The 55,111-nt window shown below is 72.2% G+C and carries 53 protein-coding genes and 2 pseudogenes (1 of these 55 cut by a window edge); 21 read left to right on the top strand and 34 right to left on the bottom strand.

The window, feature by feature from the left end; genetic code table 11:
* The 6 genes and pseudogenes from AB0D48_RS10415 to AB0D48_RS10390 all read right to left on the bottom strand — a co-directional run.
* A protein-coding gene (locus tag AB0D48_RS10415) for an NAD(P)/FAD-dependent oxidoreductase (RefSeq protein WP_362393240.1) crosses the window boundary here: on the bottom strand, positions 1–338 show its start. Its footprint begins 1,270 nt before the window's first position; the window shows 338 of its 1,608 coding nt (coding positions 1–338); its start codon is at positions 336–338; its stop codon lies beyond the left edge, outside the window.
* Positions 335–2,410, bottom strand: a complete 2,076-nt coding sequence (locus AB0D48_RS10410; protein ID WP_362393237.1) for a serine/threonine-protein kinase — start codon at positions 2,408–2,410, stop codon at positions 335–337. The genes AB0D48_RS10415 and AB0D48_RS10410 overlap by 4 nt, the downstream gene beginning before the upstream one ends.
* Positions 2,392–2,742, bottom strand: a pseudogene (locus AB0D48_RS10405) (DUF2236 domain-containing protein); the annotation flags it as partial. The gene AB0D48_RS10410 and the pseudogene AB0D48_RS10405, both read right to left, overlap by 19 nt.
* A 3-nt stretch (positions 2,743–2,745) precedes the next feature.
* Entirely contained in the window at positions 2,746–4,827 is a 2,082-nt protein-coding gene (locus tag AB0D48_RS10400; RefSeq protein WP_362393234.1) for a tetratricopeptide repeat protein, read from the bottom strand.
* Positions 4,824–7,244 (bottom strand): FxsB family cyclophane-forming radical SAM/SPASM peptide maturase, encoded by a 2,421-nt coding sequence (locus AB0D48_RS10395; protein ID WP_362393231.1) that lies wholly within the window; start codon positions 7,242–7,244, stop codon positions 4,824–4,826. The genes AB0D48_RS10400 and AB0D48_RS10395 overlap by 4 nt, the downstream gene beginning before the upstream one ends.
* A complete protein-coding gene (locus tag AB0D48_RS10390; RefSeq protein ID WP_362393228.1) occupies positions 7,214–7,537 on the bottom strand; it encodes a hypothetical protein in 324 nt (107 codons plus the stop codon). The genes AB0D48_RS10395 and AB0D48_RS10390 overlap by 31 nt, the downstream gene beginning before the upstream one ends.
* 136 nt (positions 7,538–7,673) lie before the next feature.
* On the opposite strand from AB0D48_RS10390, the gene AB0D48_RS10385 reads away from it, so the two are divergent.
* Positions 7,674–8,222: a GNAT family protein gene (locus tag AB0D48_RS10385; protein ID WP_362393226.1), complete on the top strand. Its 549-nt coding sequence runs from the start codon at positions 7,674–7,676 to the stop codon at positions 8,220–8,222.
* A 47-nt stretch (positions 8,223–8,269) separates the two neighbouring features.
* Here the strand turns inward: AB0D48_RS10385 and AB0D48_RS10380 are convergent, their stop codons facing one another.
* From AB0D48_RS10380 to AB0D48_RS10325, 12 genes and pseudogenes are all read right to left on the bottom strand, one after another.
* Positions 8,270–8,602, bottom strand: a complete 333-nt coding sequence (locus AB0D48_RS10380; RefSeq protein WP_362393223.1) for a hypothetical protein — start codon at positions 8,600–8,602, stop codon at positions 8,270–8,272.
* Positions 8,603–8,836: 234 nt separating this feature from the next.
* A complete protein-coding gene (locus AB0D48_RS10375; RefSeq protein WP_362393220.1) occupies positions 8,837–9,241 on the bottom strand; it encodes a hypothetical protein in 405 nt (134 codons plus the stop codon).
* A gap of 96 nt (positions 9,242–9,337) precedes the next feature.
* Positions 9,338–9,769, bottom strand: a pseudogene (locus AB0D48_RS10370) (SHOCT domain-containing protein).
* A 118-nt stretch (positions 9,770–9,887) separates the two neighbouring features.
* A complete protein-coding gene (locus AB0D48_RS10365; protein WP_362393217.1) occupies positions 9,888–11,240 on the bottom strand; it encodes a hypothetical protein in 1,353 nt (450 codons plus the stop codon).
* Between the two features lie 105 nt (positions 11,241–11,345).
* The gene (locus AB0D48_RS10360) at positions 11,346–11,543 is read right to left on the bottom strand and encodes a hypothetical protein (protein ID WP_362393214.1); all 198 of its coding nucleotides are present in this window, start codon (positions 11,541–11,543) and stop codon (positions 11,346–11,348) included.
* A 126-nt stretch (positions 11,544–11,669) separates the two neighbouring features.
* Positions 11,670–14,270, bottom strand: coding sequence for a LuxR C-terminal-related transcriptional regulator (locus tag AB0D48_RS10355; RefSeq protein WP_362393211.1), 2,601 nt, complete (start codon positions 14,268–14,270; stop codon positions 11,670–11,672).
* Between the two features lie 483 nt (positions 14,271–14,753).
* Positions 14,754–15,356 carry a hypothetical protein gene (locus AB0D48_RS10350; protein WP_362393208.1) on the bottom strand — a complete coding sequence of 201 codons (603 nt, stop codon included), beginning with the start codon at positions 15,354–15,356 and terminating at the stop codon, positions 14,754–14,756.
* Between the two features lie 32 nt (positions 15,357–15,388).
* The gene (locus tag AB0D48_RS10345; protein ID WP_362393205.1) at positions 15,389–15,961 is read right to left on the bottom strand and encodes a hypothetical protein; all 573 of its coding nucleotides are present in this window, start codon (positions 15,959–15,961) and stop codon (positions 15,389–15,391) included.
* Between the two features lie 320 nt (positions 15,962–16,281).
* Entirely contained in the window at positions 16,282–17,472 is a 1,191-nt protein-coding gene (locus tag AB0D48_RS10340) for an acyl-CoA dehydrogenase family protein (RefSeq protein ID WP_362393202.1), read from the bottom strand.
* A 146-nt stretch (positions 17,473–17,618) separates the two neighbouring features.
* The gene (locus AB0D48_RS10335) at positions 17,619–18,158 is read right to left on the bottom strand and encodes a hypothetical protein (protein ID WP_362393199.1); all 540 of its coding nucleotides are present in this window, start codon (positions 18,156–18,158) and stop codon (positions 17,619–17,621) included.
* A gap of 23 nt (positions 18,159–18,181) precedes the next feature.
* On the bottom strand, positions 18,182–19,018 hold the full coding sequence (locus tag AB0D48_RS10330; RefSeq protein ID WP_362393196.1) for a class II fructose-bisphosphate aldolase: 837 nt from the start codon (positions 19,016–19,018) through the stop codon (positions 18,182–18,184).
* Positions 19,015–19,917 carry an SIS domain-containing protein gene (locus tag AB0D48_RS10325; protein WP_362393193.1) on the bottom strand — a complete coding sequence of 301 codons (903 nt, stop codon included), beginning with the start codon at positions 19,915–19,917 and terminating at the stop codon, positions 19,015–19,017. The genes AB0D48_RS10330 and AB0D48_RS10325 overlap by 4 nt, the downstream gene beginning before the upstream one ends.
* A 178-nt stretch (positions 19,918–20,095) precedes the next feature.
* On the opposite strand from AB0D48_RS10325, the gene AB0D48_RS10320 reads away from it, so the two are divergent.
* Both AB0D48_RS10320 and AB0D48_RS10315 read left to right on the top strand, forming a co-directional pair.
* Complete coding sequence (locus AB0D48_RS10320; RefSeq protein WP_362393190.1) at positions 20,096–20,875, top strand: DeoR/GlpR family DNA-binding transcription regulator; 780 nt, start codon at positions 20,096–20,098, stop codon at positions 20,873–20,875.
* The gene (locus AB0D48_RS10315) at positions 20,872–21,660 is read left to right on the top strand and encodes an MBL fold metallo-hydrolase (protein WP_362393187.1); all 789 of its coding nucleotides are present in this window, start codon (positions 20,872–20,874) and stop codon (positions 21,658–21,660) included. Before AB0D48_RS10320 ends, AB0D48_RS10315 begins: the two co-directional genes overlap by 4 nt.
* Positions 21,661–21,732: 72 nt before the next feature.
* Here the strand turns inward: AB0D48_RS10315 and AB0D48_RS10310 are convergent, their stop codons facing one another.
* The 3 genes from AB0D48_RS10310 to tdh all read right to left on the bottom strand — a co-directional run bounded on the left by AB0D48_RS10310 (position 21,733) and on the right by tdh (position 25,064).
* Positions 21,733–22,647 (bottom strand): LysR substrate-binding domain-containing protein, encoded by a 915-nt coding sequence (locus AB0D48_RS10310; RefSeq protein WP_362393184.1) that lies wholly within the window; start codon positions 22,645–22,647, stop codon positions 21,733–21,735.
* Positions 22,648–22,695: 48 nt separating this feature from the next.
* A complete protein-coding gene (locus AB0D48_RS10305; RefSeq protein WP_362393181.1) occupies positions 22,696–23,904 on the bottom strand; it encodes a glycine C-acetyltransferase in 1,209 nt (402 codons plus the stop codon).
* A 131-nt stretch (positions 23,905–24,035) separates the two neighbouring features.
* Positions 24,036–25,064 (bottom strand): L-threonine 3-dehydrogenase, encoded by a 1,029-nt coding sequence (tdh, locus tag AB0D48_RS10300; protein ID WP_362393178.1) that lies wholly within the window; start codon positions 25,062–25,064, stop codon positions 24,036–24,038.
* A gap of 218 nt (positions 25,065–25,282) precedes the next feature.
* Here tdh and AB0D48_RS10295 point away from each other — a divergent pair, with 218 nt between their 5' ends.
* Positions 25,283–26,191 carry an alpha/beta hydrolase gene (locus AB0D48_RS10295; RefSeq protein ID WP_362393175.1) on the top strand — a complete coding sequence of 303 codons (909 nt, stop codon included), beginning with the start codon at positions 25,283–25,285 and terminating at the stop codon, positions 26,189–26,191.
* Between the two features lie 12 nt (positions 26,192–26,203).
* Here AB0D48_RS10295 and AB0D48_RS10290 read toward each other — a convergent pair whose 3' ends face one another.
* Both AB0D48_RS10290 and AB0D48_RS10285 read right to left on the bottom strand, forming a co-directional pair.
* The gene (locus AB0D48_RS10290; protein WP_362393172.1) at positions 26,204–26,950 is read right to left on the bottom strand and encodes a class I SAM-dependent methyltransferase; all 747 of its coding nucleotides are present in this window, start codon (positions 26,948–26,950) and stop codon (positions 26,204–26,206) included.
* 129 nt (positions 26,951–27,079) lie between these two features.
* Positions 27,080–28,165: a LysR substrate-binding domain-containing protein gene (locus AB0D48_RS10285; protein WP_362393169.1), complete on the bottom strand. Its 1,086-nt coding sequence runs from the start codon at positions 28,163–28,165 to the stop codon at positions 27,080–27,082.
* A gap of 120 nt (positions 28,166–28,285) precedes the next feature.
* Between AB0D48_RS10285 and AB0D48_RS10280 the strand changes: the two genes are divergently transcribed.
* The gene (locus tag AB0D48_RS10280) at positions 28,286–29,767 is read left to right on the top strand and encodes an MFS transporter (protein WP_362393166.1); all 1,482 of its coding nucleotides are present in this window, start codon (positions 28,286–28,288) and stop codon (positions 29,765–29,767) included.
* Between the two features lie 4 nt (positions 29,768–29,771).
* Entirely contained in the window at positions 29,772–31,925 is a 2,154-nt protein-coding gene (locus AB0D48_RS10275; protein WP_362393163.1) for a SpoIIE family protein phosphatase, read from the top strand.
* A gap of 34 nt (positions 31,926–31,959) precedes the next feature.
* Here the strand turns inward: AB0D48_RS10275 and AB0D48_RS10270 are convergent, their stop codons facing one another.
* Positions 31,960–32,349 carry a VOC family protein gene (locus tag AB0D48_RS10270; protein WP_362393160.1) on the bottom strand — a complete coding sequence of 130 codons (390 nt, stop codon included), beginning with the start codon at positions 32,347–32,349 and terminating at the stop codon, positions 31,960–31,962.
* A 158-nt stretch (positions 32,350–32,507) separates the two neighbouring features.
* Between AB0D48_RS10270 and AB0D48_RS10265 the strand changes: the two genes are divergently transcribed.
* From AB0D48_RS10265 to AB0D48_RS10240, 6 genes are all read left to right on the top strand, one after another.
* Positions 32,508–33,461: an STM4015 family protein gene (locus tag AB0D48_RS10265; RefSeq protein WP_362393157.1), complete on the top strand. Its 954-nt coding sequence runs from the start codon at positions 32,508–32,510 to the stop codon at positions 33,459–33,461.
* The gene (locus tag AB0D48_RS10260; protein ID WP_362393154.1) at positions 33,458–34,597 is read left to right on the top strand and encodes an STM4014 family protein; all 1,140 of its coding nucleotides are present in this window, start codon (positions 33,458–33,460) and stop codon (positions 34,595–34,597) included. The genes AB0D48_RS10265 and AB0D48_RS10260 overlap by 4 nt, the downstream gene beginning before the upstream one ends.
* A 1-nt stretch (position 34,598) precedes the next feature.
* A complete protein-coding gene (locus tag AB0D48_RS10255) occupies positions 34,599–35,414 on the top strand; it encodes an STM4013/SEN3800 family hydrolase (protein ID WP_362393763.1) in 816 nt (271 codons plus the stop codon).
* Positions 35,411–36,739, top strand: coding sequence for an STM4012 family radical SAM protein (locus AB0D48_RS10250; RefSeq protein ID WP_362393151.1), 1,329 nt, complete (start codon positions 35,411–35,413; stop codon positions 36,737–36,739). The genes AB0D48_RS10255 and AB0D48_RS10250 overlap by 4 nt, the downstream gene beginning before the upstream one ends.
* A gap of 26 nt (positions 36,740–36,765) precedes the next feature.
* A complete protein-coding gene (locus tag AB0D48_RS10245) occupies positions 36,766–37,674 on the top strand; it encodes an STM4011 family radical SAM protein (protein ID WP_362393148.1) in 909 nt (302 codons plus the stop codon).
* A gap of 198 nt (positions 37,675–37,872) precedes the next feature.
* On the top strand, positions 37,873–39,279 hold the full coding sequence (locus AB0D48_RS10240; RefSeq protein WP_362393145.1) for an APC family permease: 1,407 nt from the start codon (positions 37,873–37,875) through the stop codon (positions 39,277–39,279).
* A gap of 14 nt (positions 39,280–39,293) precedes the next feature.
* Here AB0D48_RS10240 and AB0D48_RS10235 read toward each other — a convergent pair whose 3' ends face one another.
* Positions 39,294–41,096, bottom strand: coding sequence for a glycoside hydrolase family 15 protein (locus AB0D48_RS10235; protein ID WP_362393142.1), 1,803 nt, complete (start codon positions 41,094–41,096; stop codon positions 39,294–39,296).
* 75 nt (positions 41,097–41,171) lie between these two features.
* Positions 41,172–41,732: a DoxX family membrane protein gene (locus AB0D48_RS10230; protein WP_362393139.1), complete on the bottom strand. Its 561-nt coding sequence runs from the start codon at positions 41,730–41,732 to the stop codon at positions 41,172–41,174.
* Between the two features lie 139 nt (positions 41,733–41,871).
* Between AB0D48_RS10230 and AB0D48_RS10225 the strand changes: the two genes are divergently transcribed.
* Together AB0D48_RS10225 and AB0D48_RS10220 are read left to right on the top strand one after the other, a co-directional pair.
* Positions 41,872–42,336, top strand: coding sequence for a MarR family transcriptional regulator (locus AB0D48_RS10225; protein WP_362393136.1), 465 nt, complete (start codon positions 41,872–41,874; stop codon positions 42,334–42,336).
* Between the two features lie 39 nt (positions 42,337–42,375).
* Positions 42,376–42,660, top strand: a complete 285-nt coding sequence (locus AB0D48_RS10220) for a YkvA family protein (protein ID WP_362393133.1) — start codon at positions 42,376–42,378, stop codon at positions 42,658–42,660.
* Between the two features lie 132 nt (positions 42,661–42,792).
* Here AB0D48_RS10220 and AB0D48_RS10215 read toward each other — a convergent pair whose 3' ends face one another.
* The 5 genes from AB0D48_RS10215 to AB0D48_RS10195 all read right to left on the bottom strand — a co-directional run bounded on the left by AB0D48_RS10215 (position 42,793) and on the right by AB0D48_RS10195 (position 46,409).
* On the bottom strand, positions 42,793–43,428 hold the full coding sequence (locus AB0D48_RS10215; RefSeq protein ID WP_362393130.1) for an alpha-ketoglutarate-dependent dioxygenase AlkB: 636 nt from the start codon (positions 43,426–43,428) through the stop codon (positions 42,793–42,795).
* Positions 43,429–43,485: 57 nt separating this feature from the next.
* A complete protein-coding gene (locus AB0D48_RS10210; RefSeq protein WP_362393127.1) occupies positions 43,486–43,983 on the bottom strand; it encodes a hemerythrin domain-containing protein in 498 nt (165 codons plus the stop codon).
* A gap of 86 nt (positions 43,984–44,069) precedes the next feature.
* On the bottom strand, positions 44,070–44,606 hold the full coding sequence (locus AB0D48_RS10205) for an isochorismatase family cysteine hydrolase (RefSeq protein WP_362393124.1): 537 nt from the start codon (positions 44,604–44,606) through the stop codon (positions 44,070–44,072).
* A 54-nt stretch (positions 44,607–44,660) separates the two neighbouring features.
* Positions 44,661–45,719 (bottom strand): NAD-dependent epimerase/dehydratase family protein, encoded by a 1,059-nt coding sequence (locus tag AB0D48_RS10200; protein ID WP_362393121.1) that lies wholly within the window; start codon positions 45,717–45,719, stop codon positions 44,661–44,663.
* A gap of 33 nt (positions 45,720–45,752) precedes the next feature.
* Complete coding sequence (locus AB0D48_RS10195; RefSeq protein ID WP_362393118.1) at positions 45,753–46,409, bottom strand: HAD family hydrolase; 657 nt, start codon at positions 46,407–46,409, stop codon at positions 45,753–45,755.
* A gap of 150 nt (positions 46,410–46,559) precedes the next feature.
* Between AB0D48_RS10195 and AB0D48_RS10190 the strand changes: the two genes are divergently transcribed.
* Genes AB0D48_RS10190 through AB0D48_RS10175 form a run of 4 tightly spaced genes read left to right on the top strand, consistent with a single transcriptional unit; the run spans position 46,560 to position 48,815 of the window.
* Complete coding sequence (locus AB0D48_RS10190; protein ID WP_362393115.1) at positions 46,560–47,231, top strand: nucleotidyltransferase family protein; 672 nt, start codon at positions 46,560–46,562, stop codon at positions 47,229–47,231.
* A complete protein-coding gene (locus AB0D48_RS10185) occupies positions 47,228–47,482 on the top strand; it encodes a hypothetical protein (protein ID WP_362393112.1) in 255 nt (84 codons plus the stop codon). The genes AB0D48_RS10190 and AB0D48_RS10185 overlap by 4 nt, the downstream gene beginning before the upstream one ends.
* Positions 47,479–48,276 carry a metallophosphoesterase gene (locus AB0D48_RS10180; protein ID WP_362393109.1) on the top strand — a complete coding sequence of 266 codons (798 nt, stop codon included), beginning with the start codon at positions 47,479–47,481 and terminating at the stop codon, positions 48,274–48,276. The genes AB0D48_RS10185 and AB0D48_RS10180 overlap by 4 nt, the downstream gene beginning before the upstream one ends.
* Entirely contained in the window at positions 48,273–48,815 is a 543-nt protein-coding gene (locus AB0D48_RS10175; protein WP_362393106.1) for a hypothetical protein, read from the top strand. The genes AB0D48_RS10180 and AB0D48_RS10175 overlap by 4 nt, the downstream gene beginning before the upstream one ends.
* Positions 48,816–48,850: 35 nt before the next feature.
* Here the strand turns inward: AB0D48_RS10175 and AB0D48_RS10170 are convergent, their stop codons facing one another.
* Positions 48,851–49,816 (bottom strand): LLM class F420-dependent oxidoreductase, encoded by a 966-nt coding sequence (locus tag AB0D48_RS10170; RefSeq protein ID WP_362393103.1) that lies wholly within the window; start codon positions 49,814–49,816, stop codon positions 48,851–48,853.
* Between the two features lie 72 nt (positions 49,817–49,888).
* Positions 49,889–50,395, bottom strand: coding sequence for a flavin reductase family protein (locus AB0D48_RS10165; RefSeq protein WP_362393100.1), 507 nt, complete (start codon positions 50,393–50,395; stop codon positions 49,889–49,891).
* A 183-nt stretch (positions 50,396–50,578) separates the two neighbouring features.
* Between AB0D48_RS10165 and ctaD the strand changes: the two genes are divergently transcribed.
* Together ctaD and AB0D48_RS10155 are read left to right on the top strand one after the other, a co-directional pair.
* The gene (gene ctaD, locus AB0D48_RS10160; protein WP_362393097.1) at positions 50,579–52,276 is read left to right on the top strand and encodes a cytochrome c oxidase subunit I; all 1,698 of its coding nucleotides are present in this window, start codon (positions 50,579–50,581) and stop codon (positions 52,274–52,276) included.
* A complete protein-coding gene (locus tag AB0D48_RS10155; protein ID WP_362393094.1) occupies positions 52,273–52,662 on the top strand; it encodes a cytochrome c oxidase subunit 4 in 390 nt (129 codons plus the stop codon). The genes ctaD and AB0D48_RS10155 overlap by 4 nt, the downstream gene beginning before the upstream one ends.
* Positions 52,663–52,678: 16 nt before the next feature.
* On the opposite strand, the gene AB0D48_RS10150 is transcribed toward AB0D48_RS10155, so the two are convergent.
* On the bottom strand, positions 52,679–54,220 hold the full coding sequence (locus tag AB0D48_RS10150; RefSeq protein ID WP_362393760.1) for a ubiquinol-cytochrome c reductase cytochrome b subunit: 1,542 nt from the start codon (positions 54,218–54,220) through the stop codon (positions 52,679–52,681).
* A 572-nt stretch (positions 54,221–54,792) separates the two neighbouring features.
* Here AB0D48_RS10150 and AB0D48_RS10145 point away from each other — a divergent pair.
* On the top strand, positions 54,793–54,978 hold the full coding sequence (locus AB0D48_RS10145; RefSeq protein WP_351073668.1) for a hydrophobic protein: 186 nt from the start codon (positions 54,793–54,795) through the stop codon (positions 54,976–54,978).
* The last annotated feature ends 133 nt before the right edge of the window (positions 54,979–55,111 follow it).

Here is a 55,111-nt window from a genome sequence, read left to right as displayed (position 1 = left end):
AGCCCGCCGGGACGCCCGTCGCGCAGAGCGGGCGTGTACGAGGAGACGGTGCGCTTGCGGACCTCGAAGCGCAGCCCCAGATCGCGCACGATCTTCGCGGGGAGCAGGGAGACGAGGTACGAATAGCGCGAGAGGCGGGCGTCGACGCCCGCGAAGGGACGGCTGGAGATGGCCGCCCCGCCGGTGCGCCCGAGCCGTTCCAGGACCAGCACGGACCGGCCCGCCCGGGCCAGGTACGCGGCGGCCACCAGGCCGTTGTGCCCGCCGCCCACGATCACATCGTCGTAGACGTCGCGTCCGAAACCGCTGGAGCCCCGCATGGCTGGCATGGCTGTCATGGCTCTTGGTAGCACACCTGGCCGAGTCGCTCCAGACAGTACGCCTCGTCGGCGTGGGCCAGGGCGGTGGCGGGATGCTCGTCGCCCAGGGACCGCTCGCGGATGCCGGACAGCTCTCGGTAGATGGGCAGCGCCTCCTCCCAGCGGCCCAGCCGGCCGAGTCCGACGGCGAGTTCGCGGCGGCTGACCAGGGTGTCCGGGTGTTCGGCGCCGAGTAGCTCGGCCCGTGCGGCGCCCACCTGCCGGGCCTCGGCGACCGCCTCCTCCCAGCGGTCCAGACGTCCCAGGTTGACGCCGAGGACGTGCCGGGCGCGGAGCGTCTCCGGGTCGGCGGCCCCGTACGCGCGGGTGCGGTCGCGGACCAGGGCGCGGAACAGGTCGAGGGCCTGGGCGGCGTTTCCGGTACGGCCGAGCGCGATGCCGACCTCGTAGCGCGCGGCCAGGGTGTCGGGGTGGTCGCGGCCGAGCACCCGCTCCCGTACTGCGGCGACCTCGCGGAAGCCGGCCAGGGCCTCCTGCCAGCGGTCCAAGCGGCCGAGCGCGTACGCCGCCTCGTAGCGGGTCAGCAGGGTGTCGGCGTGCTCGGCGCCCAGGACGGCCGCCCGGTCGGCGGCGACCTGGGCGGCGGAGGCGTGGGCCTCCTCGAACCGGCCGAGCGCCCCAAGGGCGCAGGCAAGGTTGTGGCGGCAGCGCAGGGTGTCGGGGTGGCGCGGGCCCATGGTGCGCTCGCGGGCGACGAGCACGGCGCGGTAGATGCCGTACGCCTCCGCGTGGCGTCCGAGACGGCCCAGTTCGTACGCGGCCTCCTGGCGCGCCGCGAGGGTGTCGGCGTGGTCCGGGCCGAGGACCCGCGCGCGTCCGTCGGCCACGGCCTCGTAGACGGCGAGGGCCTCCTCGGGCCGGCCGGCCCGGCTGAGGGCGAAGGCGCGTGTGTGCCCGGCGGCGAGGGCGTCGGGGCCGGTCTCGCGGGGGCCGGGGACGCGCGCGACCCCGTACGGGGCGGTGAGCCGGGGGTCCTCGGCGGGCGCGGGGCGGACGATCCGCTGCGGGGCTCCGAGGGGTTGTTCGCCGCTGGGGCGGGCCGTCCAGGCGCCGGTGAGCACGGCCCATGCGCCGCTCGCGGGACGGGCCTCGGTGCCGGCCTTGCGCCCGGCGGTCATCCCGCGGGCCCAGGCCGGGAGCGGAGCCCGGTCGCCGGGCAGCCCGCCCTGGCCGAGGCGTGCCTCGACGAGCCGCCGGTGCAGGTGGCGGGCGTCGCCGGGCCGGTCCTCGGGGCGCTTGGCGAGGAGGTCCAGGACGACCTGCTCGAAGTAGTCCGGCAGTTCGGGCCGGTGCTCGCGGAGCGGGACGGGCGCGTTGTCGCGGTGGCCGACGAGCACGGACCAGGAGTCGCCGAGGTCGAAGGGCGGGGCGCCGGTGGCGATCTCGTACAGGACGCAGCCGAGGGAGTAGAGGTCGCTTCGGTGGTCGACCTCGCCGCCGGCGATCTGCTCGGGCGACATGTAGTGCGGGGTGCCCATGGCCATGCCGCCGCCGGTGAGCTTGGCGGTGAAGCCGATGTCGTGGGCGAGGCGGGCGATGCCGAAGTCGCAGATCTTCACGGTGCCGTCGGTGAGCCGCATGATGTTGGCGGGCTTCAGGTCGCGGTGGACGACGCCCTGGTCGTGGGTGTAGCCGAGGGCGGCGGCCATCTGTTCGGCGATGTCGACGACCACGTCCACGGGGAGCGGGCGGGTCTCGTTGTCCTCCAGGAGCTGGCTGAGGTTGCGGCCCTCGAGGAGTTCCATGACGAGGTAGAGGGGCCCGCCGGCGGCGCTGTCGTCGCCGAAGTCGTGGACGACGGTGACGCCCCGGTGCTGGAGGGACGCCGCGACGCGCGCCTCGCGGCGGAACCGCTCGCGCAGCACCTGGGTGAAGTGGGCGTCCTGCTCCGGTCCGAGTGGTTTGAGGCATTTCACGGCGACCTGTCGGCCCAGCGACTCGTCCCGGGCGCGCCAAACCTCGCCCATGCCGCCGCGACCGATCAGATCGAGCGATCGGTACCGCCCCTGGATCAGTCTGGACTCCGCCATGTCTTGAAGTCGCCCCCGTTGTCGTGCCATGCCCTCCCCGGCCGGTCCAGTATGGCCGCTGATGTACGCAGTGTGTACGTCGAGGGGCGGCTCCCGGGGCCCATGCGACGCATCGCTTTCAAGATGTGACCTGGAGGCAGCTGCCAGCGCAGACCTGCGGGAATGCTGCGCAGTACGCGTCCGGTGAGACGCAGGCGCCGGGTGACCGTGCGTGGGGCCGGTGCGGGCCGCCCGTACAGCTGGTGTGCCCATGCGGGGAGGGATCCGTAGGCGAGGGCGGCGAGCGGGCGCCACAGCAGATTTCGGCCAGGTACGAGGTACGGGTGGACGGGTGCTCAGTCCGCTTCACCGCCGATGCCCGCAAGAGAGCGTCGCGCGTCCTCCACGAGCGGGTCCTTCAGGTCGTCGAAGATCACCACGGCTTGGGCCAGCGCCTGGCCGGCCTCGGCGGGGCGGCCGGCCGCGGCGAGTTGCCTGCCCAGATCGAGGAGCGAGCAGGCCAGCCCGAAGCGGTCGCCGACGCGGTGACGTACGCCGACGGCCTGCTGGTACCACTCGACCGCCTCGCTCGTCCGGCCGACCGTGCGGCACACGTCCCCGAGCCCGTGCAACGCCTTGCCCTCCGTGGGCAGATCGGCCGCCGCACGTGCTCCGGAGAGCGCCCGCTCGAACTCGGTGTACGCCTGGTCGGGCCTGCCCAGGTCGAGTTCCAGTGCACCGATCTCGGTCAGGGTGATCGACACGCTGCGCCGGTCGCCGCATTCCTGGTGGATCTCCAGCGCCTGGCGCTGCCGTTCCAGCCCCTCGGCGTACCGTCCCAGCAGACGCAACGTCCAGGCCACGTTGTAGATGCAGGTGGCCTCCCAGTGGCGGTCCTGGATCTCCCGGCTGATCCCCAGCGCTTCCGTGAAATGCCCGAGCGCGTCCTCGTGGCGCTCCAGGTCGGACTCCGCGCCGCCGACACAGATCAGACTCCAGGTCTCGGCCCACCGGTCACCCTCCCGGCGGGCCGCGTCGACCGCGATGGTGGACAGTTCGAACCGGTACGTATCGCGCCTCTGCAGACGCAAGAAGTAGACCAGCGCCACCGGTAGTTTCCAGGCCACGTCGTCGAAGCCGTGCTCGACGGCCTGATAGACCGCGCGGACGAGACTCGGGAGCTCGGAATCGCACCAGGCGAGGGCGTCATCGGGGCCCGTGAACGGCGCCGGTTCCTGTTCCGTGTGGGGGTCCAGCGGCACGTGCCGCCGCTCGGGGGCCAGTACACGGTCGCAGGCATCCACCCTTCGGAGGTAGTACGCCAGCTCCCGGCGCAGGGCTCCCCGTCGCTCCGACGGCGTCTCCTCCTCCACACGCTCCCGCGCGTAGTCGCGGAGCACGTCGTGGTACCGGTACCGCCCTCCTCCCATTTCCTCGAGCATGTTGAGGGCGTCCAGCTTCTCGAGGATGCGCCGGGTCTCGTTCTCGGGGCGGTCGATCAGCGCTGCGGCTGCCGGAACGGAGAAGTCGGGACCGGCGTGGAGGGCGAGCAACCGGAAGGCTCGGGCAAGCGTTGAGGGCAGTCCCTGGTAGGACCACGAGAGCACCATACGGGCATCCATCCCATCATCTAGTGTGGAAAGGGCGTCGAGCCGGTCGCTGTCGCGCGCGAGGTCCGCAACCGGCCCGCTCAAAGACGGGGAAGCGCTGGCTCTTTCAGCCACGATCCTGATGAAGAGCGGCTTGCCACCGCAGCGGATCACGAGTTCGGTGGCCGCCCGCGTGTCGCGGTGACCTGAGAGCCGCTCCACCAGGTGAACCGCCTCGGGAAGGTCGAGCGGTCTCACGAGCAGGGGCGTGGCTCCGTCCACCGCGGTCAGACTTCCCAGGCGGTTCCTGCTGGTGACGAGCGTGAAGCAGCCCGGCGACGACGGGAAGAGCGGCCGTACCTGGTCCGCACTCCGCGCGTTGTCGGCCACGACCAGCAGGCGCTTCCCGTGGGCCATCGAGCGGAACAGCGCCGCCATGGCGTCCAGATCGTCCACCATCCCGTCGGCCGAAGCGCTCAGGGCGTGCAGAAAACCGTGGAGCACGTCCTCGGGCCGCAGTGGCGCCCGCTGGTCATAGCCGCAGAGATTGACGTACAACTGGCCGTCGGGAAAGTCCGCTTGGCGCTCGTGGGCCCAGTGCGCGGCGAGGCCGCTCTTCCCCACCCCGGCCGGGCCGGAGATCATGGCGATGCCGTTCCCGGCCGCGGCCAGCTCGTCCAGCCTGCGGAGCGCGTCGGTGCGTCCGGTGAAGTGGGTGGGGGGCCGCGGCAATTGCCTCGGTACCGGCAGCCCGTGCGGACCGGTGTTCACGCCGCCGTAGATGTTCTCGGCGAGCACGACGTTCCTCGCCTGTCCGGAGTACGTGTTGGCGCTGCCCTCTGCGGTCATGGGCCCTCTCTCCGGGTCCGGCTCCTCGTACGTGTCACGCCCGTGCCTGGCCGGCCGGCCGGAACGCGCCGTACCCCCGGTCGGCCCTCGGCGGCCAGCCGGTCGACGGTGGCCCGCAGGCCGGCCGTGAAGCGGGCGCCCGCCGGTTCCATCGCCACCTGGGCCGCCAAGGCGTCCACGGTCATGTCTGCCCGGTCCAGGTACCGCCGGAACGCCGCCGCGGCTTCCCCGTGCGGCTCCGGAGCGGCCGGGCGTGGCATCTCGGCGCAACGCGCGCCCCACAGCTCCGCGAGGGCCACATGGGCGTAGAGACCGTGGAGGACCTGCCGGGCCGACAACGGCTTGCGCCACCACGGTACGGACACCAGGGCAGTGTCCTCCGCCGGGAAGAAGGCGTACGCGTCCAGCAGTGCGGCCAGCTTGGTGTGCTGGAACCCGCACAGCAGGGCAGCGGCCGGGTCCACGACGGCCTGGCCCTCGGACACCCGCCGCAAGCACAGGCCGACGCCACCGAACGCGCGCCTCGCAGCACGGAAGCCGACGCCCTGCTCTGTCACCGCGTCCCGGAGGGGGACGACCGCACGCAGTCCCGCCCTCAGCGTCGCGGCGTAGGCGGGGACCAGGCGCGAGAGTTCGTTTCCCGCGTCGGCCAGGGCGGTCCGCCAGGTGTCCCACTCGGGTGCGGACAGTCGACCGAGTGGGGGCCGGTCCTCGTCGGCGCGGTACGGGTCGAGGTCCTCGACGGCGACGGGGAGCGGGGCCGCGGTCAGCCGTCTGATCACGACCGGCCCGCCACCTGCCGGACGGCCACCCGCGAGCGACACCACTGTGGTGGGCCCGGCGCCCTGGACCCGTAACGCGCCCACGCCCGGCAGATGGGCCAGCCCGGCTCTCACCGGTACCGGCAGGCTCACGTCCACGCCCGCGTGCCAGGCGACGGCAGCGGCGACGCCGGCGATGTGTGCCCTGTCCCGTTCGGCCTCTCCCGCGCCGACGGGACGCCGGCACTGGTCCGCCCACGCCTGCACGAAGGGGTGGCGCAGGACTTCCCGGGTCTCGGCCGGGTAGCGGTTCTCCATCTCGATCAGCAGCTCCCAGCCTTCGGAGGCCGCGGCTCCCAAGGGGGATCGTCCGGGCGGCCGGGCGGCTGCGCCGGCTATCAGCGTCTTCGTCAAGGTGAGTTGCATGTCCTGGAGCGCCTGGACGCCTGCCGCGGTCCCCGCGCCCGCCGCGAACGCGTCGAACGCGCCGTCCGGCAGGTGAGCGGTGACGCGCTGCCGGGCATCGGGGCGGGGGCCGGCGGCCGCGTGGCCCGCCTGCGCAGCCGGCACCTCGGTCGCCAGGACCAGGAGGTCGGCGCAGTACACCGACGGGTTGTCGAAGCCGCTCGCGGAGCTGTAGCGGTGGGCGTAGAGACCACCACCGCAGGTCCGCACCACGGGGCAGGCCATGCAGGTCGCGGACAACTCCGCGTGGTGCTCGTTCCGCGCGGCGATGCCGGGGTGGGTCATGAGGCCGTCCAGGCTGTGGGTGAAGACGGACATGCCGGTGGCCGGTGCGCCCGCATAGGCGGTCTTCAGGGAATCGGCCTGTTCCCACGAGCCGTCGGTGTCCACGACGGCGAGGGCCACCGGTCGGAGCCCCACCACTTCGCTTCCGCTGGCTTCGCCTCGGGACGCTGCCCTCAGGGCGTCGAACAGCCGGATCGGAACCGGCGCCCCGTCGGCGAGCCAGCGGGAGTGGATGCGGCCCAGCCAGGCAGCGTAGGGAGGGGGTGATTGTCCGTGCCGCGGCGGCGGGTTCTCCCAGGTCGCATGGGGGAACAGGAAGTCCATGCGGGGTGGGGACTGCGCCAGTAACGCCTCATAAACCGCGATCGGGTCGTTCGCCACATCCACGGTGCACAGGATCCCGCCGTAGAGATGACGGAACTCGGGACGCCGCAGCAGCTCAAGTCCCCGCAGGACGCCTGCGTGACTGCTGCGGCCGCTCCCGTATCGGCGGTGCCGATCATTGGCCGTCCGGTCACCGTCGAGTGACACTCCGACCTGGATGCCGAGTTCGGCGAAGAGCTCGCAGAACCTCTCGTTGAGCAGCACGCCATTGGTCTGCACCTGCAGACCGAGGCCGAATTCACCACCGACGACGTCGCGCAGTGTGGTGGCGATCTCCCGCAGGCGTTTCGTTCCGAGAAGGAGCGGCTCTCCGCCATGGAGACTGACGCGCACCACGGACAGCCGGTGAATGCGACCATGCTCCGCGATACGCGCCGCCGCTTGCGCCACCACTTCCGGACTCATCGTCCGTGGTTTGTCGCGCCAGCTCTGATCAGCGTGCTCGTAGACGTAACAGTGGTCACAGGCCAGGTTGCAGCCGCCGTGTACTTTCAGGACGAATTGGTCGATGGCACGAGGCACTGATCGCCACCGATCTCAGACTGGAAGGCGGCCATCCGCTCGGACGGTTCGGGATTGACGATCGGCGAATCTCCACCGATCTCAGAACTGAAGGCCGCCATCCGCTCGGGCACATCTGGATGGAAGGGCAGTGAATCGCCGCCAATCTCAGAATTGAAGGCCGCCATCCGCTCGGGCACATCGGGACTGAAGATCAGCGAACGGAATTCGGCAGCCGTGCCGGACGAATCGAAGGCGAGGCTCGACAGGGTAAGTTTTCCGATGTCGGGGAGGGAACGCCCGACGGGATCCACATCTCTCATGATCACCTTTCTCTCACAACGGAAGGCGTGATCCAAGAAGGGTGCAAGCCCTCAGATTAGCACTGGACTAAGGGAATTCAGAGAGTTCGCGGATACTTTCGCTCCCGGTCGGCGTACACTCGGGGCGATGAATACCGTATTGATGCAGGGGTCGCAAGTAACTCTCCGGACGGTCGCGGCGGAGGACGAGGAACGATTTCTCGAACTGTCACGGATGAGTGCCGAGCTCCATCACCCGTGGGTCGGAATACCGTCCACAACGACCGGATTCTCGGCCTACTTGGCGAGAACCGATGGGGCGGCCGCCGTCGGCATGGTGGTCTGCCTCAACGACGGGGACGACCTGGTCGGAACGGTCAACATCAATGGCATCGTCCGCCACCCCTACCACCGGGGCGTGCTGGGTTACGCCGCTTTCCTGCCCTACGCGGGCCGGGGCTACATGTCCGAGGGCGTCGCGCTCGCGGTGCGCTACGCCTTCGGCCAGTTGCGCCTCCACCGCGTGGAGGCCGACGTCCAGCCGGGCAATACCGCCTCGCTGAACCTCGTCCGGCGGCTCGGGTTCCGGAAAGAGGGCGTCTCACCAGGCTTCATCAACATCGACGAAGTCTGGCGCGACCACGAACGCTGGGCCATCACGGCGGAGATGGCGCTTCCCCCGGTTCCGCCGCGGTGACCTCCCGGCGCGCGCCCGAGGAACGCAGGGAACGCAGGGAACGAACTTCATTGGATCGTGAACCCACCATGGATGTCGCGGGTCATGACGACGTTCTTGGCCTGGCCTTGGAACGAGTTGGCGGCGCCCTCGTGCGTTGCCTGGCTCCACAGCGCCTGGCACTCCTGCCGGAACGCGGGGTCGCGCGTGAACTCCTCGTCCAGGGCGGCCGAGAGCTCTTCCTGGGACGCGCCCTCGGTCGGAATCTCGATCGGACGGCCGGCGAAGCGCTCCCTGATCCTCCGGAGCAGGGCCGGAAGGGCGGCCCCGGCGGACTCGCCCGCTCCGGTGGCGACACCGGCGGCGAGGGCTCCGGCGATGGCGAGGGACAGAGGGTCCATTCGTGGCCTCCACGGTGAGGGTGGCCTCTCATCATGCTGCCGTGGCCCGCCGGAAGCCAGAGGGCCTCATCCGTGCGAACTCCGCCTGCAGCAGCCCGACTTCGCCGCGTCGCCGGGTCCCCCGGCGTGATACGGCGGCCACCGGCCGGGACGCCGGCCCGGGAACGGACGGCCGCCCGGGCCGGCGTACTGCCGGTGCGGGCGGCGCGGTCGGCCACGGGCACGTCGTGGGGTTCAGGCGTCCGGCGTCTTCACGACGCACAGCGCCCAGATGATGAAGGCGTACAGCGCTATGGCCACGAGGGACCACAGCGGGTAGTACGGAATGGACAGGAAGTTGATGATGATCAGGACAGCCGCCACGGCCACACCGGCGATCCGGGCCCACGTGCGGGGCTTCATGAGGCCGAAGCCCACAAGGGCGGCGATGGCTCCGAAGATCAGGTGGAGCCAGCCCCAGCTCGTCACGTCGAACTGGAAGACGTAGTTGGGTGTGCTGACGAAGACTTCGTCCTCGACTATCCCCATGATGCCGCGGAGCACGTCCAGAATGCCGACGACGATCAGCATCACGGACGCGAACACGACGAGGCCGCTGGCAAAGGGGTGGTCCCTGACCTGGGTGGGCGTGGTGGTCATGGCTCCGGATTCCTTACGTGGGGGGGGTCGGTCGGGTGCCGAGGGCACCCCGGTCGGTCCGGCTCCGGTGCGATTCCGGTTCCGGGGCGGGTCTGCTCACCGCAGGATGCGTTGCTTGGCCTGCTGGAACTCCTCGTCGGAAATGTCTCCCTTGGACCGAAGCTCCGACAGCTTGGCGAGCTGGTCCGCCTGGCTCGTTTCGGCCGTGCCGGCCGTGCCGGCCGTGCCGGCCGTCTGCCGGATGTAGTCGTCCATCGCCCGCTGCTGCTCCTCGACCTGCTGGACCTCCCGCCGGCCCATCTTCTTGCCCCGCGCCAGCACGTACACGAAGACGCCGAGGAAGGGCAGGAAGATCACGAACACCAGCTAGCCGGCTTTGCCCCAGCCGCCCAGTTCGTGGTCACGGAAGATGTCTCCGATGACCCGGAAGAGCAGCATGAACCACAGGATCCACAGGAAGATCCACAAGGTGCTCCAGAAGATCCCGAGAACCGGATAGTCGTACGCCAATGGCACGAGACCGTCCATTTCTTCCTCCTCACGGCGGGTAACAGTTCGACTGTGTCGCACCCGGGACCGTTCTGGATCACCCCCGACGGGTGAACCCAGCGATCCCGTCGCATCTCGGCCCCTGCCCTCCCTCCCCTCAGACCTGCGCCTCGGTACCCGTCCCCGGGCGCGGTTCGTCGCCGCCCGGGGCGGCTGCCAGGACTCCGAGGAGCGCCAGCAGCAGGACGACGATCCCGAACACGAGGGCCACGACTCCGGGCGTGGGGTGGTTCCAGAGCAGCAGGGCGAGCCCACCCGCTCCGATCACCGCGCCCGTCGTCCACGCCCGGTGGCCGTCCAGCCACCGCCCCGTGGAACCGGTGCGCAGCCCCAGGTGCGCCAGGGAACGCCCTGCGGCGCCGGTGGTCCGGCCGGCGGCCTTCCGTACGACACGGGCGCCGCGCCCGGGTCCGTACAGATATGCGGCAACGACCGTGATCACGGAGAGGACCAGGAGCGTACGGGCGCTCTCCCTCAGGAAGCGCACCATCGTGTCGTAGACGACGGCGGCGGCGTCCGGTGGCAGGGTCGCCGGGGGCACCGAGTCGAGGTAGATCCTCCGGGCCACGGCCAGACCGACGAGCAAGAGCAGCATCATCACGAAGAGTCCGACGCCGGTGGCCAGCAGCCACACCCGGTGCGCGGGAGCGGCCCAGATGGCCAGGGCCGCCAGCGCGAGCACCACGACGGGCAGCCATACGCCGACGACGTTCAGCAGCCGCATGGTGTTCTGGGCCTGGTTGAGTTTGTCGACCTGGAGCAGCGGTATCTGCTTGTCCACCTCGGGGATGCCGGAGGCCTTCTCGAAGCCCGCGTCGACGAGCCGCTGCTTGATCTGATCGGTGAGGGTGCCGATGTCCAGGACGATCGTTTGGCCGCTGGCCTGGACCGCGCTGCTTCCCTCGCCGGTCAGTACCTTCACCACTGCGGACTGGGCACGGCGGTTGGCCTCGGTCCACACGGTCTCGAACTGGTCGCTCGTCACCACCTTGGACACCACGGCGCGCACGGCCGATGTGAGGGCGCTCTTCAGGGGGCCTTCCAGCGCCTGCGACTTCTCCACGACCAGCGGCGGCGCGTCCGCCTGTTCGAGTGCGCGCTGGAGGGCCGCGGTGATGGCTTTGATGTCGACGTTGGAGACCACCCGGTTGGTCAGACGGTCGGTGACCGCGTTCTGCACCGCGGGCTCCTCGGCGAGGGGGGCGACCGTCTGCACCCAGCGGTCCGTGTCGGAGATGGTCTCGTCCAGCCAGGCGGAGACGACGGCGACGGGTGACAGCAGCAGTGCCACCAGGGTCAGGACCGACGCCCCTGTGTAGCGCAGGCGCCGGTGGCGCACGGAGGCGGCCTTCCGCAACCGCTCGTACTCCGTGCGCTCCTGGGCGGTCAACGGGTGGTCGCCGGCAGCGCGACCCCCGTGGTGCCGTGGGACCGGGGCAGTCGGGTCCATGCCTCCTCCTCGCCTCACCTCGCCGGGTCGTCGCCGCGGCGGCCTCGGAAACGGAAATCGGCCGGCGCCCGGTCGAAGATGGTCAGGACCGACGCCTGCCCGTGTTCAGTCGGGCAGGCGTCGCATCTCCTCGACACGCAGCCCCAGGTCACGGAATCGCCCGAGCAGACCGTAGAGGTGCGCCTCGTCGGTGACGGGGCCGAAGAACAGGGTCTGACTGGGCGCCGGCACCGTGTCGAGTTCCGGAAAGGCGTGGGACAGCGGCTCGGACACGAGGCCCGTGATCCGGAATTCGTAGCGCATGGGCAACGTCCTTCCCCCTGTCCGCCGGAGCCCGGTGGGGCCTGCCTCCTCCATGCTGGTCCCGTGCCCGTGCCGTGCACCTCACCCGTCGGAGGTGAACGCGCTGCCACGGGGGCGAGGACGGTGTCACAGAATGTGGAGTTCCCGGGCGCGCTCCACCGCGTCACGCCTGCGTGATACGCACAACTTGCGGTAGATGCCGCGCAGGTGGGTCTTGACGGTGTTCACGGAAAGGCACAGCTCAGCCGCGACCTCTTCGGTCGACATCATGCGCGCCACCTGTTCGAGCACCTCCTTCTCACGCGGGGTCAGTGCCTCGACCACCACGGTCTCCCCGCGGGGCGGCGCGCTGGCGGTGAGCCATTCGTACGCGGCGCGGCGCCCGTCGAGCCCGCTCGCCAGGTGCCGCACCCAGGGGCCGGCTTCCGCGAAGGGACGTCTGAGCTGCTCCGGGCGCGCGGTGTCCAGGGCCTGTACGAGCCGGTCCCGCGCCGTGTCGTCGTCGCAACGCATCACGGCGTGGTGGGCGTGCAGCAGCGCCACCCGCACCCGGTCCGGCACGCTCGCCTCGGTCGCGGCCTCTGCCTCCGCGATCAGCCGCAGGGCTTGCGCGGAGTCCCCGGCGGTCAGGTGCGCCTGCGCGAGGAGCACCGTGCGTGACGGCAGGCCGTCAGGGATGCCCTGCAGGGCGGTGAAGGCCTTGTCCGGGTCGCCGTAGGCGAGAGCGGCGGTGGCGCGTGCGACCGCGAGGCGCACGGCCGGACCGGGCCGGGCGGGCGACTGCGCCTCACCGAGCACCGCGAACGCGGCCTCCCACCGCCCGCAGGCGAGCTCGAACTGTGACCGGAGCACGGCTCGTTCCGTCTTCAGGTCGGGGTCGTGGAAGGTGTCCGGGAGCAGCTCCGCGTGGTCGAGGTGCACGGCCGCCGCGTGGAGGTCTCCCCGTTCCACGGCCACCGAGGCCAGCGCCAGAGAGACCGCGCCCGAGCGGTGTGCCTCGGGGATGCCGTGCCGGCCGGCGACGTCGAGAGCGGCCGTCGCGTGCTCTTCCGCCTCCGTCAGGGCTCCGTCGGCGGCCTCCGCCAGAGCCAGCCGGCCCAGGCACCGGTGCCGCAGCAGCACCGTCGCGGTGCCGGAGCACGCCCGGACCGCCTCCTCCAGCCCCTCCCGGGCCGCCCGCAGCTGCCCGGCGCACAGGCGCGCACGCGCCTGCCCGTAGGCACGCAGCGGTTCGATCTCGGGGTGCCGGGCGCGGTCCTCGGGCGGCAGACGGGTCATGAGTGCCGCGACCCGGTGCGCCGCACCGTCCGCCGCGGCAGCGCCGTCGTCGACGGACAGGAGCTGCAGCAGGGCGGCGCTGAGCTGCTCGGCCGGACCGGCCCGCAGGCCCTCGCGAAGGAGGCGGCGCTCGGCCCGGGAGAGCCGCGTGCGGCATCCGGACACGTCCTGGCGGGCCAGGCAGCACGCCGCGGCGAGCAGGGCCGGCGCGGCCCCGGGGGTGTCGTCGGGCATGCGGGAAAAGGTTTCGGCGTACGGAGAGGTGCCCGGACCGGCGAGCATCGTGCCGACCGCCAGGTCCTGGACGGCCTGTGTCGCCGCGTAGCGCCAGTCGCCACCGGCAGCGGCCTCGTCCACCGCCTCGGCGGTCCGGCCGCGGGCGGCGTACCAGCGTGCGGCGCGACGGTGCAGCAGGGGCTCCAGTTCCGGCTGCCGACTGCGCAGGTGGGCGCGCAGGACCTCGGCGAACAGGGGGTGGAAGCGGTACCACCGGCTTCCGCTCAGTGGTTCGACGAAGGCGTGGGAGTGCACCAGGTCCTGCAGGATCCGCTCGGCGTCGGTCCGCCCGGTCAGGACGGCGGCGAGGTCGGGATGGACCCGGCTGAGGATGCCCGTGCGCAGCAGCAGGTCGCGGGAGGGGGCGGGCAGGGTTGCGAGCACCTCGGTGAGGAGGTAGTCGGAAACGGCCTGTTCCGAGGCCGTGAACGAGCGGGCGAAGCCGGCGGGGTCCCCGGACCGTTCCATGGCCAGGGCACACAACCGCAGTCCCGCGCCCCAGCCTTCCGTGTGCCGGAGCAGGACGTCCACGACGTGGTCGTCGGGTGCCGGGCCGGGTCCCCGCAGCAGCAGCGCCGCCTCGCGCCGGGTGAACGCCAAGTCCTGCTCGCGTATCTCGTGGACCCGGCCTTCGGCACGGTAGCGGTGGAGCGGCAGCGGCAGGTCCTCCCTGCTGATGACGACCAGCCGCAGGGCGGGACCGGCATGTTCCGAGACGAACCGCAGGCCCGTGTGCACGCCCCTGCCGGGCACCTTGTCGAGACCGTCGAGGACGAGAACCACCGGTTCGGGCAGACGCTCGATTTCCGCGGCCAGCCGGACGAGCAGGGAACGGTCGACCTCATCGGGGCAGACGGGCGTCCCGACAGCGGCGACGGCCAGACCGCCGCTGCGTCGAAGTCCTTCGACGACGTAGGCCCAGAAGGTTCCCGCGGTGTCGTCGGCGTCCAGCGTCAGCCAGATCGCCGGGGCCGACTCCGGCCGGGACCGGACCCACGATGCGGCCAGGGCCGTCTTGCCGACGCCCGCGGCTCCGGTGATCAACGTCAGCGGCCCCTCCGTCCCCCGCGTGAGCCGGTTCAGCAGGCGTTGGCGGCGGACCAGGCCGGGTGCGTAAACGGGTACGGCGAACTTGGCGGCGAGCAGGGGGGCGCTCGCGAAATGCTCAGTCATAGGGGCAAACCCCCGGCGGAGGCGGCACGCCGCGGTCGCGGCCCTGTACGCGCGCCTCTTTCCGTTCGTATCCGCTCCGGCCGCCGGAGCGGACATTGCCCGGCGGACGTGACCGTGAGCCTTGCAGGTCCATGGTCACCTGCCGTGTCCTTGATCGCCATGCCGCGCGGGTCGCCACCCACCCGAGACCGAGGGCGGACAGGACCGCGCCGACTGCGTCGAGGCGCGGCGGCCGGGCCGGTGGCGGCGGCTCTGTGATCCAGCAGAGGAGACAAAGGATCGCCACCACGGTGACGACCTCCGCGACGAACACGACCCGCCAGGTGAGGTACGTCGTCACCCAGCCGCCCATCAGAATCGCGGCCCAGCCGATGCACGGAGTCTTGTTGGCACCTCGGTACAGGAATGTCACCCATCGGCGCGCCGCCACGTACGCGTTGAGTTCGTGATCGGGCTCTCTCTTCTCGGCGGCCGCACGGCGTCTTAGACCCGCATGCCCCATGCCTTCCGGAAGCTCACAAGGCAGCTGACCGAGGTCCACGGGCTGAGCGACAGTGCGTGGCGGGCATCCGCGAGCTTGGCGAGGGATCCGTTGCCCGCGTTGATCTCCTCGGCTTGCTTGAGGCGGGTCGCATTCAAGGTGCTTCCGAAGAATTCGATGACCGTCGCCGTGAAGAGCATGTAGGCAGCAAGTTCGCATCCCAGACGTGTCGCCGCGGACAGTTGGGGGGACCCGCCCGGCCGGGCCAAGCCCGTGAATTGCCGCAGGCACCACGAGCACAACTCCTCGTACCACTGGTAGAACTGCTCGGCCGTGGCACGCCCCGGGTCGATGAGTTCGATCCGGCTGAGGAGGACGAGCCCCACCGGGTCACAGGCATCGCGAAGCAGACTGTGCCGGACGGCGCCCAGTCGTGCGACGGCCTCGCGCCGCATCAGGTCCGGCACGGCCATCACCAAGTCGATGTCACTCTTCTCCTCGCGCTGACCGACCAGTTCACGTGCGCTGCGCTGCAGTTCCCTGGGGAGTCCACCGGAGAGCACGTAGCACAACGCCACGAAGGGCTCCGTCCATCCCAGGAGCATGCCCCAAAGGATCTTCCGCGCCGCGGGAAGCTTCAGGCGTTCCAGGGTGAGGATGTCATCGAAGCAACTGTCGAACACGTCACGGAAAGGCATGCCACGCCGTTCGAACTGAGTTCAGCAGCTGCAGAACGACGGCTCCACGCTGCGCTGAGGACCTCGCGTACACCGTCTGGGCTGACCCTTTGACCCGATTCCGATCCGCGAATGACCTCGGCGAGCGCGTCCGCCACATATCGAAGCCCGTCCGCCGCCTCCGACAGTTTGGTGAACGTGGCAAGACGGCCTGGATCCGAAGCCATTTCGGCCACGAGTAGCTCATCCAGCCGATTACCCAGCTGGCGAGCGCGCTCCTGCTGGTCCGCGACATTCAGTCTTATGACGTCACGATGCTCGTTCACCACCCCCTCAAGATCCGGGGGTACTTGAAGTACGGACATCTGCTCGGCGATCTCCGGCCGCGCGCACACGACGTCCAGCGCTTCCTTCAGCAACTGACTCTCGTCTGCGGCATAGGGTCCCACCACAAGGCGCGGCAGGCCGGGGGTACGCGCCCTGGACTGTCCGGTGACAACCTCCCCCGAACGGCTACCGCTGGGGAGCGACATGGGGATCACCCCGTCATCAACGCTGTCTCGTCTCCAGCTTCGCCCTCCGCCTAACCCCGGTCAAATCGACGTTCGGAGCGCGCTCCGGGGCCGGCGTCCACATGGGCGAAGCCCGGCGGCAGCCCCCTGTCGAGACGGACAGCGGCATGAACCTGGGCTGCTGCTCACCCCACTACCGCTCGAACTCAGCCGGGTCTGCCCTGTATCCAGGTGATGCGCCCTCGCCGCTGACGCAGGACCGAGTCACTCCGACCCACTCACACACATTCGGTGACAGCTATCCCTGGTATGTGCCAACTATCGTCCCTCGTCACAGCCGGTCAGCGGCGGACCCGGGGCATGCCGAGGCCGATCCAGGAGATGATCTCGCGCTGGATCTCGTTGTTGCCGCCTCCGAAGGTGAAGATGACCGCGCTGCGGTAGCCGCGTTCGAGCTCGCCGTGCAGGACCGCTCCGGCGGAGCCGTCCTTCAGGGAGCCGGCCGCGCCGACGACCTCCATGAGCCAGGCGTACGCGTCCCGGCGCGCCTCGGAGCCGTAGACCTTGACCGCGGAGGCGTCCTGGGGGGTGAGGGTGCCGGACTGGACGGCGTTCACCATCTGCCAGTTGAGCAGTTTCATCGCGTCGAGGCGGGAGTGGGTGCGGGCGAGGCGGCCGCGGACCCAGGAGAGGTCGATCACGCGGCGGCCGTCGGCGAGTTTCGTCCCGGCGGCCCAGCGCTGGACGTCGTGCAGGGCGCGGATGGCCATGGTGCCGTGGGCGGCGAGCGTGACGCGCTCGTGGTTGAGCTGGTTGGTGATCAGCCGCCAGCCCTTGTTCTCCTGGCCGACGCGGCGGGTGGCGGGGACGCGGATGTCCTCGTAGTAGCTGGCGGTGGTGTCGTGCGAGGCCAGGGTGTTGATGAGGGTGCAGGAGTAGCCGGGGTCGGAGGTCGGCACGAGGAGCATGGTGATGCCCTTGTGCGCGGGGGCGTCCGGGTCGGTGCGCACGGCGAGCCAGACCCAGTCGGCGGTGTCGCCGTTGGTGGTCCATATCTTCTGCCCGTTGACGACGTAGGTGCCGGTCTCCTCGTCACCCTCCCGTACGGCCTTGCACTTGAGCGCGGCGAGGTCGGTGCCCGCGTCGGGCTCGCTGTAGCCGATGGCGAAGTCGATCTCGCCGGAGAGGATGCGCGGAAGGAAGTAGGACTTCTGCTCGTCGGTGCCGAACTGCATGATCGTGGGACCGACGGTGTTGAGGGCCATCAGGGGCAGCGGTACGACGGCTTGCGCGGCCTCGTCGAAGAAGATGAACTGGTCCATCGGGGACATCCCGCGGCCGCCGTACTCCTTCGGCCAGCCGACCCCGAGCCAGCCGTCGGCACCGAGCCGGCGGATGGTCTCCCGGTAGAACCGCTTCTGCGCGGCCGGGTCCTGGTAGCGGGCGTAGACGTCCTCGGGGATCAGCTGGGCGAAGTAGGCGCGCAGGTCGGTGCGCAACTGCTGCTGCTCGGGCGTGTATTCGAGGTGCACGGCCCCTCCGGGATTCTCGCGGTCCAGCCGGTCGCTGTGGTGGCGCAGGGCAGACTAGAACCTGTTACAAGAATCTGGAAGGGTCGGCGGGCCGGGCTTTCGGTACGGGGGGAAGGCCGGCTCGGAGGACTCCCGGACAGGGGCCGTCAGGCGTACAGGAAGACGGCGTCGAACCAGACCAGGTCGCGCGCCGCGTCGAGGAAGTAGCGGCCCTCCACGTGGTCGGCCGACGACGGCGCGGTGTTGATCTCCAGGTCGTGGTCCGGGCTGCTTTGCCAGACGGCGCCCGCCGGGACGAACTTCCGCAGCAGGGGCGGGACTTCCGGCAGGCCGCCGACGGAGAAGGGGACCGGGCGGGGGCGGCGTACCGCCTCCGTCACCTTCCCCTGCGGCAGACGGGCCAGGCCGACGACGCGGATCCGGGACTCCGGTCCCGGAATCGAGCGGTCGTCGTAGGCGCCCTTGTTGATGTCGTAGCCGAGCCAGTGCGCGTCGGCCATCTCCCCGAAGGCGGCGAACCTGGCGCGCAGTGGCTCGGTGTCGGTGCGGACCCGCTCCGGATCCGGCCGCGGCCCCTCGGGCCACAGGGCGTACCCGCCGGCCGCCGCCCCGGTCAGCAGCAGGGCTGAGCCGCCGAGCAGTCCGAGGAGTCCGCGCCGGTCGGTGCCGCCCCGTTGCGCTCCCATGATCCCCCCGGTCCCCGGTCCCGTCAGTTCAGGGCGCTGATCATAGCCGCGGCCGTCGCCGCCATCGCCGTGCGGGCGGCCGTCAGGTAGGGCCTGGGGTCCGCCTCGGTGAGGTGGGTGCGGATGGCCTCGGTCATCGCCACGTTCAGTGCGGTCCCGATGTTGACCTTGCGGATGCCGCCCGCGACGGCCGCCGCGAGTTCCGCGTCCGGCAGCCCGGAGGAACCGTGCAGGACGAGCGGCACGTCCACCGTCTTGGCCAGCCGGGCCAGCAGCGCGTGGTCCAGGGAAGCCGTCCGGCTGGTCATGGCGTGGCTGCTGCCGATGGCGACGGCCAGCGCGTCGACCCCGGAGTCGGCGACGAATCGGCGCGCCTCGTCCGGGTCGGTACGGGCGCCGGGCGCGTGCGGGTCCAGCGGGGCGGCGCCGTTCTTGCCGCCGACCTCGCCCAACTCGGCCTCGATCCAGAGCCCGTTGACGTGAGCCCAGTCCGCCGCGGAGCGGGTCGCCTCCAGGTTCTCGGCGTAGGGGAGGTGCGCGGCGTCGTACATCACCGAGCCGAATCCCGCGTCGCCGGCCTGGCGCAGCAGCTCCGGGCTCTTGACGTGGTCGAGGTGCAGGCCGACCGCGACCCCCGCCGCCTCGGCGCAGGCGGCGGCCGCCCGGGAGATGGGCAACAGCTGCCCGCCGCGGAACTTCACGGCGTTCTCGCTGAGTTGGAGGATGACCGGCAGTCCGGCCGCCTCGGCTCCGGCGACGACGGCCTCGGCGTGCTCCAGGGTGATGATGTTGAAGGCGGCGACGGCGCGGCCCGCCCCGGCCGCCTCCCGGACGAGCGTGCCGGCGGGGACGAGACTCATCGGACCGCTTCCTCTCCGGTGGTGAGGATCACCGAGCGGGAGAGGTGGCGCGGCGTGTCCGGATCCAGCTGCTGGTGGGCGGCGACGGCGAGTGCCAGGCGGTGCACCCGGACCAGCTCGGCGAGCGGGTCGAGCCGCCCGGCCACCCACTGGGCGCCGGTGCCGCGCACCTGCTCGGCGAGCCCGTCGGGGGCCTCGTCGAGCGACCAGGTCACGGTGCCGGGGCCGGAGACGCTGATCGGCCCGTGCCGGTACTCCATCGCCGGGTAGGACTCTGCCCAGGACAGGGAGGCCTCGCGCATCTTCAGTGCGGCCTCGTTCGCGAGGCCCACGCTCCAGCCGCGGCCGAGGAAGGTGAACTGCCCCCGGCTCGCCAGCTCGGCGGGCAGCGGCTCGGCCAGCGCCGTGCGGGCGTCGGCGACCACGCGCGCGGTGTGCAGCCCGGCGTGGGCGCGCAGCAGGGTGAGTGCGGTGGTCGCGAAGCGGGTCTGGACGACGGACCGCTCGTCGGCGAAGTCGAGGACGACGAGTTCGTCGGCCAGGCTCATCACCGGGGTGGCCGGATCACCGATGACGGCGGTCGTGGGCACGCCCGCGTCCCGCAGTCCGGCCAGCAGCTCCAGCACCTCGGTGGTGGTCCCGGACCGGGTGAGGGCGACGACCCGGTCGTAGCGCCGGCGGTGCGGGAACTCCGAGGCGGGGAAGGCGTCGGTCTCGCCCTGGCCGGCCTCCTCGCGCAACACGGCGGCCGCCTGGGCCATGTAGTACGAGGTCCCGCACCCGACGATCGCGGTACGCTCCCCCGGCTGCGGCAGCGCCGCCCGCCGGGCCGGGGCCAGTTCCGCGGCCCGCTCCCAGCATTCGGGCTGTGTGCCCAACTCGTGCGCGACGTGACTCATGCAGGCTCCCTCGTGCGGCAGGCGGGTCTGAATGCGTGTTCCTGCAAGGTAGCTGCCAGTTTCGCGCAACTTCAAGCATCTACGGGTGGATCGCCTGAGTTAATGTCGGCGGGTAGGCCAATGGAGAACACGGCAGAACACCGCAGGCACGCTGCGGGCACACCGAAGGGGGCGGCCGATGACCCGCAAGGAGCGCTGGCAGACGTTGCTGGATCTGCTGGTGGAGCGGGGCGAGCTGGAGGTGGAGCCGGCCGCCGAGGCCCTCGGCGTGTCCGCCGCGACCATCCGCCGCGACCTCGACCAGCTCGCCGAGCAGCAGTTGCTGGTCCGCACGCGCGGCGGCGCGGTGCTGCACGGCGTCAGTTACGAACTGCCCCTGCGCTACCGGACCTCGCGCCGCGCCGCCGAGAAGCGCCGCATCAGCGAGGCCGTGGCCGCCCTGGTCACCCCGGGCGAGGTGATCGGTCTGACGGGCGGCACCACGACCACCGAGGTGGCGCGGGCCCTGGCCGGGCGCCCGGACCTGTCCAGCGGCTCCCCCGCGCTGACGGTGGTGACCAACGCCCTCAACATCGCGGGTGAGTTGGTGATCCGGCCGCAGTTCAAGATCGTGCTGACCGGCGGGGTGGCCCGCCCGCAGTCGTACGAGCTGACGGGCCCCCTCGCCGAGCAGGTGCTCGGGCAGCTCGCGGTGGACACGGCGGTGCTCGGCGTGGACGGCTTCGATCCGGCGGACGGCGCGGCAACCCGGCACGAGGACGAGGCCTCGGTGAACCGCCTGCTGTGCGAGCGGGCCCGCCGGGTGGTGATCGCGGCCGACTCCAGCAAGCTCGGCGTGCGCGCCTTCGCCCGTATCTGCGCGACCTCGTCGGTGGACGTCCTGGTGACGGACACCGGCCTGACGACGGCGGACGCCGAGGAATTCGCGGCGGCGGGCGTGGAGGTCGTGCGGGTATGAGCGACACGACGGGCGGCGACGCCCTGCACCTCACGGTCCTCGGCAGCGCCACGCCGTATCCGAGTGCGGACAACCCCTGTTCCGGCTACCTGGTGTCCGGCGGGGGCACCCGGGTCTGGATGGACGCCGGCAGCGGGACGCTGGGGCCGTTGCAGCGGTACGTCGGGCTGGGCGAGCTGGACGCGGTCTGGATCTCGCATCTGCACGCCGACCACAGCGCGGACCTCCTCACGGCGTACTACGGCCTGCTCTTCGCCGACGTGGCACGTGCGGCGCCGCTGCCGCTGTTCGGCCCGCCGGGCACCGCCGACCGGCTGGCCGGGTTCCTCACCAACGGTGTGGCGCGCAGTCCGGTCGAGTCCGCCTTCGCGGTTCACGAGCTGTCCGACGGGCACCGGGCGCGGGTGGGCGCGCTCACGCTCACCAGCCGGGCGGTGGCCCACGGCATGCCCGCCTTCGCCGTACGCGTCGAGGCCGGCGGCCACGCGTTGGTCTACTCCGGGGACACGGCGCCCTGCCCCGCGCTGACGGCACTCGCCGAGGGGTGCGACGTACTGCTCTGCGAGGCCGAGAGCGCGCGGCACCCGGCACCGGACGAGGCCGGGCACCTCCACCACACGCCCGAGGAGGCCGGGCGGACGGCGGCGGCCGCGCGCGCCCGGCGGCTGGTCGTCACCCACGTGGGCCGCGGCCTCACCCCGCAGGAGGCGGTGACCCGCGCCTCGGCGCACTACGACGGGCCCGTCGACCACGCCGCGCCCGGTGCCGTCTTCCCGGTCGGCTGAGCGGGCCGGCTCCGGCGCCCCGTCCGCGCTGCGCGCTCCGGCCTCCCGGCTCCGCCGTTCAGGCCCCGCCTGTCAGTGCGCCGGCAGTCTCTCCGACTCCCGGACGAGGGCGGCCAGTACCGGGGCGATGAGCGGGTGGGTCTCGCCGCCGCGGCGGGTGGCGGCGAAGACCCGGCGGGTGGCGGCCGGGCCGGCGACCGGGCGGACCTGGACCTCCTTGAGGTCCATGCCGCGCAGCGCCGAGCGCGGTACGAGGGCCACTCCGGCCCCCGCGCCCACCAGCGCCGTCACCGCCCGGAAGTCGTCGGAGGAGTGGACGAACCGGGGCTGGAACCCGGCCAGTTCGCACGCCAGCAGCGTCACGTCATGGCACGGATTGCCGGGGTACTGGCCCACCCAGTCCGAGTCGGACAGGTCCGCCAGCGACACCGCGGGCAGGTCGGCGAGCGGGTGCCCCGAGGGCAGTACCGCGTCGAAGGGCTCCGCGTACAGCGGCAGGACCGACAGCCGGCCGTCGTCCGCGCCCGGCCCGCCCCGGTACTCGACCGCCAGGGCCACGTCGGCCTCGCCGTCGAGCAGCAGCGGCAGGCTCTGGTCGCCCTCCGCGTCCCGTACGCGCAGCCGGATCCCCGGGTGGTCCAGCGCGAGCCGGGCGATGGCCGGAGCCAGTACCTCGGCGATGCCGGTGGCGAAGGCGGCCACCGTGACCTCGCCGGCCGAGCCGCCCGCGTACGCCGCGAGTTCGGCCTCCGCGCGCTCCAGCTGGGCCAGCACCTCGTGGGCGTGGCCGAGCAGGATCTCACCGGCCGCCGTGAGCCGTACGCCCCGGCCGCTGCGGGTGAGCAGCGCGTGGCCCGTCTCCTGTTCCAGCGCCGCGAGCTGCTGGGAGACGGCCGAGGGGGTGAGGTACAGGGCTGCGGCCGCGGCGGTCACCGTACGGTGGTCCGCCACGGCCCGCAGGATGCGCAGCCGGCGGGGGTCGATCACCCCGCCATTGTCTCAGGACGCGGAGCTCTCTCAGGACCCGGAGGTCACTCAGGCCCCGGTGGTCGCGAGCGCCGCACGGGCGTCCACGAACGCCGCCACCGCGCGCTCCACGTCGGCCGTCGAGTGCGCCGCCGAGAGCTGCACGCGGATGCGCGCCGCGCCCATCGGCACCACCGGGTAGGAGAAGCCGATCACGTACACGCCGCGCTCCAGCAGCAGCTCGGCCATCCTGGCCGCCTCCGCCGCGTCGCCGATCATCACCGGGGCGATGGCGTGGTCGCCGGGCAGGATCTCGAATCCGGCCTCGGTCATCTTCGTACGGAAGAGCGCGGTGTTCGCGGCGAGGTGCTCGCGCAGGTCGCCGGCCGACTCCAGCAGGTCGAGGACCTTGAGGGAGGCCGCCGCGATGACCGGGGCGAGGGAGTTGGAGAAGAGGTACGGGCGCGAGCGCTGGCGCAGCAGCTCGACGATCTCGGCGCGCGCCGCGACGTAGCCGCCGGAGGCACCGCCCAGGGCCTTGCCGAGGGTGCCGGTGATGATGTCGACGCGGTCCATGACCCCGTGGAGTTCGGGGGTGCCGCGGCCGCCGGGGCCGACGAAGCCGACGGCGTGCGAGTCGTCGACCATGACCATGGCGTCGTAGCGCTCGGCCAGGTCGCAGATTTCCGCGAGGGGGGCGACGTAGCCGTCCATGGAGAAGACGCCGTCGGTGACGATCAGCTTGCGGCGGGCGCCGCCCTCGGTGGCCTCCTTGAGCCTGGTCTCCAGCTCCGCCATGTCGCGGTTGGCGTAGCGGAAGCGGCGGGCCTTGGAGAGGCGGATTCCGTCGATGATCGAGGCGTGGTTGAGGGCGTCGGAGATGACCGCGTCCTCGGCGCCGAGGAGGGTCTCGAAGACACCGCCGTTGGCGTCGAAGCAGGAGGAGTAGAGGATCGTGTCCTCCTGGCCGAGGAAGGCCGACAGGCGTGCCTCCAGCTCCTTGTGCACCTCCTGCGTGCCGCAGATGAAGCGGACGGAGGCCATGCCGTAGCCCCAGCGGTCCAGCGCGTCCTTCGCCGCGGCGACGACCTCGGGGTGGTCGGCCAGTCCCAGGTAGTTGTTGGCGCAGAAGTTGAGGACCTCACCCGCGGCGCCGCCCGCGGTCACGGCGACCGCGGCGCTCTGCGGGGTGCCGATGACGCGCTCGGGCTTGTGCAGGCCGGCGGCGCGGATCTCGTCGAGGGTGGCGCGCAGGTCCTCGCGGACGGACTCGAACATGGTGCGGTTCTCCTTGTGCGGTGTGCCGTCCGGCGGAGCGGAGGCGGACGGGAGAGGGCCGGACCCCGCGGAGGGGGCAGGGTGTGCGGGGCCCGGCCGGAGGGAGATGGTCCAGTGGGAAGGGAGGGCGGTTACGCCGTCCAGTCCAGGATGATCTTGCCGCTGCGGGCGGTCGAGGCCTCGTCGAACGCCGCCTCGAAGTCGCGGTGCGAGTAGCGGCCGGTGATGACCGGGCTGAGGTCGAGCCCGCCCTCCAGCAGCACCTGCATCGCGTACCAGGTCTCGAACATCTCGCGGCCGTAAATGCCCTTGATCGTGATCATCGAGGTGACGACCTTGGCCCAGTCCACCGGGAACTCCTGTGCGGGCAGGCCCAGCATGGCGATCCGGCCGCCGTGCGTCATGTTGTCGATCATGTCGCGCATCGCCTCGACGCGGCCGGACATCTCCAGGCCGATGTCGAAGCCCTCGCGCAGGCCGAGCTGCGCCTGCGCGTCGGCGATGGAGGACTCGGCGACGTTCACCGCGAGCGTGGCGCCCGCCTTGCGGGCGATCTCCAGCCGCTCGGGGCTGACGTCGGTGATGACCACGTTGCGGGCACCTGCGTGCCGGGCCACGGCCGCCGCCATGATGCCGATCGGGCCGGCGCCGGTGATCAGTACGTCTTCGCCGACCAGCGGGAAGGACAGCGCGGTGTGCACGGCGTTGCCGAACGGGTCGAAGATCGCTGCCACGTCCAGGTCCACCGCGGTCCGGTGCACCCACACGTTCTGCGCGGGCAGGACCACGTACTCGGCGAAGGCGCCGTCGCGGCCGACCCCGAGTCCGATCGTGCTGCGGCACAGGTGGCGGCGCCCGGCCAGACAGTTGCGGCACTTGCCGCACACGAGGTGGCCCTCGCCGCTGACCAGCGCGCCGACCTCGATGTCGCGGACGTCCGCGCCGAGGGCGGCGACCTCGCCGACGAACTCGTGACCGAGGACCAGCGGGGTCTTGACGGCGCCCTGCGCCCAGCCGTCCCAGGACCGGATGTGCAGGTCGGTTCCGCAGATGCCGGTGCGCAGCACCTTGATCAGCACGTCGCCGGGGCCGTACTCGGGCTCGGGGACGTCCATGAGCCACAGACCGGGCTCGGCCTTGTGCTTGACGAGTGCCTTCATGGGGGTGGCTCCAGGCATGCGGAAGGGGGCGCCGCGAGCGCGGGGGCGCGGGCGGCGTCGGTGAACGGAACCAATCTGCCGAGCGGCGCGGTGATCAGTCCATCGAGACTTTCTTAAGCGGGCCGACAGTCCAGCTTCACGCCTATGCTCCTCACGTGACGGGGCAGGGGCAGGGGCCCGGGCCGGCGACGGCCGGGGGAAAAGGGGAGGTGAGGGGCGTGCCGAGTCTGCGCAGCAGGGCGTTGTCGGTGGCGCTGATCGCGGCGGGACGGCGAAGACGGTTCGCGAGCGCCGAGGCGGTACGGACCCGGGTGGCCCAGTCCGCCCGCCGGCCCGCTTCCCATCTGCCGCCGCGCGGGCTGGGCCGGGTCGCGGACATCTCGCGGACCTTCGTCGGGGCCTGGCCGGTGTACGACGTCTCCCCGCGCGGGACCGAGCCGGCGGCCCAGGTGCTGTACGTGCACGGCGGCGCCTACGTCAACGAGCTGGTCCGCCCGCACTGGGCGATGGTCCGCACGCTGGTCACGCGGGCGCGGGCGCGGGTCGTCGTACCGGCGTACATCCTGGCCCCGCGCGGGACGGCCGACCGGACGGTCCCGGTCGCCGCCGACCTGCTCAGCGGTCTGATCGCGAGCGGCGGCACGGGCGGGACGGTGCTCCTCGGGGACTCCGCCGGGGCCGGGCTGGCACTGGCCGCCGCCCAGCGGCTGCGCGAGCGCACCGGGGCGCAGCCCTCCAGGATCGTGCTGATCTCGCCGTGGCTGGACGTGAGCATGAGCCATCCGGACCAGGCGGGCATCGAGGCGGACGATCCGATGCTGGCGCTTCCGGGGCTGCGGGAGGCCGGACGCCTGTACGCCGGGACCCTGGCCGCCGACGATCCGCGGGTGAGCCCGCTGCACGGGTCCTTCGAGGGGCTGGCGCCGCTGACGGTCTTCACCGGGACCCGGGACGTGCTGACCACGGACAGCAGGGAACTGGTGCGCCGGGTGCGCGCGGGCGGGGCGGAGGTGGAGTTCCACGAGGAGGCGGGGCTGCCGCACGCCTACCCGCTGCTGCCGCTGCCGGAGGGTCGGGCGGCGCGCGACCGGATCGTCGAGCTGATCCGGTCGGCGGCGGAGCTGTGACACCGGCACCCTCTAGGCGACGCAGGTCATCAGCGAGCTGATCGGCCAGGCGCGGTACGCCGTCCAGTACGCCTCGTCGCGTACGTGATCGGCGGGCGGGGTCCGGTTCGGCTGCCAGCCGACGGTGCTGAAGCCCGCCTCGACGGCGGCTTCCGCGAGGTCGGCGTGTGACCACTCGCGGAACTCGAAGGGCACAGGCGGGTCGGTCAGGAAGTGCGCCTTCAGCAGGGGCGCGTCGCCGCTCCGGACCCGGTCGAGGATGCGGACCCCGTACGGCGACCAGTCCACGCGGGGGAACGCGCCGGCGTTCGGCACGATGGCGAGCAGGCGTCCGCCGGCGCGCAGGCTCGCCCGGACGGACCGGAACACCGCGTGCAGCTCCTGACGGTCGGGCGTGTGGTGGAAGGGGTAGAAGGCGGTGGCGAGGTCGAAGGGGCCGAGGTCGGGAAGGCCGGCGGGGTCGGAGACGTGGTACTCGATGTTCTCGGTGGCCGGCCGGTCCTGCCCCGCCCCGTGCTCCCGGGCCAGCCTGATGATCTCCTCCGAGATGTCCACGCCGACGGTCCGCCGGGCGCCGCCGCGGGCCAGCAGCCGGGTGTTGAAGCCGTACCCGCAGGCGAGGTCGAGGGCGTCGAGCCCGCGGACCCCGCCGAGCGCGTCGATGGCTCCGTGCAGCGTGTAGGTGTCGGCCGCCGAGAAGGCGGCGGTGGTCCGGGACTCCGCGTAGCGCTCGCCGATGGTGTCGTACTGGAACCGCATGCTCTGCCTTCCGGTGGCCTGCCGGTGGGGTGGGTGGGGTGGGTGGGACGCGTGCGTATCGTGCCCCGCGGCGCGTCCGGGGTAAGGGCCGTACACCCGTCCGTCCCCCGGACGAGGGATGCGGTCGGCCTACAGCCGCCGGGCGGCCGGGTCTTCGCGTACGGAATGCGGCTCGGGCTCCGGCGCCTCCGCCGACCCGTCCGTCGGCCTGTCGCTCGGCAGGTCCGTCGGCATGCCGGTCGGCATGTCCGTAGGCAGGGCCGTCGCCGCGACCCCCGGCAGCAGCTCGCGCATGCAGGTACGCAGCCAGGCGTGCGCCGGGTCCGCCTCGTGGCGCGGGTGCCAGGCCATGCCGAAGGGCAGCGTGGGCAGATCGAGCGGGATCTCGAAGGTTTCCAGGCCCAGCGCGGCGGCGAGCGGTACGGACTGGGTGGTGAGCAGGCCGACGAGGTCGCTCTCGCACAGCACGAACAGGGAGGCGGGGAAGGTGCCCACGCTGCCCACCACCCGGCGGGACAGACCCTGTTCGGCCAGGGCGGTGTCCACCGGCCCCTGCAGACGGCCGCGCCGGGAGGCGGTCAGGTGCTCGGCGGCGGCGAACCGGGGCGCGGTGATCCGGCCGCGGAGCAGTGGGTGGCCGCGCCGGACCACGGCCAGCATCCGCTCGTCGGCGAGGCGCTCGACTCGCACTTCGGGGGAACGCGTGTCGACGACGCCGAGTTCCAGGTCGGCGACGCCCTCGCGCAGCGCCGGGACGTCCACGTGGCTCTCCCCCAGGAAGCGCGGCCGCACCCCCGGCGCCTCGCGGGTCACCCGGGTGAGGAGGGCGGCTCCGTAGACCGCGGTGAAGGCGTCGTTCGCCAGCACGGTGAAGGTGCGGGTGAGGGTGGACAGGTCCACCTGGCCGCCGGTGAGGAAGAGGGCGCGGGCCCGTTCCACGACGGCCCTGACCTCGCCCTGGACGGCGAGGGCGTGCGGGGTGGGCACCATGGTCCGCCCGGCCCGGACCAGGACGGGGTCGCCCAGGGCCTTGCGGATCCGGCCCAGGGTCCGGCTCATCGCGGGCTCGGAGAGGTGCAGCCGGGCCGCGGCCCGGGACACGCTCGCCTCCTCCAGGAGGACGTCCAGGGCGACGAGGAGATTCAGGTCCAGACCGGATCCGGTTCCGGCCCCGCTTCCGGCACTGGTTCCGCCTCGGGTTCCGGATTGCGTCATGCGCATTCATCCCTTGCATAACTTGCACTGGAAAGCAGGTCGCCCCAACTCTACGGTGGAGCAGAGGCCTTGACCCCTCGCCGCCTCTTCACCCTCTTTCCACCGACTCCTGGAGGAGCCGTGCTCCGCCCTGCCCTGAAGCGGGATCCCGCCGCGCCGCCCGCGCCCGCTCCGACCGCCCTCACCCGGCCCGCGCTGCTCACCCTGTGCGCCTGCGTCCTGGTCGCCCAGGGCATGGTCGCCGCCGTCAACCTGCTCATCCCGCAGCTCGCCGCCTCCGCCCTGCGTCCGAGCCCGGGCGAACTGCTGTGGGCCGTCGACGCCTACGTCATCGTCTTCGCCGCGCTGCTGATCCCGGCCGGAGCCCTCGGCGACCGGTACGGGCGCAAGGGCGCCCTGCTGGCCGGGCTCGGGCTGTTCGCCGCGGGCGGGGCCCTCAGCGCCCTCGCACAGGCCCCGGCCGTACTGATCGCCGGCCGCGGCCTGTGCGGGGCCGGCGCGGCCCTGATCATGCCCGCCACCATGTCCGTCCTGGTCCACCTGAGCCCGCCCGGGCAACGCGGCCGGGCCCTGGCCACCTGGACACTGGCCGCGGGCCTCGGGGGCCTGGCGGGCAATGTCTGCGGCGGCCTGGCCGGGGAGTACCTGACGTGGCGGGCCCTGTTCTGGGCCGTCGTCCCGCTCGGCGCGCTGCTCGCGCTCGCGGTCGCCCGTACGGTCCCCCGTACGCCCTCGCGGCCCGACGCCGCCGTCGACCCCGTCGGCGCCGCGCTGCTCGCCGGAGCGCTGCTCACGGTGGTCTACGGAATCATCGAGGGGCCCGCGTACGGGTGGGCCTCGGTACGCGTACTGACCGCCTTCGCCGCCGGTGCGGGGCTCCTCGCGGCCTTCACCGGCCACGCCCTGCGCGCCGCCCGCCCGCTGTTCGACCCGCGGATCTTCGCCTCGCGCAAGCTGCGCGCCGGGGCGCTGGGCATCGGCACCGGCTTCTTCGGGCTCTTCGCCCTGTTCTTCGTCAACGCCCAGTACCTCCAGTACGCGAAGGGCTTCTCCCCCGCCGAGACCGGCCTCGCCATCGTCCCGCTGACCGTCGGCATGGCCCTGGTGCCCCGGTTCGGCGCCCGGCTCCAGGAGCGGACCGGGCCCCGGCTGCCTGTCGGTGCCGGGCTCGGCCTCATCGGCGCGGGGCTGCTGCTGGTCTCCACCGCCGACGCGGGCACCCCGTACGCCCTGTACGCGCTCTACCTGCTGGTGCTGTCCGTCGGCACCGGGCTGTGCGCGCCCTCCCTGACCCTGACCGTGGTCGCCGAGCTGCCGCCGCACCAGGCCGGGCTGGGCTCCGGGCTGAACACCGCGGCCCGGGAGATCGGCGCCGCCCTCGGGGTGGCGGTGGCCGGCACGGTGCTGGCCTCCCGGTTCCACGGGGACCCGACGGATCCGGCGCAGGTCGCCGCCTTCACCGACGGGATGGGGGCCGCGCTGCGCACGGTGGCCGTGGTGCTGCTCCTGGCGTCGGCCGCGGTGGTGGCGGGGTACCGGGACGCCGGGCGGGACCGGGCCGGGCGTCCGGGTGCGGGCACCACCGCCGAGGGCGCATGCTGACGGTGTGACGGCGAGACCGGACGGTGGCGGCCCCGCCCCCGATGCCACGACCCAGGTGCTCGCCCGGGCCTCCGTCGACGCGGTTACGGCCGTCGGCGGGTACGCGGGCGGGGTGTACCTGCGCTCCCGCACCGAGGGGCTGCTCCGGATGGCCGTGCTCACGGGCCTCCCCGGGCCGCTGTTCCGGCCCTGGTGGCGGATGCACGTCAACCGGCCCTACCCGGTGGCCGAGGCCTACCGCTCCGGGCAGGCCGTACACCTGCCCGACGTGGAAACGGCCATGCGCCGCTTTCCCCAGCTGATGGCGGGGCTGCCGTTCCCCTTCGGCTCGCTGTACGAGCCGGTGACGGCCGGGACCGAGCGGTTCGGCGTCCTGCTGGTCCTGCGCGAGGCGACTCCCGGGGTACCGGTCGGCGCGGTGGAACGCGAGCGGCTGCGCGAGGTCGCGGACCGGCTGGCCCAGGAGCTCGCGGCGCTGACGGCGGCCGGGGCTCCGGTGATCTGGGAGGGCGACCCGCTGCTCGTACGGCCGCCCGGACCGGCCGGGGGCGGCGCCGCCGAGGCGGGCGCACGCGAGGCCGTGGACCGGCTCGACCAGGCCGTGCTGTCCGTGGACCGGCAGGGTGGGATCGGCTTCGTCAACACCGCCGCCGAGAACCTGCTCGGCCTCAGCAGGCCGCAGCTGCGCGGACGGATACTGTGGGAGGCTCTGCCCTGGCTCGGGCACCCCGCGTACGAGGACCACTTCCGGGCCGTGTTCATGTCCACCGAGCCGGTGCACTTTCCGGCCCGGCGCGGCCGGCACCCGCCCGGTCAGTTGCTGTCGGTGGACCTGTACCCCAGCGCCGACGGGGTCACCGTGACGATCGGTGCCACCGAGAAGCCCGCCTACGCGCCCGCGTCGATGGTCCAGCCGGGCGCGGGACTCGGTTCGCCCGCCGACCGGGCCGCCGCGCTGTACCGGCCGGTGGCCCTCGCCATCGCGCTGACCGAGGCGGTCACGGCCCGCCAGGTGTCGGCGGTGGTCACCGACGAGCTGCTGCCGGCCTTCGGCGGCCGCCAGCTGGCGATCTACCTGCTGGACGAGCGGCATCTCCACCTCGCGTGGGAGACCGGCTTCCCCAAGGGCTTCCTGAACCGGTTCGACGGGGTCGCGCTCGACGTGCGGCTGCCGGGCGTGGAGACGCTGACCACGGGCCGGCCGCTGTTCTTCGAGTCGATGGAACACCTGGCCGCCGCCTACCCCGGCATCCCGCTGGACGCCCATACCGGAGCCCGCGCCTTCCTGCCGCTGATCGCCTCCGGCCGCCCGGTCGGCTCGTGCATCCTCGGCTTCGACACGCCCCGCGGCTTCAGCCCGGAGGAGCGTACGGTGCTGACCGCCCTGGCCGGGCTGATCGCGCAGGCCCTGGAACGGGCACGGCGCTACGACAGCGAGGCGGCGCTCGCCCGGGGGCTCCAGGCGGCCCTGCTGCCGCACCGGCTGCCGGTGCGCGAGCACGTGGACACGGTGGGCCGCTACCTCCCCGGCACCCAGGGGATGGACGTGGGCGGTGACTGGTACGACGTCATCGAGACCGGCGGCGGGCGGCTCGCGCTGGTCATCGGGGACGTCCAGGGCCACGGCGTGGCGGCCGCGGCGACCATGGGCCAACTCCGCAGCGCCGTACGGGCCTTCGCGCTGACCGGCAGCACCCCGGACCAGGTGGCGCGCGGTACGAACCAGCTGCTCAGCGACCTGGACCCGGGCCAGTTCGCCAGTTGCTGCTACGTGGTGCTCGACCCGGCGTCGGGCTCCGCCCATGCCGTCCGGGCCGGGCACCCCCAGCCGCTGCTGCGCCACCCCGACGGGCGGACCGAGGTACTGGACCTGGCGGGCGGGCTGGTGCTCGGCGTCGACCCGGAGGCCGCTTACCCGGTCACCGAACTGCGGCTGGCGGTCGGTTCGGTGCTCGCCCTGTACACGGACGGGCTGGTGGAGAAGCCGGGCACCGACATCGACGCCGGGGTGGAACGGCTGCGGGCGGCGCTGGCCGCGACCGGGCCCGTGCCGCTGACCGAGACGGCCGACCGGCTGATCGGCGAGGCGGGCGGCAGCGACGACCGGCCGGACGACATCGCCCTGCTGCTGGCGTCCCGCACTGGCGGGGCCCCCTGAGGGCTGTCCCGCAAGCCCCCGCGGGCGCGCGCCGCTACCGGGGGTCCCGGCCGGCCGCCAGGGTGAAGGAGTGGCCCGCCGGGTCGCTGAAGAGGCGGGCGTCGCGGGGGCCTTCGCCGGTGGCGGGCGACAGCGGGCGGGCGCCGAGCGAGACGGCTTCCCGCTCGGCCTCGTCCAGATCCGCGGGGGCGACCAGGATGCGCAGGTGTGCCTGCTGGGAGTCCTCGGGACGCGGCCAGCTCGGTGGTGCGTAGCCGTGGTCCCGGTGCACGGCCAGGTGGACGCCGGCTCCGCCGACGACCTCGACCGTGTCGGGCCCCTCCCCCGGCCGGACCTCCGCGCCGAGCAGGTCGGCGTAGAAGAGGGCCAGCGACTCCGGCTCGGCGCAGTCCAGTACGAGAACGCTCGTCTTGGCGACAGTCATGGACCGCGGATACCCGCGGACTCCGTCCGTACGCCCACACCCGCGCCCACCCGTACGCTCGGCCGCACTCCGCCTCCGGCGCTGTCAGTGGCACTTGGTAGAACTGCTGTCGCACCGTCCGCCCGTCCGAGCGGACCGTTCACCACCAGGAGCAGCGCATGAGCCAGGTCGCACACCTCAAGGAGCTGGGCGGGCTGCCCGCCTTCGACTTCCCGGGCACGGACGTCGAGGGCGACGTCGAGCTGCCCGAGGCCGGCGCCGTGGCCTGGCGGGTCAGGGGCGACGAGCACGAGACCGAGGAGACCTGGAGCGAGGCCTTCGCCCGCTTCACGGCCGCCGTCGACACCCGGCAGGTCCGCTCCCTGAGCGTGGGCGTCTGGGAGGAGTCGTACGAGACCTCCAGCGCCGACATCGTGAGCACCCTGGTGGCGGCCGCCGCGGACTTCCCGCTCCTGCGCGCCCTGTTCATCGGTGACATCGAAGGCGAGGAGTGCGAAATCTCCTGGATCCAGCAGGCGGACGTCACTCCGCTGCTGGAGACGTTCCAGGGCCTGCGCGAGTTCGGCGTGCGCGGCGGTGAGGGGCTGGTCCTCACGCCCGTCAAGCACCCGGAACTGCGGCGGCTGGTGGTCGAGACGGGCGGGCTGCCCCGGGAGGTGGTGCGGGGCATCGCCGCGAGCGACCTGCCCGCCCTGGAGTTCCTCGACCTGTGGCTCGGCACGTCCGAGTACGGCGCGGACACCGAGCCGGAGGACCTGGAGCCGATCCTCTCGGGTGCGCGGCTGCCGGCCCTGCGCCATCTCGCCCTGCGCAACAGCGAGATCCAGGACGCGGTCGCCGTCGCCGTGGCGGGCGCGCCGGTGGTGGCCCGGCTGGAGACCCTGGACCTGTCGATGGGCATCCTCACCGACGAGGGCGCCGCCGCCCTGCTCGCGGGCCGGCCGCTCACCCACCTGCACCGCCTCGACCTGGACCACCACTTCATCGGCGTCGAGCTCCAGGAGCGGCTGCGCGCCGCTCTGGAGCCGCACGGCGTGGAGCTCACCCTCGGCCCGGGCGAGCAGGACGAGTACGACGGGGAGACCTACCGGTACGTCGCGGTGTCGGAGTGACGCGACCGTCCCTCGCGGTCGTCGGCGTTCCGGGCGGCCGCCGTGTGGCGCTCTTCCAGGACGCCGTCCGCGCCGCCGGGCTCCCGGCCGCCCGGGTGGTGCCCTGGCGGGAAGTGCTGACCGGCGCGGCCCGGTTCCGGCCGGGCGAGACCGTACGGATCGACTCGCCGGGCGAGGACCCGGAGGTCGACCGGCTGCTGCGGGGGACGGCCGACCCCACCCGGGTGGAGGGGACCGGCCGCTGGTACCGCCGGTTCACCGGGGCCGTGGAGGCGCTGGCCGCCGACGTCGCGGCGGCCGGCGGACGGCTGCTCACCACCCCGGGGGACCTGGCCGTGCTGTTCGACAAGCGGCTGACCCACCACGTCCTGGAGACGGCGGGAGTCCCGGTGCCGGCCTCGCCGACCTCCGGCCCCGCCGCGGCCCCGGTGCGCGGCTGGGTGGACGTCCGGGAGGTGCTCGCGCGGCCGGGGCTGCGCCGGGTGTTCGTGAAGCCGGCCCACGGCTCCTCGGCTTCCGGGGTCCTCGCCCTCGAATCCGGGGCCGGCGGCCGCGTCCGGGCGACCACCTCGGTGGAGCGGTCCGCCTCCGGCTGCCTGCACAACTCGCTGCGGGTGCGCCGGTACGAGGACGAGGGCGCGGTCGGCGCGATCGTCGACGCGCTCGCCCCCGACGGCCTGCACATCGAGCGCTGGCTGCCGAAGGCCTCGCAGGACGGCCGCCCGGCCGATCTGCGGGTCGTGGTCATCGGCGGCCGGGCCACGCACGCGGTGGTCCGCACCGCGTCCGGGCCTATGACCAACCTCCACCTCGGCGGCGCCCGCGGCGACCTCGACGCCGCCGTAGCCGCCGTGGAGGCGGCGGGCGCCAGCTGGACCGAGGACGCCCTCGCCGTCTGCGAGCGCGCGGCGGCCGCCTTCCCCGGCACCCTGTGCGTGGGCGTGGACCTGCTCCCGGCCACCGGCTGGCGGCGGTTCGCCGTCGGCGAGGTCAACGCCTTCGGGGACCTGCTGCCCCGTCTCACCGGGCTGCCCGGCACGCCCGCCGCGGGCCTCGACACCTACGCGGCCCAACTGGCCGCGGTACACGCATCCGCACGACAGGAACACCATGCACCCGTCCCCGCCCGCCCCTGACATGAACGAGGTCGTCGGCCGCGACGACCTGCTGCTCGTCACCCTCGACACCCTGCGCTTCGACGTCGCCGCCCGGCTGGCGGCCGAGGGCCGGATCCCGCACCTCGCGGCGCACCTGCCCGGCGGCGTCTGGGAGCGGCGGCACGCGCCCGGCAGCTTCACCTACGCCTCTCATCAGGCGATGTTCGCGGGTTTCCTCCCCACGCCCGCCGGGCCCGGGCCGCATCCGCGGCTGTTCGCCGCCCGGTTCGGGGGCAGTGAGACCACGGCCGGGCGCACCTGGGTGTTCGACACCCCGGACCTGGTCTCGGGACTGGCCGGGGCCGGGTACCGGACGGTGTGCGTGGGCGGGGTCGGCTTCTTCAACAAGCAGGCCGCGCTGGGTTCCGTACTGCCGGGGATGTTCCAGGACAGCCACTGGGAGCCGGAGTTCGGGGTGCCCTCGCCGACGTCCTTCGAGGCGCAGGTGGCCTGCGCGGAGCGGGTGGTGGCCGGACTGCCGCGGGACCGGCGGCTGTTCCTGTTCGTGAACGTGTCGGCGCTGCACCAGCCCAACTGGTTCCACCTGGCGGGCGCGACGGCGGAAGCCGGGGACTCGTGGGAGACGCATGCGGCGGCGCTGGTGTACGTGGACCGCCACATCGGCCGGCTGTTCGACGCGATGAGCGCGCGGCGCCGCTGCTTCGCGATCGTCTGCTCGGACCACGGCACGACCTACGGCGACGACGGGTACACCGGGCACCGGCTGGCCCACGAGGCGGTCTGGACGGTCCCGTACGCGCAGTTCTTCCTGGAGCCGAAGGAGGCCGTGCGATGAGCGTGTTCCCCACCCCGTACGAGAGTTACGTCTACGCGTACCCGCACAAGACGGCGTACCGCGCGCTGACCGGGCGGCCCGCGCTGCGCGAGCTGTGGCTGGAGCAGCCCAAGCACGCGCTCTCCCTCTACCTGCACGTCCCGTTCTGCGAGGTGCGCTGCGGGTTCTGCAACCTCTTCACCCGGATCGGCGCACCCGACGGGCTGACCACGGCGTACCTCGACGCGCTGGAGCGGCAGGCGACGGCGGTCCGCGAGGCGCTCGGCCCGGACGAGCCGGTGCGGTACGCGGCGGCCGCCTTCGGAGGCGGGACCCCGACCTTTCTGACCGCGTCCGAGCTGGAACGGCTCTGCGACATCGCGGAGAAGAGCGCGGGCGCCGATCTGCGGGCGGTCCCGCTGTCGGTGGAGGCCTCGCCCTCCACCGCGACCGCGGACCGCCTCGCCGTGCTCGCCGACCGGGGCACGACGCGGCTGAGCCTGGGCGTGCAGAGCTTCGTGGCCGAGGAGGCGCGTACGGCTGTCCGGCCGCAGAAGCGTGCGGAGGTGGAGGCGGCCCTGTCCCGGATCCGGGACGCGGCGATCCCGGTCCTGAACATCGACCTGATCTACGGGATCGACGGCCAGACCGAGGACAGCTGGCGGTACTCGCTGGACGCCGCGCTGGCCTGGGAACCGGAGGAGCTGTACCTGTATCCGTTGTACGTGCGGCCCCTGACGGGCCTGGGGCGCCGGTCGGACGAGCCCACGGCGGAGTGGGACGAGCAGCGGCTGCGGCTCTACCGGGCCGGCCGGGACCATCTGCTGGCCGCCGGGTACGAGCAGGTGTCGATGCGGATGTTCCGCCGCTCCGGGGCCCCGGCGGCGGGCGCCGGCGACTACGCCTGCCAGACGGACGGCATGGTGGGTCTGGGCTGCGGGGCCCGCTCGTACACCGCCGAGCTGCACTACTCCTTCGACTACGCGGTGGACATGCGGGAGATCCGGGGCATCGTCGACGACTATGTGGGGCGGTCCGAGGCCGACTTCGCGCGGGCGGAGTACGGCCGGTGGATCGACGCCGACGAGGCGCGGCGGCGGCACCTGCTCCAGTCCCTGCTGCAGGCGGAAGGCATGGCGGTGGCGGAGTACCGGGAGCGGTTCGGCAGCGGTCCGTGGGAGGACTTCCCGGCGGAGCTGGCGGCCTTCGCGGAGCGCGGATGGCTCGCGGAGGCACCGGACCTGATGTGCCTCACCCCGGAGGGCCTGGCGCATTCGGACGCGGTGGGTCCCGCGCTGTTCTCGGCGGAGGTACGGGCCGCGATGGCCGCGTACGAGCGCAAGTGACGGGCCCGGGGGCCGCGTCACCGGCCATGGACCTGACGCTCCTTTACCGGGGTCCGCTGGCGTCCTGCGACTACGACTGCCCGTACTGCCCGTTCGCCAAGCGGCGCGACAGCCGGGCGCAGCTGACCGCGGACCGGGCGGCGCTGGAACGGTTCGCGGCCTGGGCGGCGGGGAACACGGCCGACCGTCTGTCGGTGCTCTTCACCCCGTGGGGCGAGGGTCTGGTCCGCTCCTGGTACCGGCGCGCGCTGGTGGAGCTGTCGCACCTGCCGCACGTCCGCCGCGTCGCGATCCAGACCAACCTGAGCGGCCGCGTCGGGTGGACCGCCGAGGCCGATCCGGACACGCTCGCGCTGTGGTGCACGTACCACCCGGGGCAGACCCCGTACGACCGCTTCCTCGGGCGGTGCCGGGAGCTGGCTGCCGGCGGGATCCGGTTCAGCGTGGGCGTGGTCGGGCTGCCGGAGCACCTCGGGGAGGCCCGGCGGCTGCGCGCGGAGCTCCCGGCGGAGGTGTACCTGTGGGTGAACGCGGCGGAGGGCCGTACGTACACCGACGCGGAAGCGGCGGGCTGGACGGCGCTGGACCCGCTCTTCGCGTACAGCCGCCACCCGCACCGTTCGGCGGGGCTGCCCTGCCGCACCGGCGAGTCGGTGATCTCGGTGGACGGCGACGGCACGGTCCGCCGCTGCCATTTCGTGAAGGCGGAGCTCGGCAACCTGTACGACGGCTCGTACCGGGCTGCCCTGCGGCCGCGCGGCTGTCCGCTCACCGTCTGCGACTGCCACATCGGCTACGTCCACCTGGAGACGCTGCCGCTCTACGACGTCTTCGCGGGCGGCGTCCTGGAGCGGATCCCGGCATCCGGCAAAGCGGAGGGAAATTCTTCGGCGGGGGCGCTGCGGTTCCCGCACCTGCCGCTCGTGCAGCGTTAACACGGTCTTTACGTCGCGGACCGGGGCCGACGGGGCCCCGGACGACGGAATCCGCAGGTGAACAGCTATTGACCTGCGGATCTCGCAGGGATTGCATGTCGGCCCGGGAGCCACGGAACCACTTTGCTCACCACCGCCCCGGAGGCGATACCGCTCCCGCGCTCATTCACCGCACCTGCCGATCGGAACCCCGCACCGATGACTGACACGATCAGCGCACCACAGGCCCTGTCCCCCGCCACCGGGCCCGTCCCGCAGAAGCTCAAGCGTTCCATAGGCGTCGTGGGCGGAACGCTGCTCACGCTCTCGTGCGTGACGCCCGCCTCGACCCTCTTCGTCGTCGTGCCCGACCTGTTCTCCAGCCTCGGCACCTGGACCGCCCTCACCATCGCGATCGGCTCGCTGCTCTGCATCGGCGTCGCCTTCTGCTACTCGGAGCTGGGCACGCTGATCCCCAGCGCGGGCGGCGAGTACGCGATGGTCTCCACGCTGGCCGGCCGGCTGGCGGGCTGGCTGGTGTTCGTCCTCTCCCTGCTGGTCGTCATGATCGTGCCGCCCGTGATCGCCATGGGCACCGCCGACTACCTCGCCCCGGTGATCGACATCCCGGCGCCGGTCGCGGGCGGCGGCGTCATGCTGCTCGCCACCCTCGCCGGTCTCCTCGACCTGCGGGCAAACGCCTGGATCACCGGCATCTTCCTCGTCCTCGAGGTCGTCGCCGCCGCCATGGTCGCCGTACTCGGCTTCGCGCACGGCGAGCGGGGCGCCGACGCCCTCGTGCACGGCGCGGTCGCCGCCGAGGGCGGCGGCACGTCCACCGTCACCGCGATGATGGTCGTGTCCGGGCTCGCCATCGCCCTGTTCATCACCCAGGGGTTCTCGACCGCCGTCTACCTCTCGGAGGAGCTGGAGAACCCGCGGCGCAACGTCGCCCGTACCGTGCTGGCCACGCTCGCCATCTCCACCGCCGTCATCCTGATCCCGGTCATCGCCATCACCATGGGCGCCCCGGACCTGGACGCGCTCGCCGCGGGCGACCTCGGCGGGATGGTGACCGCCTGGTCCAACTCGGCCGTCGGCACCTTCGTGAGCCTGTGCGTCGCCCTCGCCATCGTCAACGCGGGCATCGTCATGGTCATCCAGAACTCCCGGGTGCTGTTCGCCTCCGCCCGTGACAAGGCCTGGCCCCAGCCCGTCAACAACGCCCTGTCCAAGCTCGGCCGCTTCGGCTCGCCGTGGGTGGCCACCCTGGTCGTCGGTGTCCCGGGCGCGGCGATGTGCTTCGTCAACCTCGACACCCTGTACGGGGTCACCGGAGTCTCGGTGACCGGCATGTACCTGCTGGTGGCGGTGGCCGCGCTGTTCAGCCGGCGCGGGGCGCACCGCGACGCGGCCGCCTGGCGGATGCCGCTGTGGCCGGCCGTGCCGGTCGTGCTGATCGCCGTACTCGCGTACATCCTGACCCAGCAGGAGACCCAGTACCTGCTGTGGACGGGCGGGATCACCGCCGCGGCCACCGTGTACTGGGCGCTGTACCTGCGGCCGCGGCGTGAGACGCGCTGGCTGGTCAGCATCCCGGAGGACGGTGAGGGTGCCGGCGCGTAGGCTGCGGCCGCCGGTCAGCCGCCGACGCTGACGGCCTCGCCCCGGGCCAGGGTGAGCGCGGTGTTGATCAGGCCGACGTGGCTGAAGGCCTGGGGGAAGTTGCCGAGTTGGCGCCCGGCGATGGGGTCGTACTCCTCGGCGAGCAGCCCGACGTCGTTGCACACCGTCAGCAGCCGCTCGAACAGGGTCCGGGCCTCCTTCTCCCGCCCCGTCATGTAGAGGGCGTCGGCCAGCCAGAACGAGCAGGCCAGGAAGGCCCCTTCGTCGCCGGGCAGACCGTCGACGGAGGGGCCTTCGGTCGTGTAGCGACGGACCAGGCCGCTGCGGCCGAGTTCCTCGCGGACCGCGTCGACGGTGCCGATGACGCGGGGGTCGTCGGGCGGCAGGAAGCCGACCCGGGGAATCAGCAAGGTCGCCGCGTCGAGCTCGCTGGAGCCGTAGTACTGGGTGAAGGTGCCCCGCTCGGGGTCGTAGCCCTTCTCGCACACGTCGCGGTGCACTTCGTCCCTTATGGCCCGCCAGCGGTCGAGTTCGCCGGCCATCAGGGGGTCGCGTTCCAGAGTGCGCACGGCCCGGTCGGCGGCGACCCAGGCCATCACCTTGGAGTGCACGAAGTGGCGGCGCGGGCCGCGCACCTCCCACAGCCCCTCGTCGGGCCGGTGCCAGTTGCGCTCCAGGAAGTCGAGCAGGGCGAGCTGGATCTTCCAGGCGTGGTGCTCGGAGGCGAGCCCGGAGGACCGCGCCAGGTACAGGGAGTCGATGACTTCGCCGTACACGTCGAGCTGGAGCTGGTCGACGGCCGCGTTGCCCACGCGCACGGGGGCGGAGGAGGCGTAGCCGCGCAGCCAGGGCAGCTCGGTCTCGGGGATCCGGCGCTCGCCGGCGATCCCGTACATGATCTGGAGGTCGGCGGGGTCTCCGGCGACCGCGCGCAGCAGCCAGGCCCGCCAGGCGCGGGCCTCGTCCTGGAATCCGGTGGCGAGGAGCGAGCCGAGGGTGAGGGTGGAGTCCCGGAGCCAGCAGTAGCGGTAGTCCCAGTTGCGGACCCCGCCGATCTCCTCGGGGAGGGAGGTGGTGGCCGCGGCGAGGATGCCGCCGGTCGGGGCGTAGGTGAGGGCCTTGAGGGTGATCAGGGAGCGGGTGACCGCTTCCCGGTAGGGACCCTCGTAGCGGCACTGGGAGGCCCATTCCCGCCAGTCGGCGAGGCTCTGCTCCAGCGCCGTGTACGGGTCGACGGGCTCGGGGCGCGGGTCGTGCGAGGCGTGCCAGGTGAGGACGAAGGCGACGCGCTCCCCGGCGGCGACGGTGAACTCGGAGCGGGTGCTGTTGGCCTCGCCCCACGTGTGCACGGGCGGCTCGCTGCGGAACCAGGCGGAGTCGGGCCCGGCGACGGCGACGCGATGGCCGTCGGTGCGGCGGACCCAGGGGACGACGTGGCCGTAGTCGAAGCGCAGGCGCAGGGTGCTGCGTACGGTCACCTCGCCGGACACGCCTTCGACGATCCGCATCACGTCGGGTGAGACGTCGCGTTGCGGCATGAAGTCGATGACCTTGATCGTGCCGTCCCCGGTCTCCCAGTACGACTCCAACACCAACGAACCGTCCACGTAGGCACGGCGGGTGCACCGCTCAGCGTCCTCGGCGGAGGCCGGGGCGATGCGCCAATGGCCGTTCTCCTCGTCGCCGAGGAGCTTGGCGAAGCAGGCCCCCGAGTCGAAGCGCGGCAGGCACAGCCAGTCGATGGACCCGTCGCGGCCGACCAGTCCACTGGTCATCAGGTCGCCGATGAGTGCGTAGTCTTCGATGGGTTGTGTCATTCGTGCGCTCTTCCCGCGAATGCCCGGGGCCAATCAGCACGGGCCCCGGGCGCTCTCGTGCGGCGCCGGGCAGGCCTACTTGCGCACGAGGAGCAGCGCGCCGGCGAGGACCACGCCGAGGGTGACGGCGAGGGCGCCGTGGGCGAGTCGGTGGCTGCGCAGCACGGGCAGGAGGCGGTCGACGGCGTACCGGCCGGGGCCGGTGAGGGCCAGGGCCGCGGCGCCCGCGGTCAGCAGCAGTTCGTACTCGATGCCCTCGGGGGCGAAGAAGGATCCGGCGCCGTGGACGGCGATGGCGTTGATGAGGGTGCCGACGACGGCCGCGCCGGCGAGCGGGGTGAGCAGGCCGACTGCGAGCCCGAGGCCGCCGAGGGTCTCGGTCAGGCCGGCGAGGACGGCCATGGCGTCGCCCGCGGGGTAGCCGCTGGCGGTGAAGAACTGTCCGGTGCCGCTGATGCCGCCGCCTCCGAACCAGCCGAAGAGCTTCTGGGAGCCGTGGGCGGCCATGGTCAGGCCGAGGACGAGGCGCAGGAGCAGCAGGCCGGTGTCGTGTGCCGGGGTCGAGAGTGCCGGGGCGGCGGTGGCGGCCGGGGCGGCGGCCTGCGACGTCGTCGTGGCGACGGCGGGGCTGGTCATCGGGGGGTTCCTTCCGGTCGTGCGGTCCGAGAGGGGGGACAGGGCTGCTCAGGGCTGTTCAGGGTTGTTCAAATTCGAACCGCAGGCCTCCGACCCTAACCATTGATTCAAATTCGAACAACCCGTGTAGGCTGGGGCCATGTCTGAGACGAGATGGCTGGACGACCGCGAGATGCGGGCCTGGAGCGGATTCCTGGCCGCCTCGGCCCTGGTGAACCGGCGCCTCGACCAGCAGCTGAAGGACGAATCGGGCCTCTCGCACCCCCAGTACGAGATCCTCGTGCGGCTCGCCGCGGCCCCCGGCCACGAGCTGCGGATGACCGAACTGGCCAACGGCCTGATCAACTCCAAGAGCGGACTGACCTACCAGATCACCCAGATGGAGAAGGCCGGGCTGGTCCGCCGCCGCAGCTGCCCCTCCGACGTGCGCGGCGTCTTCGCCGTCCTCACCGAGGCCGGCCGCGCCCGGCTGGACGAGGCGGCGCCCGGGCACGTGGCGACGGTCCGGGAGGTCCTCGTCGACGTCCTGACCCCTGAACAGCTCGACGCGCTCGCCGATGGGCTGGGCGAGGTCGGCCGACGGCTGCGCGAGCAGGGCGCCTGAGCGGCGATAGAGGGCCGACGGGGCGGGTATAGGGGCGAAATGGACGCAAAGTTCTGGCTCACGCTCGCCGTGGTCGCAGCGGCCGGGCTCGCGGTCGCCGCGGCGGTGCTGCTCGTACGGGTCGTCAAGGCGCGGCGCCTGCTCCTCGACGCCGGGATCCCCCTGCGCGACAAGGCCCTGTTCTGGGTCGCCGTGATCTACACCGTCTCGCCGGTGGACCTGATCCCGGACCCGGTGTACCTCGACGACATCGGGGTCCTGCTGCTGGCCCTGCGCTCGCTGCAGGCGGCAGCGGCGGCGGCGACCCGGCCCGCGAAGACCTGACGCGCGGAGCGGTCGGACGTGACGTACCGGCCGACGAAGGGTCGTGGATTTGCCGTCCGGTCCTCGACGGGGAAGCCGGCCGGGGGCGGAGCCGGACCGCCTGGATGCCCTGCCGGGCACCCGCGGTTCGGGTCACCGCACGCCGCGGGTCCGGAACTGGACGCTGATGCGCGGGCCGACGGCCCGCGCCGACTTGGGCACCGCGTGCTCCATCGTCCGCTGGCAGGAGCCCCCCATGACGACGAGGTCGCCGTGGCCGAGGGGCAGCCGCAACAGCGTGGCCCCGCCGTCGCGGGGACGGAAGGCGAGATCGCGGGGGTCACCGACGGAGACGATCGCGACCATGGTGTCCTCGGTGGACGAACGGCCGGTCCGGTCGCCGTGCCAGGCCACGCTGTCGCGGCCGTCGCGGTAGAGGCACAGCCCCGCGGTGGCGAAGGGCTCCCCGAGCTCGGCGGCGTAGTGCCGCGAGAGCGCCTCACGGGCCTCGGTCAGAGCGGCGTGCGGGAGGTCCTCGCCGTCACCGTAGAAGGCGAGCAGCCGGGGCACCTCGACCTCGCGCTCGTACATCTGCCGCCGCTCGGCGCGCCAGGGCACGTCGGCGGCCAGCCGCTCGAAGAGAGCGTCGGAGCCGGTCAGCCAGCCGGGGAGGTGGTCGACCCAGGCCCCGGCACCGAGCGCGGTGCGCCGCAGGCCCGCGAGCGACCCGAGCCGGATCTCGTCTCCCTGGTCGAAGAGGGAACCCTGAAGGCCCTGGGCTGCGTGCATGACACCAGCCTAACCCCATTCATCGAACATCTGCACGAATATGTACGAGGCGCCACGTCAGCCCCGTACGATGCTGCGCACGTTCTCGATGCTTCCGCAGTCCGCGGCCAGCTGCCGCTCCCGCTCCCGCAGGAAGGCGGCTCCCAGCTCGGCCCTGCGCTCGTCCGGGACGTTCTCCCGGGCGCCGTTGAGGATCGTCCGCTCCTCCTCGTCGACGTGGTGGGAGATGGCCTTCACCAGGTCCTCCAGCCGCGCGTCCCATTCGTCGGAGCCCACCTCGTCCACTTCGAGCAGCGCCAGCAGCGCCTCGTTGCCCTCGGTATGCTCCTCGACCCCGTGTTCCACCTCGTCGTTGTCGACGTCCTTGAAACGCTTCAGGGCGCCGTACACCTCGGCTTCCTCCGCCTCGCCGTGCGCGATGAGCAGCGCCGAGAACTCCGCGAGCGCGGCGGCCCGGTCCGCTTCCACGCTCCGCATCCGACGGAAGAGCTCTTCCATGGTGCGGTGGTCCTTCAGGATCACCGCGACGACGTCCTGGTCTTGCTCCTTGGCCATTCCGGTTTCCTCCTCTGCTGGGGGTTGCGGTCATCTTGCGCGTGCTCGCTGGGGCAGGATCCAAACGCCCCGGCCTGCGCCGCGTGTCAGAAGGTGACGTCCCCGGCGCTCGCGACGTCCGCCGCCATGTTGGTCTGCATCAAGCGCAGGGCGGCTTCCGCCAGGTCCTCGTGGATGTGGGCGACGGCGTCCCGGACGACCGTGACGCGGAGGTGGCGGATGTGCGCGTCGAGGGCGGAGTACAGCACGCACTGTTCGGTGACCTGACCGCAGAGGAGGAGCCGGCCGACGCCGAGTTCCGCCAGGAGGTAGGCCAGCGGGGTCTCGTAGAAGATCGAGTGCCGGGCCTTGACGACGAACAGCGAGTCCTCGTCGGGCCTGATCGGGGCGACGAGAGCGGCGTGCGGGCTCGCGAGGGCCATGTCGAGGATCTCGCCGTGGTGTGAGCGCCACAGCCCGAAGTTGTCGTTCACGTAGATGACGGGGACCTCCCGCATCCGGGCGCGCTTGAGCAGCCTCTCGATGCCGGGCAGGGCCTGGTGGGCCGAGGGAAGCAGCAGTTCCGCGTCGGCGTGGTCATATGTGTTGATCATGTCGATGACGACGACGGCACTGTCGGTCATTCTCCTCGCGCCTCCTGCCCCTCTCGCCCCTCCCCTCTGCGACCCCCTCGGCGGCTAGCCCGCGGCGAGCGGGGCGGTGTCCATCCCCGCCCCGGCCCGCAGGCCGGCCAGGAACTCCTCGAACGCCTCGACCGAGGTACGGCGCGGCGTCCAGCCGAGTTCCTCCCGGGCACGGGAGCAGTCCAGCAGCGGCAGGCGCAGCACCGCGTCGAACAGGTCGGGCGAGGCCGGGACCAGGCGCAGCCGCCAGGCGGCGGAGAGCACCGCCCGGACCGGACCGACGGGCATCGGCAGGGACCGCGCGTCGAAGACGCCGGCCAGGGCGGCGGCGTCCAGTGGCGGTCCGGCAGCCAGGTTGAAGGCCCCGCGGACCGGGCGGGCGACGGCCGCGCAGTAGGCGGCGGCCACGTCGTCGGTGTGCAGGGCCTGGAAGCGCAGGCCGGGCAGGTCGGGCACGGCGGGGATCAGGCCGGGCCGGACGAGCCGGCCGGGCAGCAGCCGGCCGGCGAAGATGCGGCGCTGCTCGGAGGCCGACTCCCGTTTGAAGAGGAAGGCGGGCCGCATCCGCACCACGCGGATGCCGGGATGGGCTTGCTCGTAGGCGTCGAGGACCCGCTCCAGGTAGGCCTTCTCCCGCGTGTACGCGGCCTGCGGCCAGCCGTGCGTCGGCCAGGACTCGTCCACCGCGCCGTCCTTGGGGCCGGGTGAGTACGCGCCGACCGAGGAGGCGTGCACGAGGACGGGCACGCCCGCGGCGGCCACGGCGTCGAAGACACGGACGCCGCCCAGCACGTTGGTGCGCCAGGTCTCCGCCGGCCGGTGGGTGGGCTGGAACTTCCAGGCGAGGTGGATCACCGCGTCCGCGCCCGTGAGGAGCGGTACGAGATCGGCTCCACCCGGCTCGATGTCCGCGGCCTGCCACTCGGTCTTCGGGGGCCGCCAGTCGGGCACGCGCCGGGCCAGGCCGAGGACGGACCTCACGGCCGGGTCCTCGGAGAGGGCCCGCACCACGCTGGTTCCGACGTTTCCCGTGGCTCCGACGACCACGACGCGGATGCCGTCGCCGCCAAGGCCGGCGGGGCGGTCCGTAGGGCTCAGGTGGTCGGATGTCATCGTGTCGCTCCTGTCCGCAGTCCGCGCACGCCCCTATCCGAAGGGGCTGCTGTCGAGGTGGCCCAGCAGGTCGGCGGGGTGCTCGTACACGGCGCGGGCCCCGGCCTCTTCGAGGTCGCGCCTCGGGATGCCGCCGCACAGCAGCCCCACGCAGGTGACGTCGGCGCGGGTGGCCGCCTTCATGTCCCACACCGTGTCACCCACGAACACGGCGTCGCGCGCGGACGCGCCGGCGAGGCCGAGGGCGTGGTGCACCGGATCGGGAGCCGGCTTGCCCTGCTCCACGTCGTCGGAGCTCGCGGTCGCGGTGATGGCGTCGTCGGCGTCGATGGCCCGCCTGAGCGCGTCCAGTTCGGTGTCCTTCGCGGAGGTCACGAGCACGACCCGCCAGCCCCGCCGGGCGAGTTCGCGCAGCAGCTCCGCCGCCGAGTCCAGCCGGGGCAGCCGGTCGAAGTACGTGCCGTACAGGGTGTCGTGCGCGGCGCTGAGCGTGTCGTCCTCGCCCGTGTCACGGTCCTCGCCGAGCAGGTGGGCGAGCAGATCGTCGCCCGGCAGTCCGATCGCGCGGTGGATGTCGTGCATCGCGACCTGGTGGCCGCCCTGCCGCAGCGCCTCCCACCAGGAAGTGACGTGCAGGTGATTGGTGTCGGCGAGGGTGCCGTCGACGTCGAACAGCGCGGCCCGGTTCATGTGCGCCCTCTCTGCTGTGTGACTGGCTGTGTGCTCGGCTGGTGGTCCGGACATCACGGGGGGCGCCTACCCGGTGCTCCGCGCGGCATTCCACAGCTTTGCGCCAGACCGGACGGGTTTGGGCGGAACCAGACGGGTTAGGCGCACTCCGTGAACCGTCATCCCGCGGAAGCGCCGGAGGGAGTTCCGCCGCCCGACGGGCTGGGCCCGCCGGTGCCGGACGACGGCGTGCTGCCGAGGGACCACACGCAGGCGATCCTGGAAACCACGAAACACGTGGCGACCCTGCTCAAGCGGTCCGGGCAGCCTTTCGCCCTCGCCGGAAGCGTGGCCGCCTTCGCTCACGGCCTGCCCGCCCGTTTCCAGCACGACACCGACTTCTGCGTCCGGCCGGAGGACGCCGACGCAGTGGTCGAGGCACTGGAGGACGGTGGCATCGCGATGCGTCGCGCCCCGGAGGACTGGCTGGTCAAGGGCAGGTCCGGCGGCGAGGAGATCGACCTGATCTTCGAGCTCGCCCGGCGGCCGGTCAGCACCGCGCTGCTGGACCGGTCGAGCGTCAAGGCGGTCGACTCGGTGTGGATGCCGGTCCTCGCGCCCACCGACCTGATGGACGCCCGCCTCGCCGCGCTCTGCGAGCACTACTGCGATTTCGGCGACCTGCTGCCCATGGCCCGGATGCTGCGGGAGCAGATCGACTGGGACCGGCTGGACCTGGACCACCGCGAGGCCCCGCTGCCCGACACCTTCCTGTACCTGCTCGAACGCCTCCACGTCATCGTCCGGCACACCCGCCCGGCGGGATCGGAGGGAACCCCGTGACCTCCACCGAGCTCATCGAGTACCGCATCGAGCACCTGCGCGACCGGCTGGCGCGCGAGGAGCTCGCCGAACTGGGCGTACGGATCGAGCTGCGCGGCTCCCGCGTCGTCATCTGGGGAAGCGTCGCCGATCCGGACTGCCGGTCCACGCTGCTGCGCATCGCCGGGGAAGAGCTCTCGGACGTGCCCTGGCAGGTGGACCTCACCGTGAGCCGTAGCGGCCCACCCGACCACTCCGAGGAGCTCTCGTGATCCGCGTCGCCGCCGTCGGGGACATCCACCTCGGCCCGGGCAGCGCCGGGCTGCTCCGGCCGGCCTTCGACACCCTCGGCTCCTGCGCCGACCTGCTGCTCCTGGCCGGTGACCTGACCCGGCACGGCACTCCCGAAGAGGCCCGGGTCGTGGCCGGCGAGGTGAGCGGGCTGCCGGTGCCCGTGGTCGCCGTACTCGGCAACCACGACTACCAGAGCGACCAGGAGAAGGCCGTCACCCGGGAACTGACGGCGGGCGGCGTGCACGTCCTGGAAGGCGACGGCGTCCTGCTCGACATCGGCGGTACGCGGGTCGGCGTCGCCGGGACCAAGGGCTTCGGCGGAGGCTTCGCCGGACGCAGCGCCAGCGAGTTCGGCGAACCGGAGATGAAGGCCTTCATCCGCTACACCCGGTCCTGCGCCACGGGTCTCGGCCGAGCCCTGCGCGAGCTCCGCGACCAGGGCGCCACACTGCGCATCGCGCTCACCCACTACGCGCCCGTACCGGACACCCTGGCGGGCGAGCCTCCGGAGATCCACCCCTTCCTCGGCAGCTACCTCCTCGCCGAGGCGATCGACGGGGAGGGGGCGGACCTCGCCGTCCACGGGCACGCCCACCTGGGCACGGAGCACGGCATGACGGCGGGCGGGGTCCGCGTGCGCAACGTCGCCATGCCCGTCATCGACCAGGCCTTCGCCGTCTACCACCTGTCCCCCGGTCTCCCTCCCGACGAAGGAGGGACGGCCGGGCCCCCGCCACCGCCGCTCCACCACCACCCGGGAGGCACACCGTGACCGCACACGTCCTCGCCGACCGCACGGCCCCGCCACTGCTCGGCATCTACCTCAACGACCACCTGACCGGAGCCGCCGCGGGCGTCGAACTCCTGCGCCGCGCGGCGCGCCATCAGCGCGGCACGCCCCGCGGGCCCCGGTTGGCCTCGCTGGCCGAAGAAGTCGAGCAGGACCGTGAGCAGTTGCGCGCACTCATGACGGAACTCGGCATCCCCGTGATGCGCAGCAGAATTGCCCTGGGCTGGCTGGCCGAGAAGGCGGGACGGCTCAAGCTGAACGGCCGGATCGTCTCCCGCTCGCCGCTCAGCGACGTACTGGAACTGGAGGCCATGAGGCTGGGCGTCGAGGGCAAGGCGTCCTGCTGGCGCTCCCTGCGCTCCCTGGCCGGCGCCGACCCCCGGATCGACCTCGGCCGCGTGGACGAACTGCTGCGCCGGGCGACGGAACAGGCCCGCGTCCTGGAGTCCCTGCGCACCGAGCGCGCCGCCCAGGTCTTCAGGGCGGACGCGGAGCGCAGGTCACAGGCGTCGGTGTCCTAGCCAGAGTTCCCTCAGGTGCCCTGGCCCGAGTTCCCTCAGAGTTCCCGAAGGGCGGGCAGCAGCTTCGTCTCCGCCCAGCCGAGGAAGGCTTCCTGGGAGTCGCCGCCGATCTGGACCAGGGCGATCTCGGTGAATCCGGCCTCGGCGTAGGGGCGTACCGCCTCCACGAAGGCGTCCACGTCCTCGCCGCACGGTACGGCGTCCGCGACGTCCTCGGGCCGGGTGTGCGCGGAGGCCTGGGCGAAACTCGCCGGGCCCGGGAGTTCGGCGTTGACCGGCCAGCCGCCCAGTGCCCAGCGGAACTGCTCGTGGGCCCGCGCCACCGCCGCGTCGCGGTCGGTGTCGTAGCAGACGGGGAGCTGGCCGACGCGCGGCTTGCCCGTGCCGCCGTACGCGTCGAACGCCGTCAGCAGCTCGCGTTCCGGCTCGGTGGCGATCACGAGGTCTCCGTGCCGGCCCGCGAGCTCGCACGAACGGTCTCCCGAGACGGCGATGCCGATCGGGGGCGGCTCGTCGGGGAGGTCCCAGAGCTTGGCGTTCTCGACGTCGAAGTGGGGACCGTGGTGGCTGACGTACTCGCCGCCGAAGAGGGAACGGATGATCCCCACGGCCTCCTCCAGCATCTCCAGGCGGACGTGCGCTGCGGGCCAGCCCCCTCCGACGATGTGCTCGTTGAGGTTCTCGCCGGAGCCGAGGCCCAGCCGGAAGCGCCCTCCGGACAGGAGCTGCATCGTGGCCGCCTTCTGCGCGATCACGGCGGGGTGGTAGCGGAACGTCGGGCAGGTCACGAAGGTCATCAGCGGGATGTCCCGGGTGGCCTGCGCGGCCGCGCCCAGCACGCTCCACGCGTAGGGGGCGTGCCCTTGGGCGTCCAGCCAGGGGAAGGAGTGGTCCGAGATGACGGAGAAGTCGAATCCCGCCCGCTCGGCGCCCACCACATGGGCCACCAGTTCCCGCGGCCCGGCCTGTTCGGTCATCATCGTGTATCCGATTCGCACCATGGTGGGCGCCTTGCCGCGATCGCTCCGTTGAAACACGCCCGCCCCGAACGCGCCCGTCCGTAAGGCGGCGGTTCAGGCCGGGTGGCCCGCCTCCAGGTCGCGTACGTCTTCCAAGCGGAGCGGCGCGGGCACGGCCCCCTCGGCCGGCGGACACCGCTCGGCGGGCGACAGGACGAACCCGACGTGATCGCCGTGCCCGGTGCCTCCGGCGCCCCCGGTGCGTCCCTCCACGCGGCCGGTGAACCAGGCGGGCACGTCCGTCAGGACCGGGCTGCCCTCCCGGCCCGGGCGCCATTCGACCCGCGCGAACTTGTCCACCCTGTCGCCGCACTCGCCGCCGAAGAGCTCCGCCAGCGCCCGCTGATCGCGGCCGAGCAGGTGCACGGTGAGGTACGGCGCTTCGCGCGCGACCCGGTAGGTGTGGTTCGCGGTCGACAGCCAGACGACGAACCGCGGCGGGTGGATCGAGCACTGCGAGGCGAACCCCACCAGGCAGCCCGCCCGCTCACCGCCGGCCGCGGCCGTGACCACGTACATCGGGCCGTCGAACGCCTCGGTGAAGGGATCCGGCTCGGTCACGGCGCCTCCTCGTGGTGCGGGTGCTCCCAGTACCCCCCACGGGCGGCTACCCCGCACCTCGGCGCGGAACCGCGCGGCAGCCGGGGTACTGGGGGCATCATCCCGGCGCGCCGCCCGCCGCACCGGCTCCCCAGGCTGTAGGGCAAGGGGTGCAGGGGCGGCGGCGAGGCTTCGGGAGGACGGATGACGTCGGTGGACCGTTCACCGGGAGAGGCGCCGCCCGACGACCGGACCGCGCCCAGGACCGAACGGCGGGCCGGCCAGGGCTCCGCCGTCCTGGGGTGGCTGTCGACCACCGACCACAAGGTGATCGGCAACCTCTACCTGGTGACGGCCTTCTGCTTCTTCCTCTTCGCCGGTGTGCTGGCCTTGGTGATGCGGGCCGAACTCGCCCGCCCCGGGCTCCAGATCGTTTCGAACCAGCAGTACAACGAGGCGTTCACGATCCACGCCACGATCATGATGCTGCTGTTCGCGACGCCGACCTTCACCGGCTTCGCCAACGCGGTCATGCCCCTCCAGATCGGCGCACCCGATGTCGCCTTCCCCCGGCTGAACGCGTTCACCTATTGGGTGTACCTGTTCGGGGGCCTGATGGTGGTCTCCAGCCTGCTGACCGCCGACGGGGCGGCGGCGTTCGGATGGTTCGCCTACGCGCCGCTGAACAGCACCGCCTACTCCCCGGGAACCGGCCCGGACCTGTGGGCCATGGGGCTGGCGGTGTCGGGACTCAGCACGATCCTGGGTTCGGTCAACTTCATCACCACCATCGTCTGTCTGCGCGCACCGGGCATGACCTTGTTCCGGATGCCGATCTTCACCTGGAACGTGCTCTTCACGTCGATCCTGGCGCTGCTGGCCTTTCCGGTGCTCACGGCGGCGCTGCTGGTCCTGGAGGCGGACAGGAAGTTCGGCGCGCACGTGTTCGACGCGTCCAACGGCGGCGCCCTGCTGTGGCAGCACCTGTTCTGGTTCTTCGGGCATCCGGAGGTCTACATCGTGGCGCTGCCGTTCTTCGGGGTGGTGAGCGAGATCCTCCCCGTCTTCAGCCGGAAGCCGATGTTCGGGTACGCGTCGCTGATCGGCGCCACGATCGCCATCACCGGCCTGTCGGCGACCGTGTGGGCGCACCACATGTTCGCGACGGGAGCCGTGCTCCTGCCCTTCTTCTCCCTGCTGTCCTTCCTGATCGCCGTCCCCACGGGCGTGAAGTTCTTCAACTGGATCGGGACGATGTGGAACGGGTCGCTCTCCTTCGAGACACCGATGCTGTGGTCCATCGGCTTCCTCGTCACCTTTCTGCTGGGCGGTCTGACGGGCGTGCTGGTGGCGTCGCCGCCGCTGGACTTCCATCTGACGGACAGCTATTTCGTCGTCGCCCATCTCCACTACGTGCTGTTCGGCACGATCGTGTTCGCCACTTTCGGCGGCTTCTACTTCTGGTGGCCGAAGCTGACGGGACGGATGCTGGACGAGCGGCTCGGCAGGATCCACTTCTGGACGCTGTTCATCGGCTTCCAGACCACCTTCCTGGTCCAGCACTGGCTGGGCGAGGCCGGGATGCCGCGCCGCTACGCCGACTACCTCGCGAGCGACGGTTTCACCCTTCTCAACACCGTCTCCACCATCGGTTCCTTCCTGCTCGGCCTCTCGACGCTGCCCTTCCTCTACAACGTCTGGAAGACCCACCGTTACGGCGAGCGGGTCACCGTCGACGACCCGTGGGGATGGGGCCGCTCCCTGGAGTGGGCCACGAGCTGCCCGCCTCCGCGGCACAACTTCCACGACCTGCCCCGGATCCGTTCGGAATCCCCGGCCTTCGACCTGCACCATCCGGAGGTGCCCAGTGAACGAGTTCCGAGTGGGAGAGGTGCCCGGTGAAAGGTGAGGCCTGGCTCTTCACCGGCACCGCCCTGTTCTTCGCGGCGACCGCCGTCGTCTACGGCTGGTTCTCGCGCGAGCCCGCGGGCACGGCGGCGCTCTGCGTCTCCTTCGTCATGGCGGGCCTCGTATCCGCCTTCCTCTGGCGCCAGTACCGGCGCGGCGGGGAGCGACCGGAGGACCGCCGGGAGGCCGAGGTGCGGGAGGCCGGCGACCGCCGCGCGTTCTTCCCCGCCCGCAGCCACTCTCCCGTACTGGCGGCGGCGGGCACTGCGTTGATCGGTCTCGGCGTGGTCCAGGGCCTGTGGCTGTGCCTCATCGGGTTCGGCGTGCTGCTGCCCGGGGTCCTGGGGTTCGCCTTCCAGAACCTGGGCCACGAGGAGTAGCCCGGGGCCGGGTGCTTCAGCCGTCCTCGGCGGACTCCCGTACGTCCGGTCCGGCGGTGGTCGCGGCGATCTTCCGGTGCTGTTCGGGGGTGGTCGGGTAGGCGACCCGGTCCTGGTAGTACCAGGCGCTGATCGCCGACCGCGTCCTGTCCAGTCGGCGTCGCAGGCCGCTGCCCTCGGGGGCGCCGGCCGGCTCCAGCGGCTCGGGCCGCTCCCTGGCCAGTACGGCGTACCGTTCGGTCGCCGTGAGGGCCCGGTGCTGCGGCTCGAAGCCGCCCTCGACGCCCTGGCGCACCAGGCCGGACGCCTCCCCCTCGGTCAGCAGCCGGCGCTCGCGCGACTGGAGAGCCAGGCACAGCCGCCTGGTGAGCCAGAAGACGGCCGCAGGCACGGCGAAGAAGGCGACGCGCAGCGTCCAGGTCAGCGCGTGCACGGGCACGTCGAAGACGAAGGCGAGGATGTCCTGGGCGCCTGCGAGGAGCAGCACGGCGTACCAGGAGAGGGCGGCCACGCCCAGGCCGGTACGGACGGGGCGGTCACGCGGGCGGTCGCACAGGTGCCGTTCCCCCGTCGCGCCGGTGATCCAGCGCTCGAAGAAGGGGTAGGCGTAGAGGAGCGCGAAGAGCAGACCCGGCAGGAGAACGGCGGTCACCAGGGGGTTCCACATGATCGTGTGCCCCCACAGGCGGGTTTCCACGCCGGGCATCAGCCGCAGGGCGCCTTCGAGGAAGCCGACGTACCAGTCGGGCTGGGAGCCGGTGGAGACCACGTCGGCGCGGTAGGGGCCGTAGGTCCAGATGGGGTTGATCTGCGCGAGGGCGCCCAGGGCCGCGAGCATGCCGAAGACGGTGAAGAAGAGCCCGGCGGACTTGGCCATGTACTGAGGGAGGAACGGCTGGCCGACGACGTTGCGTCCGCTCCTGCCGGGTCCCGGCCAGTGGGTGTGCTTCAGGACCACGACGAGGAGGATGTGCACCGTGATCAGCCCCAGCAGCAGGCCGGGGACCAGCAGGATGTGCACGGGGTAGAGCCGGGGCACGATGTCGTCGCCGGGGTACTGCCCGCCGAAGACGAAGAAGCTCAGGTAGGTGCCGAGGAGCGGGATCGACAGCATGATGCCCTGGGCGATCCGCAGCCCGGTGCCCGACAGCAGGTCATCGGGGAGCGAGTACCCCGCGAAGCCCTCCAGCAGCGCCAGCATGAACAGGGTCACGCCCAGCAGCCAGTTGACCTCGCGCGGGCGGCGGAAGGCGCCGGTCAGGAACACCCTCATCATGTGCGCCCCGATGGCGGCGACGAAGACCAGGGCCGCCCAGTGGTGGATCTGACGGATCAGCAGCCCGCCCCGCACGTCGAAACTGATCCGCAGGGTGGAGAGGTAGGCCTGGGACATCAGCACGCCTTGCAGCGGGCGGTACGACCCCTCGTACGGCGTCTCCCGCATCGAGGGGTCGAAGAAGAAGGTCAGGTACACGCCGGTCAGCAGGAGCACGACGAAGCTGTACAGGGCCAGCTCGCCGAGCAGGAAGGACCAGTGGTCGGGGAACACCTTGCGCATGCCCGTCCGGAGGAGTTCGGAGAGCGGCAGCCGTGCGTCGAGGCCCTCGGCCCCCCGCGCCACCGCACGCCGCGCCCTGCTCCTCGGCCGCGCATTCCGCTTCGAACCGGGCACCGGCACGCACCTCCTGTCCGGACCCTCGCCCCCGGGTCGGGCGAGTCATCCGGACTGCACACAAAACTACCGATCGCCATGATTCGCTATCAATTCAGACACGGAGTCGTCGGCTTCCGGAAATGGGGGCGGGAAGTCCTCGCCCGGCCGGCACCCGTCCGCCGATCCGTCGATCCGCCTGAAGAGGTGTCCGCAGAGATGTTGGGACGACTTGCCCCAGTTTGGCGCGGCCGCAGGTCAGGACCATCCTGGGGCATCGAGGTCAGCAAACTCCCAGCATGAGCTACGGAACGGCCCGCGAGGTATCCAAGGCCGTGCCTCGCCGGACGCACCGGCCCCGCCATGGCGTCTGAGGTACCGTCACGGACTTGCTCGAAAAGCGGGCGGATCCTCTTGCCCAGCCGCTTGGATAAGAAACAAATAAGAATCGAATGCATGCCCTCGGTGCTGTCGGGCAGATGGTGCTCCGGAGGTTGATAACTATGGTTCCCCTGCTTCTCGTTCTCCTGCTGGTTCTGATCCTCTTCGGCGCGGGCTTCGCGGTGAAGATCCTCTGGTGGGTGGCTATCGCAGTCCTGGTCCTGTGGCTGATCGGATTTGTCGCCCGCCCGAAGGGTGGTAGCGGCCGCTGGTACCGCTGGTAGCCGATCGACAAACGCGCAGTTCAGATGCTGCATGGCGGTGGCCTGCCGCCCCCTTGGGAAGGCCCCGCTGGGCAGGTGCCGTGACCCCCGACATGCCCTTCGAAGTCATGGCCCACCACGCGGTCGACTTCTG

The sequence above is a fragment of the Streptomyces sp. NPDC048269 genome, from assembly GCF_040652395.1.
Taxonomy (GTDB): Bacteria; Actinomycetota; Actinomycetes; order Streptomycetales; family Streptomycetaceae; genus Streptomyces.
This window is presented reverse-complemented; position numbering and strand designations above follow the sequence as displayed.

Excerpts from the sequence above, each read along its gene's own strand:
- AB0D48_RS10410 (WP_362393237.1), bottom strand. The coding sequence starts at position 2,410 with ATGGCGGAGTCCAGACTGATCCAGGGGCGGTACCGATCGCTCGATCTG.
- AB0D48_RS10400 (WP_362393234.1), bottom strand. The coding sequence starts at position 4,827 with ATGACCGCAGAGGGCAGCGCCAACACGTACTCCGGACAGGCGAGGAAC.
- AB0D48_RS10385 (WP_362393226.1), top strand. The coding sequence starts at position 7,674 with ATGAATACCGTATTGATGCAGGGGTCGCAAGTAACTCTCCGGACGGTC.
- AB0D48_RS10380 (WP_362393223.1), bottom strand. The coding sequence starts at position 8,602 with ATGGACCCTCTGTCCCTCGCCATCGCCGGAGCCCTCGCCGCCGGTGTC.
- AB0D48_RS10375 (WP_362393220.1), bottom strand. The coding sequence starts at position 9,241 with ATGACCACCACGCCCACCCAGGTCAGGGACCACCCCTTTGCCAGCGGC.
- AB0D48_RS10365 (WP_362393217.1), bottom strand. The coding sequence starts at position 11,240 with ATGGACCCGACTGCCCCGGTCCCACGGCACCACGGGGGTCGCGCTGCC.
- AB0D48_RS10360 (WP_362393214.1), bottom strand. The coding sequence starts at position 11,543 with ATGCGCTACGAATTCCGGATCACGGGCCTCGTGTCCGAGCCGCTGTCC.
- AB0D48_RS10355 (WP_362393211.1), bottom strand. The coding sequence starts at position 14,270 with ATGACTGAGCATTTCGCGAGCGCCCCCCTGCTCGCCGCCAAGTTCGCC.
- AB0D48_RS10350 (WP_362393208.1), bottom strand. The coding sequence starts at position 15,356 with ATGCTCCTGGGATGGACGGAGCCCTTCGTGGCGTTGTGCTACGTGCTC.
- AB0D48_RS10345 (WP_362393205.1), bottom strand. The coding sequence starts at position 15,961 with ATGTCGCTCCCCAGCGGTAGCCGTTCGGGGGAGGTTGTCACCGGACAG.
- AB0D48_RS10335 (WP_362393199.1), bottom strand. The coding sequence starts at position 18,158 with ATGGGAGCGCAACGGGGCGGCACCGACCGGCGCGGACTCCTCGGACTG.
- AB0D48_RS10330 (WP_362393196.1), bottom strand. The coding sequence starts at position 19,018 with ATGAGTCTCGTCCCCGCCGGCACGCTCGTCCGGGAGGCGGCCGGGGCG.
- AB0D48_RS10325 (WP_362393193.1), bottom strand. The coding sequence starts at position 19,917 with ATGAGTCACGTCGCGCACGAGTTGGGCACACAGCCCGAATGCTGGGAG.
- AB0D48_RS10320 (WP_362393190.1), top strand. The coding sequence starts at position 20,096 with ATGACCCGCAAGGAGCGCTGGCAGACGTTGCTGGATCTGCTGGTGGAG.
- AB0D48_RS10315 (WP_362393187.1), top strand. The coding sequence starts at position 20,872 with ATGAGCGACACGACGGGCGGCGACGCCCTGCACCTCACGGTCCTCGGC.
- AB0D48_RS10305 (WP_362393181.1), bottom strand. The coding sequence starts at position 23,904 with ATGTTCGAGTCCGTCCGCGAGGACCTGCGCGCCACCCTCGACGAGATC.
- tdh (WP_362393178.1), bottom strand. The coding sequence starts at position 25,064 with ATGAAGGCACTCGTCAAGCACAAGGCCGAGCCCGGTCTGTGGCTCATG.
- AB0D48_RS10290 (WP_362393172.1), bottom strand. The coding sequence starts at position 26,950 with ATGCGGTTCCAGTACGACACCATCGGCGAGCGCTACGCGGAGTCCCGG.
- AB0D48_RS10285 (WP_362393169.1), bottom strand. The coding sequence starts at position 28,165 with ATGACGCAATCCGGAACCCGAGGCGGAACCAGTGCCGGAAGCGGGGCC.
- AB0D48_RS10270 (WP_362393160.1), bottom strand. The coding sequence starts at position 32,349 with ATGACTGTCGCCAAGACGAGCGTTCTCGTACTGGACTGCGCCGAGCCG.
- AB0D48_RS10265 (WP_362393157.1), top strand. The coding sequence starts at position 32,508 with ATGAGCCAGGTCGCACACCTCAAGGAGCTGGGCGGGCTGCCCGCCTTC.
- AB0D48_RS10255 (WP_362393763.1), top strand. The coding sequence starts at position 34,599 with ATGAACGAGGTCGTCGGCCGCGACGACCTGCTGCTCGTCACCCTCGAC.
- AB0D48_RS10250 (WP_362393151.1), top strand. The coding sequence starts at position 35,411 with ATGAGCGTGTTCCCCACCCCGTACGAGAGTTACGTCTACGCGTACCCG.
- AB0D48_RS10245 (WP_362393148.1), top strand. The coding sequence starts at position 36,766 with ATGGACCTGACGCTCCTTTACCGGGGTCCGCTGGCGTCCTGCGACTAC.
- AB0D48_RS10240 (WP_362393145.1), top strand. The coding sequence starts at position 37,873 with ATGACTGACACGATCAGCGCACCACAGGCCCTGTCCCCCGCCACCGGG.
- AB0D48_RS10235 (WP_362393142.1), bottom strand. The coding sequence starts at position 41,096 with ATGACACAACCCATCGAAGACTACGCACTCATCGGCGACCTGATGACC.
- AB0D48_RS10230 (WP_362393139.1), bottom strand. The coding sequence starts at position 41,732 with ATGACCAGCCCCGCCGTCGCCACGACGACGTCGCAGGCCGCCGCCCCG.
- AB0D48_RS10225 (WP_362393136.1), top strand. The coding sequence starts at position 41,872 with ATGTCTGAGACGAGATGGCTGGACGACCGCGAGATGCGGGCCTGGAGC.
- AB0D48_RS10220 (WP_362393133.1), top strand. The coding sequence starts at position 42,376 with ATGGACGCAAAGTTCTGGCTCACGCTCGCCGTGGTCGCAGCGGCCGGG.
- AB0D48_RS10215 (WP_362393130.1), bottom strand. The coding sequence starts at position 43,428 with ATGCACGCAGCCCAGGGCCTTCAGGGTTCCCTCTTCGACCAGGGAGAC.
- AB0D48_RS10210 (WP_362393127.1), bottom strand. The coding sequence starts at position 43,983 with ATGGCCAAGGAGCAAGACCAGGACGTCGTCGCGGTGATCCTGAAGGAC.
- AB0D48_RS10205 (WP_362393124.1), bottom strand. The coding sequence starts at position 44,606 with ATGACCGACAGTGCCGTCGTCGTCATCGACATGATCAACACATATGAC.
- AB0D48_RS10200 (WP_362393121.1), bottom strand. The coding sequence starts at position 45,719 with ATGACATCCGACCACCTGAGCCCTACGGACCGCCCCGCCGGCCTTGGC.
- AB0D48_RS10195 (WP_362393118.1), bottom strand. The coding sequence starts at position 46,409 with ATGAACCGGGCCGCGCTGTTCGACGTCGACGGCACCCTCGCCGACACC.
- AB0D48_RS10170 (WP_362393103.1), bottom strand. The coding sequence starts at position 49,816 with ATGGTGCGAATCGGATACACGATGATGACCGAACAGGCCGGGCCGCGG.
- ctaD (WP_362393097.1), top strand. The coding sequence starts at position 50,579 with ATGACGTCGGTGGACCGTTCACCGGGAGAGGCGCCGCCCGACGACCGG.
- AB0D48_RS10150 (WP_362393760.1), bottom strand. The coding sequence starts at position 54,220 with ATGCGCAAGGTGTTCCCCGACCACTGGTCCTTCCTGCTCGGCGAGCTG.
- AB0D48_RS10145 (WP_351073668.1), top strand. The coding sequence starts at position 54,793 with ATGGTGCTCCGGAGGTTGATAACTATGGTTCCCCTGCTTCTCGTTCTC.